Below are 57,671 nucleotides of genomic sequence, written 5' to 3'. Positions count from 1 at the left end.
AATAGGGAGAGTCTGGCATCAGTTCAATCGTCTTTTCTCCATTTTCCAATGTCAGATGTCGTACCTGATCCGCTTTAATCGAAAGAACTGGCTGGACTTGCTGCTTCTCCTGCGTTTGCTCTGTTAGTTCTTCTGTCTCCTGAGAAATCTGTTCCATTGATTGATCTTGTTTTTTCGTTGCAATCACCAATAAGGAACTAATCACCAGGATAATGATGATGAATAGACTGATTGTTTTTATATTAATTCTTCGCAAAGTCTTTCCTCCATTTGCCTACCCTTTAGACATTTTCATCTCTAAATCTTTTAATGGTTGTTGTAAATTTAACATGACGAAATAGCCAATTAAGCTAATCGAAAATAAAAAGCTAATGCTTGGGAAATTCCAGTAAATAATGACAAAAGCGCCGATACTAGTAATGTTTAAAAGTGTTGCTTTAAAGTATTTAAAGTTGGAATAGATGGAAACGATAAAGAGGTTTTTTAACTTCACTTCAAATCTAGAAATAATTGGAAAAGCATAAATCATAATAAACACACAGACGATCATTAGAATAAAAAATACAGGTGAAAAAATATTACTATGATTCGTAGAGTAACCGATATCAATCGCCAAGATTAGTAATATCGTTAACTGAATGAACCAGTATTTCATCGTTGGCCAAAAGTTAAGTGTATATGCTTTAAAAAAGTCCCTTGTAACCTGAATATCTTTTTCCCTTACTAATTTCCCCATTGTCGAAAGAACAGCTGTTATCGCTGGGCCCATCGGGATTAAGGTAATATAAAACAATAAAATATTTTCAAACACAAAATCAGCCAAGTAAAATACGATAAAAAATAGTAGATTACATAAAATAAAATAAAGATTCGTCATAAAAAAGTTATACAGATATTTCATCATTATATATGCTGGTCTTTCTGTCACAGGTTTAGCCATACTTATCCCTCTTCACTAGCTGTTGATTTCTTTTCGTTGTTTCATCTGGTATTCTTTCGGACTCATCCCTTCATACTGTTTAAAGTTTTTGTAAAAATAATCAGCATTGGAATATCCGACTAATTTAGAAATCTCATTGACTTTATATTTATCAAGCACCAATAATTCCTTTGCTTTGTAAATTCTTACTTGATGCAAATAAACATTAAAATACTCTCCAGTTTCTTTTTTAAACAGTTTTCCTAAATAAGCACTATTATAATGAAATAAATCTGCCACATATTTTAAACTAATATCTTCACTATAATAAAAATGAACATACTCTTTTACTTTATCGACAATATTTCCTTTTGTCGGAGCACTGCCATGAATAGAATCACTGATTAATAAAAGTTCCTCAACGATCAATTGAATAATTGCTTGTAGATTGGTTTGGATATTAATTTTATTGGCCCAAATATCTTTATCGATCGTATCTAAATCCGGGTAATTTTTTTGAATGAAGTCAATGAAAGAGACACACCACTCAAAGATTTCCGCCTTGATCCTTTCCTTTGAAAAGCGGGTGTACCGATAATATTGTTCTAATTCAGAGACAATCTTTTTAATATTCTGGTGATCACCAAACTCTATATAATGATACAATTTCCTTCTACTCTGTTCTTCATCTGGTTTCTTAACCCCTTTCGTCTCTGCTGTTATATGCTGATAATGAAAAATTTCTTTCTCACTAAAACAAAAATGGACATCCATTAATTCCTTTATTTGTTTATAGGCATCAGGTAATTCCTCTATATGGTTGATTGGATCTGCCACCATTAGGATAATCTTCTGTCCATTGTTCTCTAAAAAACTTCTATTTATTTTTGCTAAAAATTGCTTTATAAAAGCGGGACCTTTTTGAATAAATAGCAAGTGGTTAAAATCATCTTTTCGAATTAATTTTATCTGCTCAGTATGTTCTGCCACTCTTTCTATTAACCATTGATCATTATGTTGGTGCACATTACCACAAATCCGCACAAGTTGTAGTTCCTTATCTTCCAGTTTAGTAAGCAATGATTCAGATAGATGATCTTGCATCCCTTCCAACAAGGCTCTCAATGTCCGTTCTTCATTCAGTTGGTTATAGAAAGCAAGTTGCTCCTGGAATTTCTGTTCCTCGAGTCGCTCTTGTTCAATTTTATTAAGTACTTGAATTAGCTCTGTTTCCACCACAGGTTTTAATAAATAATGCTCAATTCCTAGCCCCATTAATCTTTTAGCATAGGAAAAGCTAGAATACGCGGTTAAAATGATAAATTTAGTAGTGAAATTCTCCTTCTTTAGCTGACTAACTATATCGATTCCAGACAATCCTGGCATTCGAATATCAAGCATCACTAAATCTGGCCGATGTAACCGGATTTTATTTAAACCATCCCGGCCATTGATCCCGACGTCGCAAATTTCATAACCAAATTCTTCCCAAGGGATGACATGCTTTAACCCTTCCTGGATAATTGGTTCATCGTCAATGATTAGTAATTTCCGCATCTGAATCTGGTCCTTTCTCTAAAGGTAAGAACAATGTTACAACTGTTCCAATCCCATACTCACTCTTTATTTCCACTCCATAGTCGTCGCCATAGTATAATTTAATCCTTTTATTAACATTATTCATGCCGATCCCACTACTTTTTTGGCTTGTATCCTCTGATGTATTTAAGGCTTCGTTTAATAGAGATAAAGACGCAGGAGTGATTCCTACCCCATTATCTTTCACTGCAATCATAAGATATTTAGGCGTTTTAAACACTTCAACCTCAATTATGCTGTTTTCCATTTCTCGATCAATCCCATGAATAATCGCATTTTCAACGATTGGTTGGAGAAGTAGCGGGAAAATATAATAGTCCTGAATATCACATTTGACCTTAACACTAAAATTCACTTTATCACCAAAACGCATTTTTTGAATTTCTAAATAAGTTTTGATTAAGTTAATTTCAGAATCTAATAAGATTGGTTGCTCGGAAACTTCCAAACTTGAACGCATCATTTGACTTAGCAACATTACACTTCTTGCTACCTCTTGATCTTTATTAATCAACGCCTTCATGCGGATCATTTCTAATGTGTTATAGAGAAAGTGAGGATTGATTTGACTTGCTAACATTTTAAATTCGGACTCTTTTTGTCTTCTTTTCCATTGTTCTTCATTGATTTTATGAATATATACTACATTGATTAATTCTTTAATACTATCTGCTGTCACAACTAGATCTTCATACGCTTGTCCAATTTCATCCCCGCCTAATTTTCTTTCCTCAATATCGAAATTTCCTTTGGCGATATTATTCATCGCACTTCGCAACTGGTAAATTCGTTTATCGAATGATTTAATAAAGAGGCCGATCAGCGTAATCGAAACTAGTAAGCAAATCATCACAATCAAAAAGCCATTATATAAAACTTTCTTTGAATCTTTAATCACGTCTTCTACTGGAATTAAAGCCGTAATTTGGATTTGGTTTTCTAATGTTTTGCTCGGTTTAAAAGAACGTAAATAGATTTTATAGTTTTCTTGTTTAAAGTCAGTATCATAAATAATCGATTTTTGATCTTGAATATCCGCCTTTTTTATAAAAAATGGATATTCTCCTAAATAATTTGGATCCTTACTATGAACGATTTTTTCACTATCTAATGAGACAAATACATCAAATAGCTCACTCTTCGATATGGATGTCAGGTTATCAGGAGAAATGGCAATCGCTAAAACCCCTAATAATTCACGATTATTGCCATAAACGGATCTGGTTAGTGTAAGATAAGAGGTCTTCGTCCATTTATCTGGTATATACTCCCAAGAAATACGGCCCTGTCTCTCTACTGCCCCTTGATACCACTCTTGATTTCTAGTCTCCTGATCTGCATAGACAAATTGTGAATTTGTAATCATTTCCTTGGTCATATAGAAGCGAATATTTTCAATTTCATTGTAATAGCGTAAATAATTATCAAAAATCGGATAGGCTGCATAGGCATTATAGATTTCAAGATTGCTTTCGTATTCCTGCTCCAGCACTTTCTTTAAATCATTACTAATGTAAAGCTGATCTGAAATACTAATGGCTCGATCTAAAATAGTGTTTAATCGCATTTCTAGCTTATCGACATTCGCATCCACTTCATTAATCGTATTATTTAGGACAACATCTCTCATACTATAATTAAGATAAAATCCAATCAGTAGGATAGGAATGACTGTTACAGCTAAGTAGATTCCTAATAATTTTATTTTCACCTTACGATTTGTAAAACTCCGAGTTAATTGACTCAGATAGTTCACTGCCTTCACCCTATCCCTACTATTGAATTAGCTAAACATCACTCGTATGAACGTTTCAAACGATCATATCCAAAACACCTAAGCCATATTTCTTTCTTAATGATGTACGCTTCCATTTTTCTCGATCAGGCCCATCAATCTCTTTTAATTGTAGTGTGTTAATCGCAACAGGGCCTTCCATTAAAATGAATAGATCATGCAAGTCTTGATTAGCTGTAAATGGAAGTTGGACATCCACCCACTCCCCTGGATATTGGACTGTAAACTCCTTCTCTATGATGGAAGAGTGATTAAGTTGATCGATTTTTAATTTTACTTTTCCTGGTATTCCATCGGTAGTAACACGCAATTCTACACAAAGTTTCTCAGCAAACATCTCTACATTTTCAAAAGCGATCCAGCCATTCGCTCGATTTGTCACACAATTAAGACCGTTTTCACCTTTATCAAGGTAAACGCCATCATAATCATTATAATTTTCAGCCTTCGTAACTTCTCGTAAGGAACGCTGATGGAGATCTTGTCCCTGAATTTGAAGGCTCTCTGTTAATTTTATATCTTCACTAGATGGGCCGACGGAAAGAAGACAACTTGCCGTTTCTAATGTATATCGATCTTCATTCACATTCCAAATCATTAATTGATCTGCTGTCACGCTTAGCGATACCTTTCTCTTTTCATAGGGCTGCAATTTTATTTTAATAAAATCTACCAACTGCTTACGTGGCCTTGGAACAGCTGACCCTTTCACGGTTGCATACAGTTGCACAACTTCATACGCAAGTTCATTAGTTAGATTCTCTACCTCCACGTTAATTGAAACTGTTTCGTCCTTTGTAAGGGTTGTTTTATCAAGCTGTAAGCGGTCGTATTGGCAAATTGCATAACTTAATCCATAACCAAAGGGATATAAAACCTCTTCATCAAAATACTGATAAGTCCTTTTTGACCTTATTATATCATAATCGAAAATTGTCGGTAATTGTCGAACACTTTTATACCAAGTCATACTTAGTTTCCCAGAGGGAACTATATCTCCAAACAAAATGGAGGCGATACTTTCCCCTAACATCTGGGAACCATGTGAAGAATAAAGGATCGCTGGAATATGTTGTTCCGCCCAATTTATAGCCATAGGATAGCTACTAATCAGGACTAAAACGACATTTTTATTTACCTTGTATACTTCTTCTAATAATTTTTGTTGTCGCTTTGGCAAAATAATATCTGGGCGATCCTCTGTTTCCCTGCCGTTCAACATCGGATTATTTCCTAAACAAACAATCGCCACATCACTTTCCTTTGCAGCTTGTACCGCTTCTTCGATACCTGATGATAATATTTGCTTTTGAAAAGTTCCAGGCTGACTTGCTGTCGTTAATCTTTGCCCGTCATCGATATTTAACGGCTCTCCCTGCCATGTAGATAAATGATAGGTTTCTTGCTTTTCGTTAACTGTATGAAAGCCCATTTTTTCTCGGATAAACCAATTAAAAACCTCTTGGCTACTGGCCTTAAACCTCGCATCCTGTTCGTTTTGGCAAATATAACGTTGATTAGCCTGATTTTTCAACAGATTGCCATTCCATCCCCATTCTTCTAACTCAAAAATTTCCTTTTCTCCAATAGCATCTGCTGCAAAGACTAGTTCATCGTCTTCCCCTAAAGTCATATAGCCATTTGTATCCAATGATTTGAGCACAATTTTATCATTGCCTTTAACAAATTGAATCTGTTGATTGGCAGATTGATGTTTAATTCCCATTAAAGGGGTGATTTGATAGGGAGAATAGCCTGTATACCAATCTCGATAGACAATATCTGCTGTTGGACCGATGACAGCAATCTTTTTCAATTTTTCCTTCTTCAAAGGGAGCTTGTTCTGCTCATTCTTTAAAAGCACAATCGATTCGTTTGTCGACTCCAGTGCAAGCTCAGCATGTTCTCTTGAACATAATTTATTTTTGTCTACTTCACTATAAGGATTTTTACTTGTATCTTCATCAAAATGGCCTAAACGAAATCGAACTTTTAACATATTACCAATTGCTTTAGTTAGCTCTTCTTCGGTGATCAATTGTTGTTTAAGAGCCTCTCGTGCTGCTTCTTCGACTCTTTCTTTCTCATCAACAAAACAATCAATCCCCTTTTTTAAAGCATCTGCCAAAGCTTCTGCATATGAAGAATAATAGCCATATTCCTCCACATTTAAGGTAAGGGCCCCGCCATCACAAACAACAAACCCATCCATTTTCCATTGGTCTTTCACAATTTCCTTTATTTCGCGAATTTGCATGGCTGGAATCCCATTGACTCCGTTATAAGCCGTCATCATTGATAGAGCCTTTCCCTCTTTAAAAGCAGGTTCAAAAGCCTTTAAATAATATTCATAGCGATTACGCGGATCAATGCTATTTGAAATTCGCTCTCTGCCGTACTCATTATTATTTCCATAAAAATGTTTAGGTGCTGCAACTAGTTTAATATAAAAAGGATCCTCACCTTGCATCCCCTTTATTAGCTCAGTTGCTAGTTGACCTGTTAAATAAGGATCTTCTCCATATGCTTCCTCCGTACGTCCCCACCTCGGATCACGTTCCATATCAATCGTTGGTGCCCATAAGGTTAATCCCGTTTTTTGTTGATTTTGCTCATAAAAGATCCGTGCCTCATCGCCAATCACACTTCCGACCTTTTTCATTAACTCGCGATTCCATGTACAAGATAAGCCGATCGGTTGTGGGAAGACGGTCGTTTTTCCACCCTTCCTGTCTACAACTCCATGGGCAGCTTCTCCTCCAACCTGATATTCTTTAATACCTAAACGAGGAATGGCACTTTGGGATGTCGATAACAAGCTAATTTTTTCATCTTGTGTTAATAATCCTAGTAAAGGAGTAACTCTAACTTCCAATAACTCGTGGATATTTTTAAACAAAATATTTTTCTCTTTCATCGTTTTCCCCCTATAAAACTTAACGTTTATGCCTATGACACCAATGCTAGAAACGCTTTCATACATTATTACTATTAATGTTAGCACACGGATTCAGCAATAAATACACAATAAATTAGTTTAAAAATCATTCAAAATTAGTGATTTTAGCTTAAAAATATCTAAAATCTACTACTTTTAGAGTTATAAATGTAAAATTCAGTCCAAACGTTTCGATTTTCTCATTGACTGATTCAAATGAAGGCGCTAAGATGGTGGATAAAGTGAAACTACTATCTGCTAGGAATCCAGGTAATGGAGGCGTTACCACGGAAGATACTCCCCTACTGATAGTAAAAAAAGTTGTGGTAACACTAAGTGACCAATATCCTGTTGGTCCTAAATTAATGGGATTTTTCGGGGGTTATTGCTCACCTATTACTCTGAATTTCCTAGAGTTTTAAGGTGGAAGAATCTGATTATCCGTTAATTCAGGATAAAAGTGAAAGGGTGGAAAAAAATGATTAGTCAAAAATTACCAAAGATTTGGTATGGGGGAGATTATAACCCTGAACAATGGCATGAAGAGGTCTGGAATGAAGACGTTCGCATGTTTAAAATAGCTGGGATTGATGTCGCGACTCTTAATGTTTTTGCCTGGGCCCGAAATCAACCAGATGAAAATACATACGACTTTTCCGGGTTGGATGCAACGATTGATCGCCTATATAAAAATGGAATTTACACCTGTTTAGGTACAAGCACTGCTGCTCATCCAGCCTGGATGGCTAAAAAATACCCTGATGTTTTACGGGTAGATTACAATGGGAGAAAGCGCAAGTTTGGAGGAAGGCACAATTCATGCCCGAATAGCCCAACATTTCGCAAGTATTCAGAAAGAATGGCGGAAAAACTAGCAGAACGATATAAAGATCACCCAGCAGTTTTAGTTTGGCATGTTAATAATGAATATGGTGGTTACTGTTATTGTGAAAATTGTGCAGACTCTTTCCGAAATTGGCTCAAAGAAACCTACCAGTCTATTGAAGCTGTGAATAAATCGTGGAATACGGCGTTTTGGGGACATACCTTTTATGATTGGGATGAAATTGTACCACCGAACGTATTGAGTGAAGAATGGGACGGAAACCGTACTAATTTTCAAGGAATCTCTCTTGACTATCGCCGTTTTCAATCTGATCGTTTATTAGAGTGTTTTAAACTTGAAAGGGATGCCATTCGCAAACATACTCCAGATATCCCGATTACAACAAATTTAATGGGACTTTATCCAGAATTAGATTATTTCAAATGGGGTAAAGAAATGGACGTTGTTTCATGGGACAATTACCCTTCGATTGATACACCAATCAGCATGACTGCGATGACCCATGATCTAATGAGGGCACTAAAAAGCGGAAAACCTTTCATGCTAATGGAACAAACACCAAGCCAGCAAAATTGGCAAGCCTATAATTCTCTTAAACGCCCAGGTGTGATGAGATTATGGAGCTACCAAGCCGTTTCGCGCGGTGCTGATACTGTGTTGTTTTTCCAATTACGTCGTTCCATTGGGGCAACGGAAAAATTTCATGGAGCTGTTATTGAACATGTTGGTCATGAGCATACCCGTGTTTTCCGCGAAACAGCCACTTTAGGCAGAGAATTAGCAGAGCTCTCAGATCATATCATTGATGCACAAGTAAATGCGAAAGTAGCAATTGTCTTTGATTGGGAAAACCGTTGGGGGATTGATTTAACTAGCGGACCATCCGTTGCGTTGGACTATGTCAAGGAAGTCCATAAATATTATGATGCTCTGTATCAACAAAACATTCAAGTCGATATGATCGGTATTGATGAGGATTTATCCAATTATGACCTTGTTATTGCCCCAGTTCTCTACATGGTCAAAGGGGATTATCACAAAAAGCTCGAAAAGTTTGTCGCAGATGGCGGAACTTTTGTAACAACCTTCTTTAGTGGGATTGTCGATGAACATGACCTTGTAACAACGGGTGGTTACCCAGGAAAATTGCGAAATCTATTGGGCATCTGGTCCGAGGAAATCGATGCACTCCATCCAGATGTGTATAATCAAATCGTGATCAAAGATAAAACCACACATTTAGAAGGAGAATATCAATGTAATATTCTTTTCGATCTCATCCATTCTGAAGGGGCAGAAGTAGTCGCAGAATATGGGGATGATTTCTACAAAGGTATGCCAGCTGTCACGAGAAATACATTTGGCTCTGGAGAAGCCTGGTATATAGCCTCAAGTCCAGATAGTGCTTTCTTACAAGACTTAATGGCAGATCTTTGCGCCGCGAAAGAAATTAAACCACTTCTAACATCCGAACCTGGTGTGGAAGTATCGCAAAGGGTTAAAGAGGGACAAGAGTATCTATTCGTGATGAATCATAATAATAAAACGAGCCAATTTGAGTTAGGAAACGAGCAAAAACGCGACCTCCTTACTGGCGAAACCGTCAATGGCACTATATCAATTGCCGCTCATGACGTCATGATTTTAACAGATCAATAAAAAAGCTATCAGCAGCCTGCTTGCGAAAACGGCTGCTTTTTTGCTTGAGTGACGCCCCCAAGCTAGTTAACGTCGCCGCTTTTACCTTTACGTTTGTCTCTTGATCACCTCATTAAGGTTACGGCGGACGCCATTACCCTTGCGTTTTTCTTTAAAAAACTCTATTAACGCTACAGCTCCGGCCTTTATCTTTATGCCAATTCTAAAATACTCTTTAACGATCTGGCCGAGCCCTTCCTCTTTTCCTAAAAAGCTCCATTAACAATAGCCAGTGCAATCGAACTAAAAAAACAAAGAAATGGCCACATAGTGCTTGATCTAGCTACTATGTGGCCATACTTTATTTATTGTTCTGTCAGAATCAAAGGACCATCTTTTGTAATCGCTAATGTATGTTCATATTGGGCAGATCGTTTGCCGTCCATTGTTCTCGCAGTCCAACCATTATTATCCATTTTGGATTGCCATACACCTTCATTCACCATTGGTTCAATCGTGATTACCATGCCTTCTTTGAGGCGCAATCCTTTTCCTGCTGGACCGTAATGGAGAATTTGTGGTGCTTCATGTAAAGTCGGCCCGATTCCGTGGCCTGTAAATTCTCGGACTACCGATAATCCTTGTGGTTCTACGTAAGACTGGATTGCATGACCAATGTCCCCGATGCGATTGCCAATAACTGCCTGTTCAATTCCCTTATATAAGGCATTTTTAGTCACTTCTAATAGTGTCTTCGTTTTTTCGGAAATTTCTCCAACTGCATAGCTCCATGCAGAGTCGGCGAGAGCACCATTAAGATTTACGACCATATCGATGGTGACAAGATCGCCTTCTTTTAGAGGCGTTTTCCGTGGGAAACCGTGACAAATTTCGTCATTAACTGACGCGCAAGTGGCGTATTTATAACCCTTATATCCTTTTTGTTCAGGAGTGGCTCCATGTTCCGCTAAGAATTCCTCTACAAACTGATCTATTTCTGTTGTGGTAATTCCTGGTTTAATCAAGTTCGCGATTTCTTTATGACAAGCAGCCAATAGTTTACCTGCTTCATGCATTAATTGTATTTCTCTTTCTGTTTTTAATGTAATCATTGTCTATTCCACCTCTTTTTCCTAAAACCTCTCTATCCATTTTAATATTGATTGTCATTGATTACAAATGTATATGTCTTTGTAACATTAAAAGCAAGATCGATGAATGAACAAAAGTTGGTCTGTCTTTTCATTGAATGATTTTTAAACTCACTCGCTAAAATATTCTGCCTGTTTTCCCTCGCAATAACCTGGCCTTTTAAAATCCGATAAGGATCAGGGATTCGTAAATGAAGGTTGGGTCCCTTCCGCTTGTAGTTTCATTTTATTTACTAGAGACTGTCCGATTAAAAAATTTCCTTCTTTTCGTTGTTGACCAAATTACACCGCCTACAATGAAAATCGAACCAATTATTTCCGCACCTGTAATCGGTTTGGATAATAGTATCAGTCCCATAACCATCGCAATAAATGGTTCCAAATTGGAAAGAATGGATGCTTTCGAAGCATCGACATAACGAATTTGGCTATTCCAAATTAAAGTGGCGATCCCATGCACAGCAATCGCCGTTACAATTAAGAAAAGCCAACTTGAAAAGCTTGTCCCAACATGGATTGGTTGGTCCAACGAAAAAGCAAATGGAATCGAAATAACAAAGCCTACAATATTCGAATAGAGCGTCACTGTAAGGGAATCAAGTGTTTTTGACAATATTCTTGTAATAATAATCATGATGGCAAATGTCACCATCGTTACTACAATCCATAACAATCCTTTATCAATTGATAAAGCCGCTTTCCCACCTTTAGTTACCACAAAATAAATGCCAGTAATAGCTAAGAGCGAACCGACGACCATCCGCAATGTGAATCGCTCTTTTAAAAAAATCGCCGCTAAAAATCCCGTTAAAACAGGCGCCGTCGCTAAAATCAAAGCTGATGTAGTTGGATCAGCTGTTTCCAATCCTTTAAAGAAAGACCATTGGTTGATAAACACACCCATAATCCCAAGAAAGAGAATCATCCATAATTGTTTCTTCTGGATTTTTTTAAACGACTTCTTTACAGTTGCATATAAAACTAAAAATAGCACAATAAAAAATAAGCGTAACATCGTTAACATAGTTGGGGAGAAGTCTTGAACTAATAGCTTCCCAAATACAAAATTACTCCCCCAGACGGCTACACACAAAATTAACCATCCATATATTTTAATCAAAGCTCACACCTTCTTCTGCAAAATCGTACTACCGTACTATATACGACCGGACGTATTTTGGCAAAAGTATAGGCTCTATTACAGATAAACAACTGAGATCATCAATCGAATCCCTCTTTCCCATATTAAAAAGCCCAGCTTTGCAGACTACAATTGCAAAGCTGGGACCAGCATATGTGTTAAAGTTTTATAAGGAATGATTCCTTTTAAAAAATGGGCTGACAAAAACGAAACAACCACAGCCGAAAGGAATACAACATCGATTTTTGTATAAATAGTAGGATAATAATATGTTCTTCTCACACCCATTTGGAATCTTTTCGCTTCCATCGCAACGGCGACTCTTTGTGCTCGCCGAATACTTTGGGCAAATAATGGCACCATATACAGACGCAAATGCTCAAACAACCCTTTTATCCCCTTGGAAAAATGAACACCTCGCACCTTTAACGCATTTGAACGGGTTCTTAATTCTTCTACAATCATTGGTAATAGCCGAATAGAAGCAATGAAACTATAAGCATATTTTGGCGCAAGTTTGCATTGCTGCATTAAGGCATAAAATAACATAATTGGCCTTGTTGTTAATAAAAAAGTTAAACTGATAATCCCAAAACAAAGCGTTTTACAACCAAGTAATAAGCCATAATAAAAGCTTTCTTCTGAAATTTTAATAAGTCCCCAAGACCACCAGACGTGAACACCTTTTCCAAATAAAATCATTGTCAGGGCAGATGAAATAAAAGAAAGAACCATTGGAATGGAAAATAGGCATAATTTTTTCCATCTATAGCCACTATATCCGTATAACAGAATGCCATATAAGAACGTTAAGTGAAAAACAAAGGCAAGGTTTCGCTGAAAGAGCACGATAAGCAATAAGCAAAAGAATAGAACAAATTTTAAAGCGGGATTCACACGATACAACCATGTTTCCTTAGCTGGAGTAAACAGTTCCTGCATAAACTTGCTCCTTTCTCCTAAACTCCGGGGGATTTCGCTTGGAAACATCCACTAATATGCCCTGGTCAATCTTCCACACTTCTGTCATAAAATGTTCGACAATCTGTTCATCATGTGTCACCATCATAATTGTCGTTCCGCCCCTACGTAACTCTTCCAATTGCTCCAGGATCATAAAAGTATTTCTCGCATCTTGTCCAAATGTTGGTTCATCTAGCAATAAAATCTTTCCCCCTGACATAAAAGCTGTCGCGACACTTAATCGTCGTTTTTGTCCTAGTGATAATTGGAAGGGATGACGATTTTCATTCAAGGGGAGTTGAAAACGCTCGATCCATTTTTTAACTTTGATTTGTAACATCTCTTCGTCAAGTCCTTTTAATCGCCCAGAAAAGGAGAGTTCATCTACGACTGAATTCGTAATAAATTGTAGCTCTGGGTTTTGAAAAACAAGGGAAAGACCTTTTGGCAGTGGGTTCTTTCGTTTTTTCCATTGGATCGTATTTTCTTCGAGCACATATTGCCCTGTTGTTCGTAATAATTGCATTAATGCTAAGAGAAATGTGCTCTTTCCGGCACCATTTTCTCCAATAATCCCAATCCAACTGCCAGGAACCACCTCTGCGTGAGATATCTGAATTTTTGCCTTTTCCCCTCTGTAGCCATTGAATTTCTCCAACAGTAATACTGGGTGAGTTGACAGGCATTCGTCTCCTCTTGCTTTCTTTAAATTTAAATAGGCTGGAGACACCAAATAATCCTCCCAAACTTTTGGATACCAAATCCCATACTGAATCAATTGCTGTTTATAAAAACGAAACACATCTGCTGGGCGACCATCTGCCAGAATTTCTCCGTTGTCCTTAAATAGCACGACACGGTCGACCCAATCGGCAATCTGGTCAATTTTATGCTCCACAATTAGCACTGTTTTTTCTGCTGCGACTTCTTTTACAGATGTCCAAATTTGCTCTACTCCATCAGGATCTAATAAAGCAGAGGGCTCATCAAGAAAAAGCACTTCTGGTTGTAGTAATAACACTGATGCCAGTGCCAAACGCTGTTTCATACCTTGTGATAAATCGTGAATCTGCGTATGAATGGGAATTCCTTGCAAGCCAACCATCTCCAGTGCCTTTTCAATTCGACGATCCATTTCACTCCTAGGGACCTGTATGTTTTCTAAAACAAAAGCAAGTTCTTCATCCACATATGGCATACAGAATTGAGTGTCGGGATCTTGGAACACAAATCCCCATGATTCAGGTAATTGGATTGCATCGTATTTTAAGGGGACTTCAATAGACTTAGGGATAATTCCACTTAAAACTTGCAGTAAGGTTGATTTCCCACAGCCACTAGGCCCAAGTAATAAAACTTTCTCCCCTGGCACAACTGAAAAAGACAGATCCTTAAAAATTAAGGTAGGCTCGTTTGGAAATTTTAAACGGAGATTCGTAACACTAAGAGACTTTCTTGCTTGCTGATGTTCCATATGTCACCCCTTTTTCTATTCTCTCAATCATCATATTCTTTACTCAAGGACAAGATTCACTACTGTTCGCTGACTCAAAGTCCGCTGAACGGCGCGAACTCGGAGACAAATAGCGCTGACCTCGTTAAAGATTTAAACTGAATGTTCAATGGCACATCGTCCCCAAGTTTCATAATCATGTTCCTTTTTTAATAACTTCTTCAAAATTTATTCATCTAAGGCTGTATATTCTTCCTTTGCAACAGGACGAATCAGATTCGTTACCCCTGTGGCTTCTAACGCTCGAACAATAAAATAAGCAAATACTCCTGTAAAAAGGAACGCACTAATAACACGTAAGCCATACTTTACAATCAGAGCCCATGCTTCCAAATTGGCATACCCATAAAACATATCTAAAAGAAAGCTGGCCACACAAGACGCCACACCGGCTAAGCCAGCAACAATGATGCCAAATCGCTTGTAGCGGAAGGCAGCAAATAGTAATTCAGCTCCTAATCCTTGCATAAATCCATAAATCAGAACCTCAATTCCATGCCCAATAAAAGCCGATAGCCCTGCCGCGGCAATACTCGAAAGCAAAGCGGCACCTGGTTTACGAATAAGTAACATCGCAAAGACTCCAACCATAAACCACATTCCGTAAATTAATTGACGTGCCACAGGCAACATCGGTTTGATCACTGTATATAAATCATCCCAAAACTTCATCGTGATTCCAAAAACTACCCCAAGCATGATGGTAATCAATAAATCTGTAAATTTTAGTTTTTTCATCTTTTCCAACCCCTTCTTTGTTTACAGGCTTTTTCTTTAGAGGAAACGCGATTATATATTTTTCTAAAATTGGCTACTCAGCCTTCCCATGTGCACTGTGAGATCTAGAAATATATATGTCGCCCTAATTTTCTCTAAATTTTCATGGAGATAATAACCTTTAAAATACAAAAAAGCCGTCTCAAAATGCACAGACGACGAGAAGGGCCCTATGATGAATACATCACTCTCTACGCTGGCATTACCCAGATCAGATTAACGGTCAGTAGCGGATAATAGCTACTATCTCAGCCTGATTCCTCAAGCACCCGGACGGACTTTTATGTAATTAGCCTTACTATACAATAGACTGTAAGATTAATCAAATGTTTCTTAAAATTTAGTAATATAAACAAATAATACATAGTATATAAGAGATGGAAACTCCCGCGAGTTTTATACTTTACGAGTTCCTGAGTGGGATTTTTTCCAAAACTAGGCTAGGCGGCCACAATCTCATTCTGTTTGAACAGCGTGCAAGTCCAGAGGCATCTCATTGCATCGCCCTGTTCCGTTCTACATCTTAAAACAGATGATGTCACTGTAGCAGCGAACATTGATGGTTTACAGTCTTCATTTCTGACATTATTGACCGAGGAAGTTAACCATTTACTAGCAGCTTTCTCTACGTTTACTATAAATTTCATAAGCAAAATATCCAAATAATAACCCTATTCCCGCTCCCCAACTAATTGTAGACAGTAAGGAAATGGGAAAAAACATGCTAAGAGGTAGAGCAACAGCACAACCAATTATCATTCCAAATGGGATTAAACTATCGAGTAAATTTTGGGCGCTTTTTGTTTTTTTCTTACCAAGGGTGCCTTTCTTATATTTATATTTCATTCTCATAACTACAAATACGGCCATTCCACCCACTATTACAACAGGTAATAAAATACGCGCAATATCTAAAGTTAAGCTCATATAAGAACCCTCCCTTTTTCACTATTTATTTAATTTTAGCATAATTCATTCCATTACATGGTCTTTATATGCAAAAATAGAGGCAATGGCCTATTAGATAGCCGTGCCTTTTGTTGAATAAAACAGAGGAGTTCTCCCCTTTTTATTAATAATTTTATAGTCTGTACCTTTGTGTCTCTGGCCACATATGTAGCTATTTATGTCTCAAAATGTTATGTCTTTCATCTCTCAGTGGTTCAACCAAAAATCAAACTAAATATACGTTCGTACGCATCATAAATTTTATTTGCCTCTTCATGTTGTTTGAACTCATCTCGATATTGTCCGACAAACAAATCTAATTCACAAAGATTTATAAAAATATTTACCAATACTTTTGGAATGTCTCTCCACGAATAAATCTCGTCGATAATTTCAGATAACTCATGATAAATTCTTTCAAATTGTTGTTCGTCCATTCCTTTGCCATTTTGAAGTTTTTGAAAAAAGTTTCCGTTTTCGTTGATTTTCTCAATCAACCTAGCAATCACTCTTGCTTTTTCGGGTTCTATTTCCCCCACTTCTTTCGTACATCTTTGAATTAGCTTTTTGGTATTTTCGGCTGCCTTCTTAATACGGATTGATTCTTCAACACCATATATTAACGAAAAGTTGTACAGTTCGTCATATAGTTCAATTAAAGTTTGGAGGACTTCTCCTGGTATACTTGTCCGATCTTCCCATTCATCCGCACAAATGGTGAGTGTCTTAACTAACTTTTCATACTCCTTTTCATGGAAACCATTTCCCATTCGCAGCTCCACGAGTAAATTTATTTCTGACCGTTCAAAGGCATCTATTAGCTCCTTGTCTTTCAAAATCTCATTCCCCTCTGAAAAAGTCTTGTACTAACATACAGAAATTTATGGACAAACCAACTTTGCGTATTTTGCAAATCCCGTCCCTCCCGAGATATAAATGATGAAGGAGGGATTTTGTCGTACTCAATTGAATGATCGCTCTACTGTCTTTAAAAGTTTGATCAATACTACCTATGATTCAGTTACACAATCGCGCCCAATTATTACATAATCAATCTTGCTTACTTTGGATGAGACCAAAGCCAATTCCTGTTGGGTCAACTAAAGAGGCAAGATAAAATTCATCGAACTCCATCTTCTCACGGACCACCATTGCACCATTCACTATTGCTTTGGAGATGGTTTCCTCTATGGAATCTACTGCAATTTGAATACGTGTCCCATGAGGATAATCATTAGCTCCTTTACTTATCCCGCCATTCATTCCTGTTCTCACAGGATCCTTTTCCGTAGAAACGGCCCAATAATCAAATTCTGGTTCAGAAATCTCCCATCCAAATACTTCGGAATAAAACTTTGCTGCTTTTTCTGGTTCCTGACTACTTAATTCAAATCCAACTACTCTACCTATTTTAAATCTCCCCTAGTCAAATATAAGATCATTCATTAAGAGAATTCTCTATTTCTTCATCCAACACCTTTCTTTTTTTGTTATTAAATAAACAAGCCCGCTGATTGAACAATCATCATTGTCAAACATGTCCTATTATTGAATAACTAATATCACGCTCATCTTAACTATATACTCATGTTGAAAAAGGTAAATGAAAGTGGATTTTCTAGTTCTACTAAATTATTTCAAGAAGCGTTATTCAGCATATTTATTTGCTTCGTTTCATAACTGAATCAATTTCATAATAGAGATTTTAGCATTCAAATCCGAACAACGTTGATTTCCGCTTCTGGTGGACGCTTTCCGGGGGACAGCTCATATGCTCCTGCGGGATCTCACCTGTCACACTAATACACTAATCTCCAAGGAGTCGCCACCTTCCGCTCCAATCATCAACAAAGTTAAGGAAATGCATGGACTAACAATTCAATCTCCTTTAACAATAATGTTCGTGTATTGATATTAATAAGCAATGATGAAATGGACTCACCTATCTAATTTTTAATATTACCTTCCCTTTCGCTCTTCCTGATTCCACTTATTCCATCGCTTCTTGAGCAGCTATAAAAGGAAAAACTCTATCCATTATCGGTTTGATTTTACCAGTCTCAATAAAGTTTGCGATTATACGTAATTGTTTCCCGCTTAAACAAAAATGTATATTGAGCATTACACTTTTTTCAACCTTAGTGATTTTATGACTTGCTGCTAAAAAGAGCAGTGTTTAAAAAAAGCCCGAACCATACTCTTGACCGAAACGGAAACAATTTTCCTCCGCTTTTGATGATACCCCGTGAATCGTAATAAATTGATTATCGATTCACGGGGTATTGCTTTTACTTGTCCATTTTATATGAGGACTTTGATGTTTAAGAAATCATTGATTTAAATTTTAGCTTTATGTCTTTCTAGGCCCAATAGTTTTTCCTTCATTGAAAGGCCTCCACGAAAACCGCCCATTTCTCCATTTTTTCGTACGACACGGTGACATGGTACAACGAAGAGAAGGGGATTCGCACCAATTGCGCTTCCAACTGCTCGAACCGCTCTTGGATTACCAACACTTTCCGCAATCTCTGAATAAGTGTGAATTTCCCCGAATGGAATATTACGTAACTCTGTCCAGACCGCTTTTTGAAAATCTGTACCCACTAATTCAACTGGAAGAGTAAATTCTTCTCGTTCCCCATTTAAATATTCTTGCAATTGAGTGGTATAAATAGATAGTTTTTCCTCATCCTCAACCAATTGAACTCCTGGATAATGGCGTTCCAACCAACTCTTTAATTCTCGTATTCCTTCATTTTGTGGGCTTACATAACAAAGTGCTTGTTCGGTTGCCGCTAGGAAAACAGCCCCATCCTCTGTTCTGATTTGACTGTAATAGATCGTTTCTGTCATCTTTCTCTCTCCTTTCTATTCAACGATATTTTTCCCTATTAAAATATCCAAATCAATTATGATCTCATGAGATGACTGGTTCACAAATGCTAGCTTACGCTCTGGGTCTGCCGACCATGAGAGCGGAGTCATTCTCACTAAATTCTCTAATTCGTTCCTAGTTAGATTTTTGCTATCATGAAAGTGAACTCTTTCCAAAACATGAAAATGCTTCTGAAACAACGAGATTGTATCCTCATTGCTATACTCCCGCTTTTCGTCCTTCACAAAAAAAGCTGCACGTAATTCTTGCAAATAATTAGCACGTGGGACAACCTTGATTACTAGTCCGTTCTCGGTGAGAATTCTTTTAAATTCTTGGTAATTAGAAGGAGATAAAATATTAAGGATGACATCTATCGATTGATCTGCTATTGGTGAATGGGCCAAATCGCCAACTAACCAAGTCGGTTGTTCATAATTTTTAGCTGCCAACATAATCCCCTCTTTGGCAATATCGAGGCCAATTCCCGTAAACTTCTGATCAATTGATTCATCCAAAATCCTTTGTAAATGGGAACCTTCTCCACAACCTAAATCAATCATAAGCACTTCCGAAACATTCACATGCTTTTGAATCAGCTTAGAAATCACCTGATGAATGGAAGTATATAAATTACTTTCCATAATAATCTTTTGTCTCGCAGTAAATAGGTCTGCTTCATATTGGCTTTTAATAGGATGTGATAGTAGATGAAGATAACCCTGTTTAGCAAAATCAAAGGTATGGTTTTGCTCACACACAAGGCTTTTAAGCTCCTTCACCTTCATCTCAGATTCACAAATCGGGCATCTGAAGGCCGAGATAATGGCGGAAACTTGCTCTGCACTTTGAATTTTTTTACTCTTTTTCATTTAGGCCACCTCCCAGCTCTTCTCTCTCCTAAGTTTAGTATATATGTTCAGGAAAATGAACACTTTATTCGCCATCTCCCCATTTTTCCTGAAGTAGCTGTATTTCTCGTTCATGTGGACACTCTTCCTTCGGTGTCTCCAAAATAAAGGGAATATTTTGTAGTTGTGGGGTGTTGACGATCTTAGCAAATTGTTCTTCCTTAATAAAACCAGCATCAAAAATTGAGGCATGCCGATCCTTTCCTAGACCAGTGGGATATTTGGAGTTATTAAAATGAATCACTTGCAGCTCTTCGAAATAGCCAATCGCCTCTCCTTTTTCCCATATATCCTCCCAATTCTCTCCTGTCCACAAGCCTGAAGCAAATGCATGACAAGTATCGAAGCAGAAACCGATTTTTTCTGGGTATTGACTAAGAGAACGTACTTGCACGAGTTCTTCCAAAGTTGTCCCCATACTCCCTGGTACACCCGCATTATTTTCGATTAATAGTTTCGCTTCCCCTTCCCATTGTTGAAGAATGGCATTAAGCATCTTAATCACTAGTTGATAACTAATAAGAAGATCAGACCGATCAATCGGTTTACCAAAATGGACAACAACACCAATCGAGCCACAGGCTTCCGCTATCTCCAAATCATTCAATAAGGAAGCCACTACTTTCTCCCTCATTTTATTATCATGTGGAATCAAAGTGCCGGGGTATGGGGAATGAATAACAGAAATGATTCCTTTGTGCCTGCAATACTGGTTACACATTGCGGCATCTTCTCGGTTAAAAGCTTTAATCCCAAGACTGCGCGGATTTTTAGGGAAATATTGAAAAGCTGCTGCATTTATAGCAACCGCCTGTTTAGCAGCCCCTAAGTATCCCTGTTTTATCGAAAGATGACAACCAAATTTCATAGCCTCTCCCACCTCCCTTATTTTTGGCAAATGTGACAGTAAAAAGTGTTTCGCGAAGAGATTTCCACTTTTACAATCGGATTACCGCAACGTGGGCAAGCTTCTCCCTCACGATCATGTACATTCATGTTGTTCTTTGCCCCACCTGTTTGAACATCTCCTTGATAAAAAGCTTCATCCATATAGCCACCCCATTGAATTGCCTGCCGTAAAACTGTTTGGATCGACTGGAATAAGCGAACTTTCTGCTCTTGCTCTAGTTCTGTTGCCTTTTTCTCCGGTAACAACCTTGCATGCCAGAGGATTTCATCTGAATAGCGATTGCCAATTCCGGCGATAAACTCTTGATCTAAGAGCATTGTTTTCAAAGCACCCCTTTTTGTTTGGAGCAAATGAAGAAAACGATCCAAGGAAAAATTCGATTCAAGCGGTTCTGGACCAAGATGTTGTAACTGAACCTCTAGCTGCGGAGTTGATAATTCATGCAAATACCCTAATCGTAATCCAATAAAATAAAGATGCTGATTACCAAAACTTAATTGCACTTGGACGGTCCGTTTCGGCTTCTCATCTGTATTCCCATAAAATAACCAGCCACCAAGCATAAGATGTAACAGCAGATGATCACCTTTATCCAAGTGGAAAATTAAATATTTAGCTCGACGGTCAATTCCGAGCACTTTTTGCCTGTTTACCCGTTGGACAAACTCTTCTGTTGGCAAATTTAGCGATTTTTCTCGTTGAATCACCACCCCGGTTATTTGCTTTCCTTGAATTTTTTCTTGTAATAAGCATTTATAATTTTCCATCTCCGGCAACTCTGGCATTGAAAAATCCTCCCTGTTTCATCTAGTCTTTTCATTATTCCTCAACTCGAGAAAAAAATGAGGGAATTTATTCTTGACATTGACGTTACGTCAATGTTTATGATGAAATCATCAGGAGGTGATCAGAATGGAATATACCATTAGCAAATTAGCAAAACTAGCTGGTGTCAGCACACGAACACTACGTTATTATGATGAAATCAATTTACTAAGACCAGCGAGAATCAATCATTCTGGCTATCGAATATACGGACAAGAGGAAATTGATCGTTTACAGCAAATTCGTTTTTTCCGCGAACTGGATGTGGATTTAGTTACAATCGTCTCGATTATGAATGATCCACAGTTTGATAAAACTAACGCGCTGCAACAGCATTACGCACAGCTTGTCAACAAAAGGAGTCATATAGACAAATTGATCCACACGCTTGAAAAAACAATCGCCCATGAGAGAGGAGAATACCTAATGACGAATGAAGAGAAATTTAACGCTTTTAAAGAAAAAATGATCCAAGAAAATGAAGATCAATACGGAGTAGAGATTCGGCAAAAATATGGGGAGCAAACCATTGAGGCATCCAATGCTAAATTACGCGGGATGACGGAAAAGGAATATGCCGACATGCAAACATTGGAGAAAGAAATATTCCAGTTAATCAAACAGGCTTTAGTATTAAATGATCCACACAGTGACGTAGCCCAAGAAGCGGCGGCGAAACATAAAGAATGGTTAATGTATTCCTGGTCCAGCTATTCAAAAGAAGCCCATGCAGGACTTGCAGAAATCTATGTAGCCGACGAACGCTTTCAGGCTTATTATGAGAAGATCGGAAAAGGAGCGACAGAACTACTTCACAACGCAATTCTTATTTTCTTAGAAAAAAATAAGTGATCCCCTTAGACAGACATCCCTTTCTACTGTATACTGGCTCTATTTGCAGTTCATAGTAGAAAGGTGATAACGATGCTTCATAACCCAACAGGAAAAGAACGAGTTGGATTAGTTTTACTTCTTAGTAGTCTAGGTATCTTAGGTCCACTTAATATTGATATGTATTTACCAAGTTTCCCTGATATTGCCAATGACCTTGGCGCAAGTGCATCGCTTGTCCAACTTAGCTTAACAACCTGTTTAATCGGCTTTGCGGTTGGACAAATTTTTATTGGACCAATTAGTGATGCTAAAGGGAGAAGGGCTCCTTTATTAATCTCAATTTCAATGTTTATTCTTTCTTCCCTTCTATGCGCGCTAGCACCTAATATTACAATCTTAATCATTGCGCGTTTATTGCAAGGTTTAACAGCTTCTGCTGGACTTGTTCTTTCACGTGCCGTTGTCCGCGATGTATTTACTGGGAGAGAATTAACGAAATTTTTTGCCCTTTTAATGGTTATTAATGCTGCGGCACCAATGATTGCACCAATGACAGGTGGAGCAATTTTACTTTTACCATTTGCAAACTGGCAGACAATATTTTATTTTCTCAGCTTCCTAGGAATTTGTATCGTTCTCCTTATTGCCAGTCGTTTAAAGGAAACTTTGCCCCCTGAAAAACGATTGCCGAGTTCGCTGAAAGAATCAGTGCAAACGATCACCAGTTTATTTAAGGATCGATCCTTCATCGGCTATGCCCTAACCGTTGGATTTATCCATGGCGGAAGTTTTGCCTATGTATCTGGCACACCCTTTGTTTATCAAGGAATATACGGGGTTTCCCCACAAGTTTTTAGTATTCTCTTTGGGATCAATGGATTAGCGATTATTACGGGGAGTTTTATCATCGGGCGATTCGGAGGGATCATCCATGAACGGAAACTGCTCCGTACAGCTGTTATCATCGCCGTATCGGCAACAGGTCTATTACTGATTATGACAATGATCAAAGGGCCACTCGCTAGTCTTGTCATCTGTATTTTTATCTACATGATCACAATGGGCATGATCACGACAAGCACCTTTACATTAGCCATGGAAAAACAAGGGCATCGTGCCGGTAGTGCCAGTGCGGTATTAGGAATGTTACCTTTACTCCTTGGCTCCATTGTTTCCCCTCTTGTCGGCATCAATGAAAAGACGGCTATTCCAATGGGGACAATCTTATTTATTACTGCTGTAATCGGCATGTTCGCTTTCTTCCGACTGACGAAAGAGCAACAGACGATCGACCAAAAGAAAATGGAGTATGTGGAGGGATGATCCCCTCCTTTTTTGTTAGTTTCTTTACTCCACTTACCATTTTGATCTAGACAATTTGAAAAAAGCATTTCATAATAAAAGCAGGAGAAAACGCCGTCAATTCACAGGGGGAAAAGCTATGCAGATTAGAAATATGAATGAAAACTATGCACGGGAAATCATGCACTGGAAGTATGAAGCCCCATATGAGCTATATAATTTAGATGGAGATGACGAGGAACTACAGGAACTACTTCACTATTTCTGTGTTTTAGAAAACGATGAATTGATTGGCTTTTTTTGCACAGGGAGCTTCGCGCAAGTTCACTCAGGGCATGAGGCAGGCGCTTATCCACATATGAATGAGGTAGTCGATATCGGTCTTGGCTTAAAGCCCGAATGGACGGGACAAGGCTTTGGGCGTGAATTTCTATCTTTCATCCTTCAACATCTACAAAGGCAACAAAATCCCAAAGCCTTCCGCTTGACTGTCGCTGGGTTTAACGAACGAGCGATGAAGGTATATCGGCATTTAGGCTTTAAAGCTGTCACTTTATTTACAGCAAATGATATTCCCTTTCTCATTATGATCAAAATGATCGAATCAGAGTCTGAATAGGTTGCCTATAAATAAGACCGCTTAATATTAGCTCTTTTGTGATATTTTACTGCCTTTTTCTCTTTTTTCCAATCCCTTTTTGTGTACCCAACGATTAATGATCTTACACCCACAATAGATACCCAAGAAATATTACTGGATAAACGATCAGAAAAGAAATAGGAATATTAAAAAGGGAAAAATATCTAAGGTATCATGACTATATACGATTATTTATTCAACATAGACTATATACAAACAATTAACTTATATATTGACTTTACGAATGTTAATGAATAAACTATTATTAATTATCAAATAAAAGCTATGAAGAGAAAAAGTAAAATGATAATGTTTTTTCACAGAGAGCTTCGGTAGCTGAAAAGAAGCAAAAAACACTCATTTGAACAATGGTCTCAGAGCTTTGTACTGAACATACTTTTTGTATTAGTAGGATACAACGAGTCTTGGCTCTCGTTATCAAAGTCACAGTATAAGAGTGATATTTTTATTTACTCCGTACTTGTTGAGGCAAATGGTGTGAGTCATTTGCAAAATAAGGTGGTAACACGTGGAAAATCTAACCTCGTCCTTAACTAATTTAGTTAAGACGAGGTTTTTTTGTTTTTTAAATAAGTTGGGAGGCTTTATAATATGAGTATTTTTATCGGTGGGGCTTGGGCTTACGCAAATGGTTCACTACATTTAGGCCATATTGCAAGTTTGTTACCTGGAGATATTCTCGCTAGATATTATCGTATGAAAGGAGAAAAGGTGTTATATGTTTCAGGAAGCGATTGTAATGGAACTCCAATTACAATCAGAGCGAAACAAGAAGAGGTTGCTCCAAAAGAGATTGCTGACCGCTATCACCAGGAATTTGTAGACTGTTTTTCGAGGTTGGGTTTCACATACGATACCTATACAAGAACAGACACTATCCATCATCATAAAATTGTTCAGGGGATTTTTTTAGAATTACTGGAAAAGGGATATATTTATAAAAAGGAAATAGAACAAACATATTGCGAACATGATCAGCAATTTTTGCCTGACCGTTATGTAGAAGGTATTTGTCCAAATTGTGGTACAAATGCACGTGGAGATCAATGCGATCACTGTTCAACAGTTTTAGAACCACTTGAACTGCTTGATCGAAGATGTAAAATATGTGGCCATCCACCAACCACAAGAGTCACAGAGCACTTTTACTTTTCTTTAAGTTCTTTACAATCTATTTTAGAAAAATATACACAAGAAGCTGAAAATAACAATCTTTGGCGTGAAAATGCAATATCTCTTACCAAACGTTATTTAAAAGAGGGTTTACAAGATAGAGGAGTTTCAAGGGATTTGCCTATTGGTGTAAGTGTTCCAGTATTTGGATATGAGGATAAGAAAATCTACGTTTGGATTGAGGCGGTATCAGGTTATTACACTGCAAGCAAGCTATGGGCAAAGGAATCCAATCGTGATGATTCACCATTTTGGAGATCTTCCACTCGATCTTATTACATTCATGGGAAAGATAACATACCTTTTCATTCAATTATATGGCCTAGCATTCTTACTGGCCTTGGAAAAGAACCATTACCAACCCACATTGTTTCAAACGAGTATTTGACTTTAGAAAAGAAAAAGTTATCAACAAGTAAAAATTGGGCTGTGTGGGTTCCAGATATTTTAGAAAGATATGATCCAGATTCCATACGCTATTTCCTAATTATTAATGCACCAGAGAACCGAGATGCTGATTTCTCTTGGAAAGAATTCATCTATAGTCATAACAGTGAATTATTAGGAGCATACGGAAACCTTGTAAATCGCACATTTAAATTTATAGTAAAAGCATTTGATGGTATTATCCCTGAAAAGGAGATTACTTCAAAAATTCAGGATACAATTAACTGCTTATACAGTGAAGTAGGTAGTTGTATTGAATCCACTTCTTTCAAACTAGGATTAGAAAAGATATTTGATGTAGTAAGATTCTCTAATAAATACTTTGATGAGCAGCAACCTTGGAAACAAATAAATGATGATACAGAGTCATGCAAACAAACTCTGGCAGACTGTGTTTATCTTATTGCTAATTTAGCTCATATACTAAATCCTTTCCTTCCTTTTTCAAGTGCAAAGGTTAGAAAAATGGTAAATACAACGGAAACAAAGTGGGAAGCATTTTTGGTTAAATCAAAGCGTTTGTCAGAGGTACAACCGTTATTTGAACGAATAGATACAGTAAGAATTGAAGAAGAACTTAAAAGATTAAACAACCAAACCATTTAAATTAATGCGATTAAATCTATTTAGTCTGTATAAGCAAGTATTGGGAAACCTTTTAAAGTGGGTTTCCCTAATTTCATTTATAGCGGAAACACTTATTATTTTAGCACTTTCCGTTAAGCTGTTCCGATTATCACTTTTTCTTAATGTACTCTTTTTTTGAGTTAAGAAAGTGTGATTTATATCGGTATTACCATAAGCCACATTATTTAAAATAAATTCATCTGTCTAGGAGCAAGACCTTCATAATCAATATCTAGCATTTGTTGAAATTCTTTAGCATTCCCTGCTGCATCGCCACCTGAATTATTATTAAATAAGACAATGATCTCCTTTGAAGCTGTTTGTAACTGTAAAACACGTTTTTTCCATTCTAATAACTCTTCTTGGTTATATTTATATAAATAGCGAACTTCCCGCCAATTGGCATCATTTGGTTTATTCCAACCATGCAGATTGCGACCATGCATGCGCACGAGCGTCATCTGGGGATCAGTTACAATGGGCACAATCGGGATCGAGCCGTTGCCTGCTTGTGGTTCATCGGCAATTGCATGAATCCAACCTTCTTGCTGCATAAAATTTAATGTGTTTTCGCGATAAGCACGAATAAACCATGATTGATTCCGGAATTCCAATGCGACTGGGATGTCACCCATCACTTTTTTACAATATCGTAAATAATCGACATTTTCTTTGCGACAATCAAACCAAGGGGGAAATTGAAATAACACCATCGCTAATTTATTCGCCTCTTGATAAGGTTGTAAGGATTCCTTAAAAGCTTGAAACATCTCCGCCTTTGTCTCAAAGGGATTCTCTTCTCCGCGCTGATGCCCAGTCATTCCTTGATAAGCCTTCACAACAAAGCGAAAGTTCTCCGGTGTTTCCCTTACCCATTTTTCCGCATTGCGAATTGGCTGAACGGCATAAAAAGAAGCATCGACCTCCACAACTGGAAAATGACTACTATATTCCGCTAATTTATCCTTTGCTTTCATTTGGGCTGGGTACAAGCTATCATGATCTCCCCAGCCTGTGACACCGATGTAAATCAAGTCCATCCCTCCTGCCAATATTTTACCATATGAGCCTTATAATTTTTAAATATATCTCCTCTTAAGAGGCGAATTCTCTACTCGTTTGGCAAAATCTAGAAGCGTTTGCTAAAATATATATCATCCATTTCGTTTAGGCAATGGAGTTCACCAAAACTGCTGAACGCTAATGACTCCTGCCGAAAATCTTGGTGGAGTCTGCTTTATTTTAGCAACCTAGTTAAGGGTGAATTACAATGAAATATATAGCGGTTGGAATAGCTGGCATGGTTGGAGCCTCTTTACGTTATTTAATTGGACTTTCCTTCCAACATTTATGGTTTTATGATTTTCCATTAGCAACCTTTTTAATAAATATGGTGGGAAGTTTTCTATTGGGCTGGTTTACCTTACTTTTACCACGTCTGAAATTTCTTCCTCCAGTTATGATCCCTGCGCTTGGGACAGGGTTAATTGGTTCTTTCACTACCTTTTCTACCTTTAGTGTGGAAACGGTCGAATTAATGATCGCCGCTAAATGGGGGATCACGCTATTTTATATCCTACTTAGCTTATGGGGCGGCCTGCTCTTTTCCTGGCTTGGTTATCGTTTCGGTTCGAATAAAGGAAGGAGGCGTAAATGATGTTATCCATTTTTCTCGTGGCAGTCGGAGGATTCTTTGGTGCGATAGCTCGGTATGGAATCAGCAATTGGCTTAAAGGGAAATATCCATCCTTTTTCCCAATAGCCACACTTATTGTCAATCTTATCGGTTCCTTCTTACTAGGATGGATGATAGGCGCCAATCTTGGACATTCGCTACAGCTCCTTTTCGGAACAGGATTCATGGGGGCCTTCACCACCTTTTCTACATTCAAATTGGAAAGTATTCAGCTCCAAGCTGAGAAAAAGTGGAAATTGTTAGCTTTCTATCTTGGGATAACTTATACAGTTGGGATTTTGCTAGCGTTTATTGGGATGAAAATAGGTTCTAGCTTTTAGCAAAAGACTTTTCCGAATTCCTAAATATCTTCTCTCTGCCATGGAAAAATGAACAAAAAATCAGCAGGAGTTTTCCCACTGATTTTCCACCTATTTTTGGAAATCATTCCTAATCTTATGGTTTTCAACCGTGTCCTTTCATGCGTTCGGATTCGGCACTCGCCCATACCTCGTTTGATTACTGGGTAGCGCCCCAAAAAGAGTGGTATAAATGGGGCGCCCATCACATCAACAATGTTAACAGGATCATTGGGCCGATTTAACGTAGACAATGCTACCCGTACGGTATCTCCATGAAATGGACTTCCACAATTACCTTTATCTTTTCTATTTAATAGAAGGAATGAAGGGAATCCCCATTCCTTCTAATCATTTCCTAATTCGTAAACGTAACTTTTTGATTCGTCTGTGCCTGTTCGCTCCTTTGAAAATACTGATTAATTGCAATCAAATAGGCTTTTGCACTTGCTTTGATAATATCAGTATCCATTCCTCTGCCCGTATAGGTAAATCCTTCCTTTATCACTTTGACATGGACTTCTCCTACCGCATCTTTTCCGACTGATTTTGAACGAATGATATAATCTTTCAACTGAAATTTTGTCCCGATTAATTGTTCAATCCCTTGGTATAAAGCATCGATCACACCATTACCTTGAATCGTCGTTTGCCTTGATTCATGCTTTTCATCTGTCAATTCAAGTTGTACTTCTGTAAAGGTACCGGGATAGGAAATGACCAAATCAGTTAATTCATAATGGGTTTTATCATTCATAAAGTCTTGATTGACAAGCTTATGAAGATCATCATCAATCACATATTTTTTCTGGTCAATCAACTTTTTAAAGTGCTCAAAAGCGTGAGCCAATTCTTCCTTTGACAACTGGTAACCAAGATAAGCTAGTTTTTGCTGGAGCGCATGCCGGCCAGAATGCTTGCCAAGCACAATGGTGCTAGATGGGACACCCACTGTTTCTGGTTTAATAATTTCATAGGTGGAAGCATTTTTCAACACTCCATCTTGATGAATCCCTGATTCATGTGAAAAGGCATGGTCCCCAACAATGGCTTTATTCGGTTGCACAACCATTCCCGTATAATGACGAACAAGCTCACTAGTTGGATAAATCTCATTCAAGACAATATTGGATGTGGCCTGATAAATATCTTGTCTTGTTTCAAGTGCCAAGGCTACCTCTTCCAAAGATGTATTTCCCGCTCTTTCTCCAATGCCATTGATCGTTCCCTCAATTTGATCGACACCTGCTTTAATCGCTGCTAATGTATTCGCTGTCGCCATTCCTAAATCATTATGGCAATGCGTACTAAGTAAAACTTTATCTATAAGTGGGACATGCTCCCTCACCTTCCGGAACATATCTCCAAAAGTTTCTGGTGAAGCATAACCAACAGTATCTGGTAAATTAATGACAGTTGCACCAGCTCGTATAGCTTGATCTACCACTTGATAAATGAACTCAAGTTCTGTCCGACTGGCATCTTCTAAAGAAAATTCAATTTCTGAGAAGTACTTTTTCCCAAAGTGGATTGCTTGGATCGCCTTTTCCACGACTTGCTCTTTTGTCATATTTAGTTTATATTTGCGGTGTATAGGTGAAGTCGCGAGAACAATATGCAAACAAGGTGTTGCAGCACCTTTTAATGCTTCTCTTGCGGCTTCTATATCTTTTATATTGGCTCTCGCTAGTGCCGCAATACTTGTATTTCTGACAACTTTTGCGATTGCTTGGACGTTTTTGACTTCATTAGGCGATGAAATTGGAAATCCCGCCTCAATGCGATCGACCCCAAGCTTTTCAAGCTGTAAAGCAATCTCCACCTTTTCTTCTGTCGTGAGATGAACCCCGGGTGATTGTTCACCATCTCTAAGAGTGGTATCAAACATTTGAATTTTCCTCATCTTTCTTCCTCCTTTTTTTGAAATAGCAAAAGTCTAAGCGCCTTGGATATGGATGAACGGCTAAAGACGCGCCGTCCTGGCGCAACGCCGTTCTAACCAACTTTCTGTTGGCCTCACGACATGCAAATGTTCCTAAACCTAGGTAGGGCGATTTCTCCCTTCCCAGATTCAAGGTTATTTGACCTCGAGGGGCTGGAGCTAGACGAAAAAAAACCTGCCATCACACTTGTATATCCATACAAGGGACGACAGGAGTTTTATTCCTAACGTGGTACCACCCTAATTTACCTTTTTATCAATAGACAAAAAAGTCTTCGTTCATGCCTGTAACGTAGGTCAAACGGATTTTCTTACTATTCGTGTTCAGAAAATCAGCTAAAAGGTGAGTCGGTTTCAGATTATCCCATCGTCTCAGCTATCCGATTGGTCTCTGTATGATAAGAGCTGCTACCTTGATCCTTCTCATTGCTGTTATCTTTAATTTAAAGTACACCTTACCTGCTTTTTTATCAAAAGTCAATACTGAATATTCCCCTTTTAACAAATTCATAAAAAATATTGAAAAGTTATTTAAGTGTCTAACATTATTCAATTTTTCATGTTAATCATTTGCTTCGGCAAATCCTGTACAGACTGAATGACCGCCTCTAGTTTCGCTTCAATCCGGTATAGTAAATAAAAGGTTACAAGTGCCGGAAATCCGATTTCACTGATAAACGGTAGGAACTGTTCCACAAAAATCCTCTCCTTTCATTTGATTTATTTCCGATAAAGCAGGAAGACTCATTCCATAAACGGGAATGAGTCTCTACGCTTACTCTATATCAATCGTTGTGATGGTTTTGTCGACAATGCGCGCTGATTTTGCCTCTTTTAATGGCTTTCCTTCCGTGTCAAGGAAAATATCAGCCGCCAAAATCGCGGCCATCGCCTCTTTCACTTGTTCAGCCTCAAGCCCTTCAACTGGTTCGTCGACTGTAATCCGTACATTCTTCCCTTCTTCTGAGGAAAAATTTAATTCTAATACTTTCATATGCTCACCTCCCTTCTGATAAAAACTTTAAGATTATTCGCCGATTTGATACGTATCATTGCGTTCAATATTCCAAAGTGGCTGGGTTGACAAGGACCCGATCGCGGTAGCTGCTTGGTAAAGCTGGTCAGCTGATGCATTCAAACGAATACGATTAAATGTTTTCGTTTTGTGAATCGGCTGATTATCTTCATCTACCCCATAATCAAACACAAGTTTCATTTTTGATGCCTGTAACATTTCCTGTGCCATGTTCTCGCCCCCTTTCACCCTTCATATAGAGAAGAATCGGGGAAAAGGACACCTAATCTTTTCAGGAGGGGAAAATTTTAATAAATAGGCTCATGAGCAATTCGCTATTATCTAGAAATTCGTAAATTAAGAGACTCCCTCAAACAGCTCATCATGAATGCTACGGGATCACTTTCTGTGAATTCTCGATCGCTTCACTTTAAATCTTTCAGAATTGGGATCAAGACTCACTTGCAAAACCAAGATTGGAGACGATTCGAGGAAATATCGACAATAAAAAGAGACTATTTTTTCCTATGTTTAAAGAAAAAATAGTCTCCCCTCACTATTGTGACCATACTTTTTTCACTTTTTTACGAAAATCTTCATCTGTTAGGAATTTTAACTGAAAGGCGTTCATATTTTTCGATAATTTAATTTGCTCCATAGTGCTCAAGTCATTGGCAAAAAAAGCTAATTCAGTTTGATTGCCCTCCTGATCTGTGGCATACATAGCCATTGTTAAAACAAATGCAGTTGATCCACCTTTTTGCCCGGCATGTGCCAGCCATTCTTGGTTATTGGGGTTTTCCATTAAACCTTCCATGACAGGGTCAAGATAGGTATAGACATTTTCACTAAAATGACTCTTCGTGTTGAGTTTCTCCATAATGGAGACATACTCCGCTGTTGTCGCTCGCGGTAAACGATCTGACCAAACTTTTTGAAAGTCCATATTTAAGTCCTTAATCAATTGCTTTTTTTCCTGAGCATTTAATGGTTGTTGCAGCCACTCTTTATGTGTGGCTATGGTCAGCTCCCGGTATTCTTTCATATCCATGTTTTTTAATTTATCTAGAGCGGCCTTTTTCGATCCTTCTTCTTGAATAATTTGCTGAGGAATTGCCAAGGCACTAACAATCGGATAAATAGGTTCATGGGAAGAAAGCTGTAAATCTTCTAATGTTTGATTGATATTTTCCAAACCTAATAAATGGATCAGATATTCTGTATTCGCATTCGAACTATACACAATCATTCCTTTAGTGACTTCTTTTAAAGGAACAGTTTCCATTTGCTGATCTATTTTCACATCTTTCAACCAGGCTTGATGCGCCCCACCGTCCGTTTTGGGAATATAAAATATCTCCAAATCATTCAAAGGTATTTCTTGGTTTGGATCTATTTTTCCTGCAGCTGCCTGTTCAGCATATTCAATGGCGATAATTGTCTTAACAGCGCTTGCAAGTGGCAAAAGTTGATCTTCATTTACCTGCACCCATTTTTCTTGATTGTAATGAATCGTAGCCGCCACGTTTCCTTTATCCACATTTTCTTTTAAAAATTGGATAATATATTCGGGATCTTCTTTCCCGATTTGTTTTTGAAAAATCCAAATGCCTACACCTGCGACTAGAGCGACGACCACAACAAACCCAACCGTAATCCAAAGTGCTATTTTCATTGATTCCTCCCATTTTACGCTTTCCTATCTATACGTTCTTTCTTGTACTAAGTTTCAATTTTGTTTTTTAAATTTTCTATTATGCTATGAAAATAGGATTGAAGGAACGGTGGGAAAGCATCTACCTAGCTGCCTCAAATATTTTCCCACAGGGAGAACTTCATATTGACTTAGCCACTAGTATAGGACATCTTTAAGCTGACGCGTTCAAGCATTTAAGTCAGTTCCCTCCTCACCGGAAATAATTACTAAGTTGTCTTAGTAGCGACATTTGACGTTTTTTATACTGTCATTTTAGATGTCTGGGTAGTTGTCTTTTGGAAGCTAATTCTCATCCATGCAACGAACAGGGTCACTGCCGATACTAGTAATAAAGCGATCAGATCAGTAGATAATTGCTCCCCACCAAAAATAACGGTATAGTACCCGTTCACGGCATAAGTGGCAGGAAGATAGGAACCAACCGCTTGATAAAAGTCGGATAACATTACTTTCGGTACAATCACACCTGAGGTTACCAATTGTAGAGAAAGACCAATGATATTGAACAACATGCCACCAGTACCAAATATGACAACAAACATTTGTGTTAGATTTAAAAAGGCAAAGTAAACAAAGAATTGAAACATTGCTACGGTCCATATATTCGTTGTCCACTCTATTTGAAACACGATTAAAAATACTAGTGTCAATGCTGCCAGAATGAGTGCTACCCCCATATTGATGATTTGTCTTGCTATAAATAATGCCCATTTCTTGTCGTCATTTTTCAATTTCAGTGCAACAATATTCAAATTCATACTCATAATCATCGAACCGACAAAGGAAGCAAGAACAATCATTAACGGCACCATTGTGGCTGCAAAGCCATCCACATTATTCGTTTTTTCAATGGAAGCTTGAACAGATTGAGCATTGAATGATTGAAAGACTTCGGTCATATTTTTAGACAATTGCTGGGCAAGTTCTTTAGATGGTATGACTGCTTCAAATTGTTGAGGTAATGCTGCTACGATTTGTTGCTGTTTATAACCATTTACATAATCATTCATCGATTGTGTCATTGCCTGTGCGGCCCCATCCATAATTTGCTTAGACATTGTCGCATTGGCTTGATTAATAAAATATATCACGTTAGCTTCGCCTTGACCCTCTAACTGTTCTGAAAAACTCCTAGGTATCTGCACTACCATATCCAATTCATGTCTGTTTAAATCTTTTTTTGCTTTTTCTATGGATGTGTAATTTTTTACCTCAAACGGAATTTGCGTTGTGATTTCTTCTTGGATCGTGGTACCTAATTGCTTATCTTCATTCACAAGACCCATTCGTAAATTATCTGTTCGTTCCATTACACCATCGTATGCTGTCATCCAGATACAAAAGAAAATGACTAAAAAAGCCAAGGCTGTTCCCATACCAATATATGTTTCCTTATGCTTAAAAAACGATTGAATAGACTTCATTTTCATTCCTCCTAATATAGCAAGTACTTACTTGCATTTATTTTATAAAAAAGCCTAGGGGGTCAATCCCCTAGCAAAAAGACGAACACTGTGTTGAATAAAATCTACATTCGTTCCCGGGATAACTTGATCTCCAAAACGAGATTTAGAAAGAAAGTATCCAAAGTTTAACCAAATAAAGTTCATTGCTTGAAACTCAATATCTGTATGAACCAGTTTTCCCTTTTTATGCATTTCCGTGAAATACTCCACCATACTTTTCTTTAGATTTGTTGGGATTTCCACAATATATTCATTTAGTTCAGGAAACATTTCTGCTTCCCTTAGACCGATTAAAATGAGATCCTGCATCTTTTCCATTTCTTGTAAATATCCTTGCGCAATGTTTGTTAAATCTTGTTCCAGATCCCATACCATTTTTTCTGATATCATTTTCTTTAACATCGAATGATAAGATAATGATTGTATCGCTGCTTCCATCAGCCTTTTTTTATTGCCGAAATGGCGAAAAATCGTAACTTCATTTACTCCCGCCTTTTCCGCAATGGCCCTTGTGGTCGCACCTTTATAGCCATGGTCGCGAAATAATTCAATCACAGCTTTAATAATTTTTTCTTGTGTACTAAGTTCCGTCATTTTATCCAACCTTTACCGAATGCAAGTGATCACTTACACCAATTAGATTAATGGATGTTTCTTTAAATGTCAACCCAGTGTTTCTTATCTTTCTTGATAACCTTTTTCTCTCCGTTGTTCCATTCTCTTAAACAACCATTTTACGAAAGGTGGAACAGCGAAAAAAATAAAAAAGGTACGAAAAAGTTGATACCCTGATACGATATATAAATCAGCATGAATGGCGTGGGCGATGATGCCCATTTGATCCATTCCTCCAGGAGCCAAGCTTAACAAACCAGTGGCTTTCGATATAGGCTGAAGAAGCGTGAGCAATGCTCCCAAGCCGACCCCGCCAACTACTAGCAACAAACCACTCGCAATCGCAATCGAGAAGGTTTTGAATTTATGCGGCATATCATTTGGTTTCAAGAGCAGGCCAACATATGTCCCAATCAATAGTTGCGCTAAATTGATCAGAGCTGGGGGTAATATTGGACCTACTATGCCGGTTGCTTGAAGGAGGGCCGTGCCAATCGCGGGACCAATTAAATAAGCTGTTGGCAGTTTAATCTTAATACTTAAATAAGCAAAAACAATGCAGATGACCGCGAATAAAAAGATATTGGGGAATAATCCTCCCCAACTCCCAACTACTTCTGGAGGTAGAACTGCTTCATTGGCAATCAGTCCATCAGCTGGCTCACGAAAAAGTGGCAGCATTACAAGTAAAGGCGTTGTAATGATAATCATCATCAAGCGAATTACCTGTGTAATGGTCACCACGCCTAGGTTAATCCCTTTCGTTTCCTCAGCTAAAATTAATACTTGTGAAAGTCCACCTGGGATACTCGCTAATAACGCAGTTTGATAATCACTGTCAGAAACCTTTGAAACGAGATAAGCAATCCCTGAACAAAATAATAATAATAAAATCGTCATGATCAACATATACGGAATTTGTCGTCCCATTTCATGTAAAGCCGTGGCTGTCATTGATACACCAATCGTATATCCTACTATGATCATACCTGTATTCCGAACTGAATTAGGCCACATCAAAGGCCACTGAAAAAGATTAGTCGCAAGGAATCCAGATATCATTGGCCCCAACAGCCATGGTACAGGTATATGTAAAAAGTCGAACACAATCCCACCGATGAACGCGATCAAAAGTGTAAGAATAATATTGCTTATTTGCTGAAGCTTACTTTCCTTCAAATGGTAACCCTTCTTTCAACTATTTCACAAAAAAAAGATCATAGAATCATTGTGTCATCTTCTACTATACATGATTCTATTTTTAACAGATTTCCGTAAATCTCCATCTTCAATCGTGTGTAGGGCGTAGCCCAACGAAAAGGGAGAGATGAACTTTCGGTTGGCATAAGCCAACATTACTTACTATTCATAAAAATACGATATAACAAGTACAAGCGTTCTTTGATAACTGGATATATAAGGATAGTCAGAGAATCAAATATACGAAAACCAAGTTGTCCTTCTGTGCATAAAATATCCAAGGTAACGAAAGAACCTCTGAAACTGTCGAACATCTACCGCTGGAACGGCGAAAAGCAACGCTCAGGGAGATGGGAGGTTACTTTCCTCGTGGAACTGAGAAGCTCCCACTTCAAATTTTCGTTAGAAAATTAAGCGGTGAGAGATCTTTTTATAAAATAGTTTGAGACTCATAGAGTTATATAAAAGTCAGGCACTCGGATTATCGTCCGGAAAACATAATGCGATAACCTTCATAGCAAATGATACATGCCATGACGAAGTCACAAGTTTTCTCGGCTATTTAATAAAGTAATCGGTTTGTTTTTCTCCATAGTTGCTTGGTATAAACGAATTTCCCCAGACGGTGGGCCCTCGGAATGAATTCTGAAATTCTGGTTTAAAGAGATTGTCCAAGCTGCCTCATCATTTTCCATTAGGACAATAGCCAATGTGCCATACTGGATCACATGATCCCAATCAAACAACTCTGTTTTGCCGTCCTTTATTACCGTGATCCCATTCGTGTCACCGATGACTGTCGCGCCATTCCCATGCCACTGTCCATAAATTTCTGCCCCCACATAATAATACGATCCACTGCCTCGATCTCCATAGGTAGCAATAAATTGTTGTAGCTTTTGGTCTCTTGTCCTGTAAGTAATGGCAGCAATATCATTTTCTAGCCATTTTATTTTCGAAGTTCCGGCTATTTTACCAGGTAGTTTTTCTTTTGGACGAGCCAACATTCCGTAGATGGACCGATAATAAATGACTTCCCCTGTTTCCTTATTTTGCTTTAGCGATAAAATATGGTTCATGTCAGCAGATAAACGTGTGAAATTTTGAATTTCCTGATTATGTTTCACAAGTAGAAAGACATTCACCATTACGAAAATAATCACAATTGTAGCTCCTAGCCATTTCCACTTTTTCGAAATTGTTATAAAACATAAAAGAGCACTGGCTAGAAAAAGTACACACACAATATTAATAAAATAAAATAGTCGATCATCTACATATTCAACCTGAAATCGATTCTGAACAAGTAAAAAACCCATTTGCAAGCAGAAAAAACCGATCGCTAGGAATAAGGAAATCCAGCCGATATTCTTTCCGTTTCTACGTTTCTTTATCTGGATCGACCTCCATAGCAAACTCCCAATTTTCTCCACCATCATTTGAAATGAATTTTCCTTTTACTTTGCCACCAAGATAATCCCCATTCGGCCCTTGATTCAATAACATAGCCAAATGGTCGTTTTCCTTATAAGGCATTTCTGCCGTGACGAAGATCTCAAGGTACTTCTCGGGAATATCGATTGTAGCGGATTCCCATGTATTCCCGGCATCTTCTGTTACGTACAGTATAGGCTCTAGAGGATTTATATAGGAAAAGGATAAGAAACCAACCCTTTCATCAATAAATCCACCATCCGACAGTAAAGTCGTCACACCAGATCGGTTTGTTTCTTTCCAAATTCTCCCTCCATCATACGTCAAAAATACATTTGACATTTCCTGGGACATCGTTCGATCACCGGAAACAATAATATAGCCAAATTTATCACTTAGAAAAGCAACTTTCCGGAAACGCATCGATGGATAGGGTTCTGTTACGATCGTTTTTTCCCAATTCTGACCTTGATCAGTTGAATAAATATAAACAACTCTTTTACCAACTTCAGCTAAGCCCTCTGAATATAAAAATGCCGTCCTTTTTTCATTTAAAATATAACTATGTTCGATTAATTCTTCCCTATTCCCATTAAATTCACCTGAAAAAAGTTGATCGAGCTCGACCGGAACATTCACCCAATTTACTCCCTGATCAAACGTAATTTGTAACTGATTATTCTGCAGAGAATATCCTATTTGTTCATCAGTATAAATCGGCTGTAATGTTTCCGTTTGGTCATCCTCTGTTGCCAATTGAGGCGATTGCTCACTCCAAAGCTGAGGTCCTTCCTTACGAGTACCTTCATAATAAAAGGTAGAGATCGATAAGCCAATTATTATGACAGAAGCAACACCTATAACGAATTTATTCACTTATAAACATCCTTTTTCGTCCATTCTTATGGAAATCATAACATATTGGAATTGAGGTCTGTTTAATCCATCCCCGGAATATACATCGTCATGTCCCTGCCATCAATTATACTTTGAAAAGCATAAACAGGTTGATAAAAACCTTTGGAGTCTAAATAATAGGTGACTTCCACCTGATTAATATGTAAGGTTTCGAGCCGATTATTCTCCGGGTAATATTTAAACTTACCTGCTAAAATTTCATCGTATGCTTCTTGTTCACTTTTTATTTGGACATCCTTTACCTTGTCATAGGTGATCATTTGATTGTCCATGTACTTCACTGTATCATCGTTATAATACTGTACATTTAAATAACCATCTATAAGCTGATTTCCGTTGACTATTTTATCTGCCGTCCATTCATATATGCCTGTCTCGACTTTTTGAAAATCGGTTTCTACTGGGATATCGATACCGAATGCTGTTACGCTTGCATTTAATGTTTTTTCATCCGTATCTTTTGGTTTAGCATCCAAGCTTGAGAAGTCCGTAAAACGATAACCTCCATCTAAAAATTGAAACCATATACTATATCCTTGAATCTGATAAATCCCCTCGTCTGGATACACTGTAACCTCCATATCCCCTGTATCATGATGCTGTCTCTTGAAAAAGTCGACAGCAAATTCCTCTCCAGAAGCCTTTGTATAGCTTGGCGCCTGATAGATCGGAACGTTTTTTCTTTCATCATCAAGCTGCACATCATTCGTGATCGTCGCATTAGCCATATTTGTCTTATAATTCGGCACAATGACAAGGTTTCCAAATTCCTTCGTATAATAATAGGCAAACATACCGCCAGAAAGGAGCACCACTATTAATATAGGAGAAAAATAGAACAAAGTGTGCTTGATCCCTTTGTCTTTAATCGTCAGGATACCCATAATAATTCCATAACCAATAATCGCACCCAAAAGATTATTAAATAGATCATCCAACTCAAAAACACCAAATCCTGTTAGAAGTTGGAAAGTTTCAATGGAAAGCGTAAATACTGCCGCCAGCCCAATGGTCCACCTTGCTTTTCGAAAACGAGCATGCCATAACGGGAGAAGGATTCCAAATGGCACAAACATCAAAATGTTTAAATACAGAAACTGCCATTCTCTAACACTAAAACTATTCCAAGCCTCTTGGTAAGAACTAAAAAAAGCTAAATTCACCCCACCTGGATAATGTGAATTCCTATTCAGGAAAGTCACACCTATCACCATCATAAAATAGCCAATAAATAAACTGGTAAGAAGCAGCTGTTTTTTGGAAAGGCGCTTCTTCCCGCCCATAAGTTTTCTATACACAATGACATACCCAAGAAAAAAGCAAATCCCTACTACTATGACTGCGCCTAAGGCTAAAGTAAAATTCTCTTTCAAAATTCCAATGATTTCTTGTAACCTCATTTTCTATCTCCTTTTGTTTTCTCATCTGCTTCTCTTTACTTCTAGATCATTTTTTATGTATTATCTGCTCGTAAAAATCAGGCATGAATAAGACCCCGATCATATAGAGCAGATCTTCTTCTTGATCATCAGCTATGTTCTTTTTCAGCCGCAATCATTAAAAACATCGGTCTGCGGGTTTCATCTTTCATTTCCGGGTCTTTTAACATGTCATCAGAAGGAACGGATTCTTTCACAGCTTTTATCGTAAAACCCGATAAAATTAAATCATTCATATAGGTTGAAATCGTACGATGGTATTTTGTCACATTTTCATTCAAGAAGTTTGTTTCACGCACTCCTTCTAGTTGATAGTTGTCAACAGGCCAATGTAGACGATTCCCTTGATCATCATAATACCAATCCTGTTCATTCCGAGAAGTAAAAATCGGATGTTCAACTGAGAAAACGAAACTGCCACCAGATCTGAGATAATTATAAACTTTGGCGCAGACTGTTTGAAACGGCTGAATATAGTGAAAAGCTAATGAGCTAATGACAATATCAAATTGAGCGTTAGAAAATTCAATATCCTCAATGGGCACTCTCTTATAAGATATAGAAGGATCATTTGTCATTTCGCTCGCTTTTTCAATCATTCTTTCGGATATATCTACGCCTATAACAGAACGTGCTTGCTGCTCACGAGCATAACGACAATGCCAACCAAAGCCACAGCCTAAATCGAGGACATCTTTATCTTTTAGATCCCCCATTAGCTCTTTTACGATATGCCATTCCCCAGCACCTTCAAGTCCTTTCACTGACCGTGGCATTTGTTCATAGGCAGAAAAGAATTTTGGATCATTATATTTATTTTGTTTCATCGATTATACAACTCCTATTATTAAGATAGCCTTTCCAAAAAGGAACATTTCTTCAAAATCTAGGAAGGCAAGACATCTTTTTCTTACCATTTCTTTCCCGTCGTACATAAAGTAAATTAATAGTCCTTTTAAGCAAAAATCTGTTTATTCCCTCATTAACCAATAAATTTTCCACAGGATTTCCTGCCACTTTTGTGTCGGGGGACAACCTTTTGTCACGACAAAATCTGCCACAACGATGGAATTCTCACTGATCGTAATCCTAGGTAAAATTACACCACTCCCTGGGTAGGGAAAAGGGGGGCTAGAATAGGAGACAGTATGGAGTTAAAATCATTTGGAAACAGGCTTGCTTTGAAATGGATAAGCGAAGATCGCGAAAAACTAATGGTGGTTCTGAATGTGAAGATGGCGTTGGTAATCTAGATTCTGTTCGCCTCGGTAGCCCGCATGGCCTTTGCCTAAATCTTCTTCTGATTGTGTCTTAGCTTGATGTGTTCCGAAAATCTTCTTACTAAAGCTTCCAAAACTAAAATTTTAATAGGAATGGTTCTTTCTTTATTTTATCAAATGATCACCTTTTAGAATAGTTTAACAATTGAAAAAGACAGGCTGTGCCTGTATATTTTTTAAATGTTCTAAAACTATATGTGCTATAATCAGAACAACATTAGGTATCAAGAAAGGATGAAAAGTTTTGCAGGATATTCGTGCCAATAATGTAGATCGCTTTTTGGGCTACAGCCAATTTTATGATCAAAACCGTCCTGTCCCTCCAGCTGATGTTGTCCGCATTTTAACGAGATATTTAACAGATGCACCTAATCGTGTCGTAGATGTCGGTTGTGGAACTGGATTATCTTCCTTCATTTGGTTAGACCAAGCGAAAGATATTATCGGAGTAGAACCAAATGATGATATGCGCGAAACTGCTATCTCTCATTGGCAATCCCAGCAGAGGCCAAAAAATCTACGGTTTGTAAAGGGAATATCTGATCAGCTAGAGTTAGATTCTAATTCAGTCGATATTCTCACCTGTTCTCAATCGTTCCATTGGATGGATCCACAGCCAACATTGCGGGAATTTGCTCGTGTGTTGCGTGATGGTGGAGTCTTTGCCGCCTATGATTGCGACTGGCCCCCCACCTTTACAAAAGAAGTGGAGGAGCATTATCATACCCTGATTGCCCTTGCTGAAGCGCGTGTAATCGAACTTGCACCAGCCGAGCAACTAGCTTTTAAATGGGATAAAAACAAACATCTACAACAAATTCGCGAGTCTCAGCTTTTTTCATTTTCTAAGGAAATTGTTTTCCATCAGTGGGAACGCTGTGAGGCTAACCGTTATGCTAATATTGCTTTAAGCCAAGGTGGATTACAGACAGCATTAAAACTAGGGGCAGATGATTTACATAAGGAAATTCAAGCTTTTCAAGATCATGTCCAAGAAGCTTTCGCTAGTCAAACGCAAGACATCCTTTTTAGCTATCGCATGCGCTTAGGAATAAAATAGCCTCATACAAAAAACACCTTTTTGTTTTATCAAAGGTGTTTTTACACATATAAACATGTCTATAAATAAAATCGCTGTTGAATCATCTTTGCTACTTCTGTCGCACTTAGTTTCGTATTATCAACCCGTAAATAATTTTCCTCTTTTATTTCTCCTGCTTCTGAATTTAACCGATGTGTCTCCATACTACTCAATAAATTTTCTTCTGATTGTTTAATATTTCGTTTTGTCGGTTTTTGTTCAAGGCGGTTCGGAGTTTGATTCCGTTTAAGCCTTTCTTCTACATTTGCTTCAAGTTCAACGAAGTATATATCAGCTCCTTCTGAACGAAAAATACGAGTAATTTTTTCAACAAATTCCCAATCCGTTTCTTGATTGAAAGCCCATACAAATGTAAAGATCATCCCGTACTGTTCACCTTGAGCAAATGCTTTAAAAACTTCTTCGCGGAATAAGGTCGTTAATCGCCACATCTCCGGGCTAAATCCAAAAAGAGGTTCAAGCAAATCAATCGTCATATGATTGTGAAATAATTTCAACTCCGTAATTTTTGCAAGCTCCTGCCCGACTGTCATCTTTCCAACAGCCTGTGGGCCAAATAATAGTAGACATTTCAATGTATTCTCCCCTATTCTGAATAACTGGATTTTAATCATCAACAGTTACGGGTTTCGTTCCACAAGCCAATAATAAAAACATTAAGGCATATGAATCTGGATTTCCCTGCAAATTTTCAAAGACTTTCCCAATACTTCGGAACTCATCTTTAGATAAATAGCCGTAATGGTAAAATGCTTCAAATCTTTTGGGATTAAATTGCTCTTTAAAACCTTCTATGCCAACTAAATCACTGTGCATAGAAATGGTATCCATTTCTATATGAGAAAATCCTGTAGCTTTGAGTAATCGGGGTAAACTACGTCCAATTTCACGATTCCCCCCTGCTATTCCCTGCATGGTGATGAACTTATCGATAACAGACTGGAAATTTTCGTCTTTTGGTTCGACTACACCAAAAATCCCATCATCGATATCAATGATCACAAGCTTGCCGCCTGGCTTTAATACTTTAAAAATTTCTATAGCCGCTTTCTTCGGCTCGTAAAGATGAAGAAAGACTAATCGGGCAATAACAAAATCATATTCATGTTCAGGAAGACCTGTATCATACACAGAAGCATGGATAAATTCAACGTTTGTATTCGTTACTTTATTTAATCGTTGCTCTGCTGTAGCTAATAGGTTTTTATCAATGTCTAATGCTGAAATATTACTTTGCGGTAAGCCTTCAGCAAGTTTCTCCGTAACAAATCCTGGTCCACATCCAACCTCTAAAATCTTCATCCCATTTGACAGTCCCAACCATTTCAGATTTCTAAATTCCTTCTCCCAACTCATTTCAACTTGTGCCTTAAGTCGATCAATCTCTGCCTCTACTCCAATATTGGAATAAGAGATATTATAAGTTGAATTAAATGGATTCATCATTAGGAAGCCCCTTTTTCCTTTTATTTATATTTCGATTTCCCATTACCGCCATTATCGAATAGAGAAGATGATGTAAAGCTGGAGCAGTGAACTGATCGAATATAAAGATTGAAGGTTTCAATATCTTTGTTCCTTATAGTGAGACGACACTCGAATGATTTGTTTTCATTTATCTGTAAAACAATTGTATTCTAATGATTTTCCGTTTATTAGTCGAAAATTATTATGTTTATTGAATTCTAACCATTATGTTATTTAGTGCAGCATAGGTTATTCAATTCATTCCTCCGCACAACATACGTTATCGCCCTTGTTTTTAATAATATTGGTTTTTCATCTCTAGTAATCTTGTATTTTAATGGTTTGACAATCGACTGTAATACCTCCCAGTTCGCATAGATACCACTTAACTTATTCATCATCACTTCTGTAGGGAGATTTAATTCCATTAAGGCTTCTAACTGTTGATTGTTTTCTAAATCAATTTCTTGGACTTCGGAATTGATAATAAGACAGTTGATTCCGTTGCTTTTCGTCCCTTCTGCCATTTGTTGAACGACTTTGTGAAAGGTTTCTTCTGAATGGATATGTTCCAGTGATGATACCGCAATGATGAAATCAAAATTATTTGCTGTTATTTTATAATTGCTGATATCTGCCTTTTCCGTTTGAATAACTTCTTCAACTTGATATTCTCGGCAATATTCTCTTAGTTTATTTAATGCCGAGTCTAGTAAATCAACACAAATTACTCGGCCATTTTGAGTTTTTATCGCTTCAGCAATCGGAATGCTATTCCTCCCCACTCCGCAACCCAAGTCGAGAACAGTTAAGCGATCATTCTGATTCAATAATGGCAATAAATCAATGACGGTTTGGGCTGGTTTATTCAACCAAGAGCCTTCCGCAAATAATAAATAGTTCTCATAACAAAAATCGTGATACTTCTTCTCTTCATTACGAATATATTGAATTCTATCCAATGTTTGCCTCCCTATTAGACGATATGTTTATGATTATTGCCATTCTCCCTTTCATACACTTGAAAATAATAATGATAAGGGTTTTTATCATTCATAATTCCCTTTTTCACAGAAATCTCTTTCCAAGCCTCGAAATCAATCTCAGGGAAAAATGTATCACCTTCAAATTCATGGTGTATGAACGTGATATACATTTTTTGAACAAATGGCAGAAATAGCTTATAAATCTCTTCTCCACCAAAAATAAAAATTTCCCCTTCATTTTCACATAGTCTAAATACATCCTTGACTGAATTTGCGATTTCACAACCAGCTTTATAAAATTCCTTATTTCTTGTTAGAATGATATTCCTTCTATCAGGTAAGGCCCTTCCTATTGATTCGAAGTTCTTTCTCCCTAGTATGATTGGGTGTCCATGTGTAGTGTTTTTTACATATTCCCAATCATTTGGAATCCTCCATGGTATATCATTGTGTCTGCCTATCACCCTGTTCTTATCCATTGCAACAATGAGAGAGAGCATTTCATTAAATCTTCCACCTTTATATGTATTGTAAAAATAGGAAATAAAAGCCTTTAGCAGATTTTAAATATATTGAATCAATTTCAGAATAGAGATTTTAGCATTCAAATCCGAACAACGTTGTTTTACGCTTCAGATGGACGCTTTCCGGGGAGCGTGCGGTGAGCTTCCTCGTCGCTATGTCCTGCGAGATCTCCACCTGTCACGCTAATCCCCCAGGAATCGCCACCTTCCGCTCCAATCAACTAAGGTAAGGAAATACATGGACTAACAATTCAATCTCTTTTAACAATAACGTTCGTGTATTGATCATCAATAAGCAATTATGAAATTGACTCTATTAACTTGCAATTATCTTAGTTTAATCTCTTGCGCGGATAGTTTTTATGCAAGTCTATCTTCCAACCTACATTTATTCTCATTTTTCATTAATTGGTGTTTGAGATTAGTTTGAGTGTATTAACGAGAGGGTTTCTATTAGGCGAAGGCTACTTTCACCGCACCTTCTTTGCGGGCGATATCCAAGCAGTCCTCGATAAATTTCAAAATAGCTTTTTGCTGAAAGTCAAAGATCTCCCCTCTGCTGTTCTTATATAAAAAGGCATGGTCCGCTATTTGCATAAATCTTTCTAAAGCTTCTTCTACCTGTGAAGGTGTTAGCATAAGAGTCGCTCCTATGCCACTTACTCCTCCATTATATTGATGTGCATCAAATAGATCGTAAAACCAAGGGGCATAAAAATCTCCTGCAGTAAAACTTACTTGCTGTAATATTTCTCCTTTTTCGTTATATGAATATATATCATGACCCACTGATAAAATCCCTCCTTTTTAAAATAGTTTTTAGCTTAGGAAAGGTTCGATTGTCATAATTTGTAGGATTTTCACAAATGAATAGGCTTTCATTTCGGAGAATAAATGAAGGGGAAACCAGGAAGATAGACCTAATTAAATATTTACATATTTCGCTAGTTATAGTCAAATAAATATTTCGACATTTCTCGACTGTATCGTTTACTACGGGAATCATCCTATTATTCTAGGTCAGATGATTCCCGCTTCTTTCGTCCAATGATCAAATTACACTGTTATCGATATCATTAATTTAAAGATTGATATATGATCTCTAATAGACGATATGTTACATCACATTTGTATTCCCAAAACATTATGCCGCCAAGTCCTTCATTTACTACATATTTCCCCTTATGGTGAAGCGATTCTTCATCATCATATGTAATAAATGTGCTGCCATCAAAGAGATAGGGAGCTTTGGCTTCATCATCCCAAAAACGAGTAAATCCATTTTTATTAATATATTTTTCCACAAGCTGGGAAAAATCGGGTCCATATCCCCCAAAACTAGCGGTCATTTGATGTAACCCCTGATTATGATTGGGAACATCTTTCCACATCCGCGAATAAAAAGCGGCCCCGATGACAAGCTTCTCTCGTGGAACACCAGCCTCGATGAATAATTCAACTGACTTTTGCACACTGATTCTAAATAAATCACCCGTGGGTGTGTATAAATTCGTGTGATGTCCCGTCAAAGTTTGAAAGCCCCCACGCATGTCATAAGTCATTAGCTGAACATAATCCACACACTGCTCAACCGCTTTCATTTCCGTCCCATCTATATAATATTGGTCTGCCCCAGCTGCAATCGTTAAAAGATAGTATTGCCCTGTTTCTTTCTCAAGTGAGTCTAAGGCCATCCTTAATTCTTGTAAAAGAGCTGTAAAGTTTTCTTTATCAGCAGGAGATGAGGCGATTCCAGCTTCGCTATAACAAGGATATTCCCAATCAAGATCAATGCCATCAAAGGAATGCTCTTGTAAGATCATAACAGCACTTTCGGCCATTTGCTTCCTCCCTTTGAATGTGGAAGCGGCCTCAGAAAATCCACCAGCACTCCATCCGCCAACAGATAGTAGAATGGTAAGTTCAGAGTTTACGCGTTTTAGTTTTTCTAATTGATCAAGATTCTGTAAATGATCGATGTGAATTTGATCTTCTTTCACATGTCCAAAAGCGACATTCAAGTGGGTTAATTTCAAGGCATCCCCTTCCCTTATATCTGGCAAAGAAGCATCACCAGCATAACCTACGACTCGATAATTTATCATTTTATTCCTCCTTTTTTAACAGACACTTTTTTAAAATTTTTCACTTTCTCTCCATAATGTTATAACATAAAGAAGATGGAATCCATAGATGATTAATTTCATATAATCTAATCATCCATTTAATAAGAAATAATTCTATTTTTTTAAAAGGGTGTGTTGTATTGAAAAGTGCTGTACCAGAACCAACAATTCAGACTTATGCACCAAATCGCTACCTTTGTCAAAAAACGTCCGAAAAACCTGAACTAGATGGAAGGCTTGATAAATCTTTTTGGGAACAAGCTCCTTGGAGTGAAGCCTTTGTCGATATTGAAGGAGAAATGAGACCCCTTCCTCATAAACAAACACGTGTAAAAATGCTATGGGATGATGAATATTTTTATTTCGGAGCAGAATTAATAGAAGATGAAATTTGGGCAACATTGACAGAAAGAGATTCTGTTATTTTTCATGATAACGATTTCGAGATTTTTATCGACCCCGATGGCGATACCCATCATTATTATGAATTTGAAACAGCTAAACCATATCCTGAGGACAACTGGGTCTGGTCACCTCAAGGTGTGATCAACATGCATTACCCAGAATTATGGGGATATGTTTTCTTTACGGATACAGAAAATCAACCACTTCCGATGATCCCAGAGGATGAAGAGAAAAAGTGGCAACTTCGGAAGATTTATTATTGGGAGAGAAACTATTTCGCAGAACATGATTCTTTTACCACCGATATTAGTGATGAATTACATGAGCAGTTGCCTGTTGACTGGGAGATTGAAACCACTTCACGCACATTCCTTGCCTCTGTCAAAACTACAGATGGACAAAAAAGAATGTATATTCGTGAAGATGGTAGAGTATGGGAGGAGTCGGCAAAATGAATCAGCAAACACGCTGGATGATACTAGATGATGAAACGAAATGGCAAATGGAAGAAAAACTTCAATACAAACGAGAAATAGCAAAGGAAAAGGAAAGAGAATTATTCGGCAGCTTGAACGAAGCGCAGACAATGGATGAGGAACTGGCTTTAAAATATTTGCTTGCATACATGCCGTTAAATGATTTAGCTGATTATGATGGTGCACTATTATTGAATCATATAAGAGAAGCTTTCCATATTCAAAATGTTGTACCTTGGGGGGAACATGTACCACCCTCACTCTTTCTGCATTTTATTCTTCCTTATAGGATCAACAATGAGAATATTGAAGATATACGTGGAGTCTTTTTTGATGAAATTTATCCTCGTGTCCAAGATTTGTCCATGGCGAAGGCGATTTTAGAGACCAATCATTGGTGTCATGAGAAAGCGAATTATATTGGCAATGACCCACGAACTGTATCACCCCTTACATTGATTCGGACAGCTTTAGGAAGATGTGGAGAACAGTCCACCTTGGCGGTTGCAGCCCTCAGAAGTATTGGCATTCCAGCTAGACAAGTGTATACGCCACTTTGGGCCCATTCTGATTCCAATCATGCTTGGGTAGAAGCTTGGGCAGATGGAAAATGGTATTTCTTTGGTGCTTGTGAACCTGAGCCACAATTAAATCAAGGTTGGTTCGAAACCCCAGCCAAACGAGCAATGTTGATTCATACCAAAGTGGGTGCTTATTATAATGGCCCTGAGGAAATCACTTTAGCCCATCCTTGGTATTCTGAGCTTAATCTCACGAATCTCTACGCCGAAACGAAAACGATACAAGTTCGTGTCATAGATGAAGAAGGACAGCCAGCCCAAGCCAAAGTACAATTTCAATTATTTAACTTTGGTGGGTTACGAAATATCCTTATGAAGGAAACAGATGGACAAGGAACCGCTTCCTTAACGCTTGGTCTTGGTGATGTGTATATTTCCGCCTACGGTGCGAAAGGATGGGGCTTTGGCAAATTTGATGTCAACACAACTGACGGTATCACTATTTCCCTTACTAAGGAGATTCCCGTTGATACTGAAGTAGATTTCGAAATGGTCCCCCCCTCTGCCCCGGCAAATGATGTGAGTCTGGATGTGACAGCGGAAGAAAGGCAAAAACATAATGATCGAGTCAAAGCTGAAGTCAATTTACGCGCGAGCTATGAAGCAACCTTTTTAACAGAGGAAGATGCCGATAAACTTGCCGATGAGTGCTCTTTACCGAAAACAAGAGTATGGGACATCCTCAAGAAAGCGCGTGGAAACAGTCATGAAATAGCAGCCTTTCTAAAAGAGTATTCCAAGCTATACAAGGAATGGAGCTTGCGGCTTCTAGAAGTTTTAAACGAAAAAGACTTAACAGATACATGTCGTCCAACATTAGCGGATCATCTCATTCAAGCAATGATTGTCAAAGACAGCATACTTCCTGAACTTGACGATGAATTTTTTGCTCAGTATATTCTACGGCCGCGTGTAGATTTTGAAATGTTGACCTCTTATCGTTCCTATTTCCTAAAAGAATTCGGAATAGATAATGTGGAAGCTGTACTAGGTCATCCACATTTCTTGGTAGATTTTTTAGAGCGGGAATTCGAAGTTATCGAGGGAGTCAATTATTTCCGCGGATCGGCGACGCCAGTTGGAAGCTTCAAATTGAAAAAAGGGGATACACTCTCTCGAAATATATTATTTGTCGCGCTCGCTAGAACGATTGGCATTCCAGCACGGCTGGAGCCAAGTGATAAACGCCCACAATATATGATGGATGGATCATGGAAAAATGTCCAATTCCGTAATAGTACAATCGATACTAAATCTGCTATCTCGGATCAGATAGGATTCGTGTTATGGGAAAAGGATGAACATGCAACAGAACCAACCAAGTATGGAGAAAATATTACGATTGCTCGTTTTGAAAAAGGGAACTATCAACCTTTATTTTTCAAATTTGATGAAACTGAGCAACAGAAATTGCCTTTACCCGCAGGATATTATCGTCTGACAACCAGTGTTCGGTTAAATGACGGCACAGCGCTTATTCGCTTCCGCTATTTTCAAGTGAAGGCGAATGTAGAAACGACTGTACCACTACAATTTCCTAAGCATGTGCATAATGTCCCTGTAATTGCTGAGGCAAATTTGGATTACCAGGCAGAAGCAATGGATGGTACCAAGCTAAATGGAAGGCGAAATGTTGGTGCAAAAGGAACTACCTTTATTTGGATTGAACCAGACCGCGAACCATCGAAACACTTACTTCGAGAGCTCACAGAAATGAAAGCGGAGTGGGAAGCACTTGACGTCCAAATAAACGGCTTCATTCGAAATGAAAAATGGGGAACAGCACAACAACTTCTGGCCGCAGGTGATTTGCCAAACAACCTGATGTTATTAAAAGAAACCGCCAGTGAAGAGGCATTACATGTCATTGGGCAGGCAATAGCAAAGGATAAAATAATTGGAAATGAATGGCCGATTGTATATGTACTGGATGAGAATCAGCAAATTCGTCATATCTCAGAAGGTTATAAACTAGGCATCTCAAAAGAAATAATCGATGTCTATAAACAAATTTCAGAATAAATCTAAGCCAATCTCAAGCTTTGTAAAAGCTTACATTTATTTGACCAAACTCTGATACAGTCAATATAATAGACTGGCTTCGCATGAGGGGATCGGTAACACTATCCCCTACCGTTAGTCTTCTTGAAGACTTCCTGGGAGGGAGGATGTTCCTATGGACATTTGTTAGTGCATTGACGGTGATGATTTCATTCGGGATGTTAATAGCGTTAAAAACCATAAAAAATAATCCCTCATGCGCTTTAGCAGGTACGTGGGGGATCACTTCTCTAGTTACCCACCCCTCTTGTCGGGGTTCGGTCTATTGTGACCGTTCCATATAACTAGCATGGTCGGTCTTTATTTTTTATTACTGTCTGTAAATATTATGCCACGAAAAGAATAAAAGTACGATTTAAAAAGCGGGATCTTCAACTTAGAATACATTATCATCCTTATCAAGGATTAGATAAATTTTAGGAGGAGCCTAAAAATATGCATCTATCACTCTACCAATAAGCTGTTTATCGCCAACTGATCATGAAATGTAAAATTGAACCTTTAACTGCCGTATTTAAAAGGGCTATTACGTTTTTTGCCATCATGAGCCTTAAACAGTTTTAATAGAAGATTTTATATAGTTCTCTTCCCTCTTCTCATTGATTAAGTAGCTAATTCAGGCAAAACGGATATTAGCTCAATCAAATCACCAACCACAATATCAGCTTGAGCCAGCTCTTCTTTTTGGGCAAAATCGAAATGACATCCAATCGAGACCAGACCGTTATCCCTAGCTGCATGTATATCAGATAGGCGATCCCCTACTACTGCTCCGTTGGTAATACCATATTTCTTGATTATCCTCTGAACCAAATCTGACTTATTTAATGATTCAATTTGTTCGATACTGCATGTTTCAGTCAGCCAATGACCCAACTGATAATAATCGACGATGGCGTTGAGATATTTGGTTAAACCATTGCTTGCGATGAAGATGGAACAGTGATTCTCTTGCAAAAAATGAAAAACTTCTTCTACATTCGGATATAAGGCACCTTTTCCACTTCTAATATTTTCAACTAATCTTTCTAGAAAATAAGCATCCGTTTTTTCTCGATCTGCATTGCAATGATCGGGCATCAAAGTTTCCCATACTTGTGGTAACGGCACTCCCATGATTTCACGATATTGATCAATAGGAGTAGCTTTACTCCACTTATTCATTGACCTTAAATACTGAAATGTATCATCCAGTGATATTTCTAAAATTTTATCTGTTTGAAATAATGTTCCATCCATATCAAAAATGACGGCTTCTAGCAAAGCTTTCTCTCCCTATCAATCATTCTATGTCATGAATATTAATCTTTATAGGCTTGAAACCAGTGAAATGGTTGTATTTCTTTTAATGTCTTAAATTCCAATTTACCATTCGGGTTAGTTACGGCGGCTTTTACACTTTCTCCCCAATAAAAAAGTCTCTCTTGACATACCCCACAAGGAGTTAAAACAATAAATTTCTCGTTCTTATCTTCCCTTACAACACAAATGCTATGAGTAATCTTTGTATTAAGTTTATGCGCTTCAAGAATCGCACCCGTTTCAATACACAATTCAGTTGAAGCATTAATCACATCTGGTGCTACACTGGTTAAAATTTGACCATCCTCCGTATACATTGCTGCGGCTCCACCCCAACCAGAAGAATATCTCCTTTCTATCAAATCGATTGCTGCTTGATAAAGCTTTTGTTCAATGTCCATTTTTTATCTCCCTAACTTTTCCTCTTAAGTCATACTTTAATATAATTTCATTTCTTATACTGAGCTAGATAGGGCTATGAGTCGTATTTAAACACCGAGCATAAAATTCATTTATAAGTATTTTTCTAAAATAATTTTCGGTTCATCCTGTTTATCTGTATCTATTCCAATTACATCAAAGCCACACTTTATATTTAAAATAAGCATGTTTCGCCATTTATTTTTTGTCTTAGTTCGGACAAGCTTATACCCTTTATTTTTTAAGTATGAATGTTGTTCAGTCATTAGTTTAGTCGCTATACCTTGACATCTATGTTTTTCATCAACAGCTCCAAGCCAACTATAAAATATGTCGGGGGTTATTTCATACCCGATTTTATACCCGACAACTTCTCCATGCTTTATCCCAACTGTAAAAAGAAGATTCGGTTTACCTTTTGCCTTTCTTAATAATGTGACATGATCTTTAAAAAGCTTTTCATGGAGACTTTGAATCTTATTTAGTAACTGTTCGTCAGGTATTCCGGCAACACTTATACACTTCATAGCAATCCCCCTTAAAGGTTTGAGAAATTAAGGTAGGTAACTTCAAATTTGATTTTAGTTGTCAACAAAACCCTCATTAAGAAGAATAAATTATTGTGTACCACCTTGTATAATATTGATAAGCAATACTCTGTGTCGTATCATCCTTTTCAAAGACCAGAGCATTGGAATTCTCATTTCTTTCTACAAAACGCCATCCTTCTTCTTCCATCATTTCAATGTATGGCTCCATCTCCCCTCGTTTTACTATATATCCATATATTCCATCCACAGCTTCCTCTCCCTTTACCTCTGCTATTTCTTTATTTTGAAAAATAATTTTAGAGATAGCCATAGCTAATGGTATAGGGTTACCTTCTTGAAAAATCACATCTTTTTTTTGAACGATAAAGATGGATAATAGACTTAATATTAGTATTGTTATAAGAAAAACCTTTGATTTTAACATGTAATCACTTCTCTTTATATATAATTCAGTATTTGTGATTGAGCAATCTACACCGTAATCCCCAGTAAATTTTTCAAACTGCTGTTCTTTAAACAAGTGTTACCATCTCTGGCCCCTTTAGTTAAAATGGATAGTTCTAAAGTTTTAATGATAGGCTAATAAGTCCCTCGTTATCTATTCCTACTTCCATAAAACCAACACTTTTAAAGCAAGGGAAACTTGCTAAATTATCAGGTTCAATCCCTACCTTTATTATCCTCACTACTAAAAGTTCTTCTTGTATAAGCAAAAATTAGTTGCATGAAAAACGATTAATTTAGATTGCTCACTAGTAAATTTATTAAACCATAGCCGTTTCTTTTTTACTTGAATAACATAATGATCTTTGATCTTTTGTTACGATATAATGAGTCTCTTCTTCACCGTATAGCGATTCAGATTTATTGGCAACCATAAATTCCGCATCGGAAGTCTTCATCCGAAGATTTGTCCTTTCGATTAAATAATTAGCATCATTTGTATCTTCTAACTTAAACCCCACAAGTAACAAGTTAGGATTCCAATTTTTTATTTGTGATAATATTTTGGGAGCCTTTTTAAAATGAATGATTGGGGGTTCATCACTGGGCATTTTTCAGTTTCTAAAATTTGATTTCCTCTACGATCTAATACTTTATCAATCACCCAATCTGAACCAGCAGCAGACATTATGACAACATCTATATGTTCAGATTGGACAATCATTTTTACTTTTTCGCCTAAATCATAAATTCCTTCAAATTGAAGCAAGTGCATTTTTTTGTGATTTTCTGGTAGTTTTGCAAAATAACCATGCAAAAATATGACCTCTGCTTCTTGACTCAATGCTTGTTCCGCTATATAGCATCCTATTGTACCTTTTGCTAAATTAGTTTGTCCTCTAACATTATCCCACTTTTCAAGGGTTCCTCCACTCGTAATCAGAATCTTTTTTCCCTTTAATAGACTCATAAAATCACCTTTGAAATTATTTATACTTGGTGTAATCGTACTCATTTACCTTGATTGTGATACAAAACAATTCACATTTTTTGTTAGAATCATTTTTCGCATTGGAAATAAACCTGTTGCTAGTTATTAATTTCTAGCCTATTGGCTTTTCGTACGGATTCTTTATATCCCTTGGGTATATGAATGTCTTCCATTTCCTCCAAATGTACCCATTTATATTCTTCATGTTCTTCACTTATAAAAATATTAGAAAGATCATCACATTTACAAAGATAACTTACAATAAATACAAACTTTCCTTCCAATACTTCAAATACCCAAGAATCAATTATATCTTCTACAGTACAATGTATTCCAAGTTCTTCGTGTATTTCCCTAATTAAACATTCCTCCGGCTTTTCGTATTCCTCAATTCTTCCACCAGGTAATTCCCATTCATTCCTCTCATTTTTTAATAATAAAACATTCTCATTATTAAATATTATTCCTTTTATTGAGATAGAGAGCTTTAAACTCAAAACGAAAACCTCCTCTAGTTAAATAACTTATTCAAGAAATACTTCACGCAGAAAGTTGTTGTTGTTCTCTTAACTAACCTGGTTTTAGGTGATAAACATCACGCTTTTATGCATTTGCTCTTGATTTTCATTATCAAACACAATTGCACCCGAAATCACCATTAAAACCCTCTTATCCCGGCCATTAAACCTTATATATTTTACGTAATTAAATTCTTCTAGCTCATCCCCTTTACTAAGAAATACACCCATTAGATAAGAAACTCATATTCTTCGTCAACCAATGCCCCTTGTTTAACATATTTTATAATCTTCTCTACCTCAGTTTGAACTCGTATTCTTCCCTTTTCACTCTGAAACCAGTTATCTTTACTTGTAACACCATCCTGAGTTGGACAAAGGGTGAATTTTATCCAACCTGGCATATATGTTTTTAATGTTAAGTACAATCTTCTCATATGATAGGAATTAGTCACTACTAAAAGCCTCTTTATGTTAAATAAGTGAAATGCCCTATCCAGTATCAATAAGGAGGCGAGTACGTTTTCTAAAGTATTTAATGATATGTCTTCAATTAATATATCTTTTTCAGGAACTCCTAAAGCAACTGCTTCGTTTTTTAATTGAATTGCCTCTGCTAATTCGCTACCTTCAAACTTAGCCCCTCCAGAAAACAATATCTTACTAGATCTACCTTGGCGATATAATTCGATTGCTTTAGGTAATCTATAACGAACCGCTGACCTGCTACCTACAACCATGATGCAATCACCAAATTCATTATTATCCTTGATATCCGTAAATAAAAGGTTAGTCATTTGAGTATATGAGAGTTTATTAAACTCTAATTGAGAAATATTCATTTGGCACCTCTATTTTATTATTTATTTCTTTTATCCTACTATTTCAACAAACGATAGATGAACCTTCGATATAATATAAGTATATGATCTGGTAACTGAAGCTTAAAAGGAACAAAAAGTTGTGCCATGGATTGCATCCGACAGCCAGCATTTAAACAAGCGCCTCTTTAGTTAAGAATTAAAAATCATTAAATATATCACACTAAATAGGAGATTATAATCGCTAAATTACCGAAATGTCTTATATCACGTAGATATCATATCCCTTGGGATTTCTTAACTGCTTATACATTCTTACTACTACTGCATCATACTTCGGTACAATTATCCTAATTAATTTACAGAAATGTCGTTTTGTGACCACCAGATAAAACCATTCCGCGGAAGTCTTTGGAAGTTTTTTTCACCCTTCCTAAGCCCATTCCTAATTATAATTCTATAAAGAAGCTTGTAATCCCTCTTAAACTAAACTAGTAACAAGCGTTACCATATTAACAGCTGGTAATTTCAAGTGAATAACTTACAAACTTACATCCCAGTGAATTTCATCACTTATAAAAGCATAACCCCATCCTACTATAGGACGGGGTTACACAAAGTTGGTTTATCATTACAGTTCATCGAGTTACTGCTGTATGATCTGAAGAAGGTTGCCACAGGTATCATCGAAGACGGCTATTGTGACTCCTCCCATTTCTTTCGGTTTCAGCGTAAATTTCACACCTTTTTCTACTAATCGTTCGTGTTCTTTGTGAATATCTGCAACGCCAAACATTGTGACTGGGATGCCATCTGCAAATAGTTTCTCTTGATACTCTTTGGCAGCGGGATGCTCATTCGGTTCAAGCACAAGTTCGGTACCGTTCTGATCATCTGGAGAAACAAGGGTTATCCATCTATAAGCTCCGGCAGGAACATCCTGTTTTTTTACAAACCCTAATTTTTCCGTGTAAAACGCTAGTGCTTTGTCTTGATCTTCAACAAATATACTGGTAACAATGATTCTCATAAGATTTTATCT

At 37.5% G+C, this 57,671-nt stretch carries 54 protein-coding genes, 2 pseudogenes, 2 riboswitches and 2 other annotated features (1 of these 60 only partly in view); of the genes and pseudogenes, 10 read left to right on the top strand and 46 right to left on the bottom strand.

Annotated elements, in window-relative coordinates; genetic code table 11:
- The 5 genes in view from J2Z23_RS15175 to J2Z23_RS15155 are tightly spaced (at most 55 nt apart) and all read right to left on the bottom strand, a layout consistent with a single transcriptional unit that may run on beyond the window.
- Positions 1-256, bottom strand: partial view of a DUF4340 domain-containing protein gene (locus tag J2Z23_RS15175; protein WP_209974425.1) — the start only. The gene continues 752 nt to the left of window position 1, outside the view; 256 of the gene's 1,008 nt are visible here — the first part of the coding sequence; the start codon lies at positions 254-256; its stop codon lies off the left edge, out of view.
- An 18-nt stretch (positions 257-274) separates the two neighbouring features.
- Entirely contained in the window at positions 275-940 is a 666-nt protein-coding gene (locus J2Z23_RS15170) for a YesL family protein (RefSeq protein WP_209974423.1), read from the bottom strand.
- Between the two features lie 15 nt (positions 941-955).
- Complete coding sequence (locus J2Z23_RS15165) at positions 956-2,476, bottom strand: response regulator transcription factor (RefSeq protein ID WP_057989463.1); 1,521 nt, start codon at positions 2,474-2,476, stop codon at positions 956-958.
- On the bottom strand, positions 2,454-4,274 hold the full coding sequence (locus J2Z23_RS15160; RefSeq protein WP_338018435.1) for a histidine kinase: 1,821 nt from the start codon (positions 4,272-4,274) through the stop codon (positions 2,454-2,456). Before J2Z23_RS15160 ends, J2Z23_RS15165 begins: the two co-directional genes overlap by 23 nt.
- Positions 4,275-4,329: 55 nt before the next feature.
- On the bottom strand, positions 4,330-7,230 hold the full coding sequence (locus J2Z23_RS15155; RefSeq protein WP_209974421.1) for a glycoside hydrolase family 3 C-terminal domain-containing protein: 2,901 nt from the start codon (positions 7,228-7,230) through the stop codon (positions 4,330-4,332).
- A gap of 499 nt (positions 7,231-7,729) precedes the next feature.
- On the opposite strand from J2Z23_RS15155, the gene J2Z23_RS15150 reads away from it, so the two are divergent.
- Positions 7,730-9,757: a beta-galactosidase gene (locus tag J2Z23_RS15150; RefSeq protein ID WP_209974419.1), complete on the top strand. Its 2,028-nt coding sequence runs from the start codon at positions 7,730-7,732 to the stop codon at positions 9,755-9,757.
- 344 nt (positions 9,758-10,101) lie between these two features.
- On the opposite strand, the gene map is transcribed toward J2Z23_RS15150, so the two are convergent.
- The 13 genes and pseudogenes from map to mutM all read right to left on the bottom strand — a co-directional run bounded on the left by map (position 10,102) and on the right by mutM (position 21,710).
- Positions 10,102-10,848: a type I methionyl aminopeptidase gene (map, locus tag J2Z23_RS15145; RefSeq protein WP_209974417.1), complete on the bottom strand. Its 747-nt coding sequence runs from the start codon at positions 10,846-10,848 to the stop codon at positions 10,102-10,104.
- Positions 10,849-11,113: 265 nt separating this feature from the next.
- Positions 11,114-12,007, bottom strand: a complete 894-nt coding sequence (locus tag J2Z23_RS15140; protein ID WP_064468444.1) for a DMT family transporter — start codon at positions 12,005-12,007, stop codon at positions 11,114-11,116.
- A gap of 147 nt (positions 12,008-12,154) precedes the next feature.
- Entirely contained in the window at positions 12,155-12,970 is an 816-nt protein-coding gene (locus J2Z23_RS15135; protein WP_064468445.1) for an energy-coupling factor transporter transmembrane component T family protein, read from the bottom strand.
- Positions 12,945-14,465 carry an ABC transporter ATP-binding protein gene (locus J2Z23_RS15130; RefSeq protein WP_057989447.1) on the bottom strand — a complete coding sequence of 507 codons (1,521 nt, stop codon included), beginning with the start codon at positions 14,463-14,465 and terminating at the stop codon, positions 12,945-12,947. Before J2Z23_RS15130 ends, J2Z23_RS15135 begins: the two co-directional genes overlap by 26 nt.
- 207 nt (positions 14,466-14,672) lie before the next feature.
- The gene (locus tag J2Z23_RS15125; protein ID WP_057989445.1) at positions 14,673-15,242 is read right to left on the bottom strand and encodes an ECF transporter S component; all 570 of its coding nucleotides are present in this window, start codon (positions 15,240-15,242) and stop codon (positions 14,673-14,675) included.
- A gap of 210 nt (positions 15,243-15,452) precedes the next feature.
- Positions 15,453-15,564: riboswitch (TPP riboswitch) on the bottom strand.
- A gap of 329 nt (positions 15,565-15,893) precedes the next feature.
- Entirely contained in the window at positions 15,894-16,208 is a 315-nt protein-coding gene (locus J2Z23_RS15120) for a hypothetical protein (protein WP_064468446.1), read from the bottom strand.
- Between the two features lie 236 nt (positions 16,209-16,444).
- A complete protein-coding gene (locus J2Z23_RS15115) occupies positions 16,445-17,065 on the bottom strand; it encodes a hypothetical protein (RefSeq protein WP_209974415.1) in 621 nt (206 codons plus the stop codon).
- Between the two features lie 214 nt (positions 17,066-17,279).
- Positions 17,280-17,639 carry a VOC family protein gene (locus J2Z23_RS15110; protein ID WP_064468447.1) on the bottom strand — a complete coding sequence of 120 codons (360 nt, stop codon included), beginning with the start codon at positions 17,637-17,639 and terminating at the stop codon, positions 17,280-17,282.
- A 580-nt stretch (positions 17,640-18,219) separates the two neighbouring features.
- A pseudogene (locus tag J2Z23_RS15105) lies at positions 18,220-18,441 on the bottom strand (zinc-binding dehydrogenase); the annotation flags it as partial.
- A gap of 125 nt (positions 18,442-18,566) precedes the next feature.
- Positions 18,567-19,082: a methylated-DNA--[protein]-cysteine S-methyltransferase gene (locus J2Z23_RS15100; protein ID WP_209974412.1), complete on the bottom strand. Its 516-nt coding sequence runs from the start codon at positions 19,080-19,082 to the stop codon at positions 18,567-18,569.
- A 15-nt stretch (positions 19,083-19,097) separates the two neighbouring features.
- Positions 19,098-19,976, bottom strand: a complete 879-nt coding sequence (locus J2Z23_RS15095) for a putative RNA methyltransferase (protein ID WP_209974410.1) — start codon at positions 19,974-19,976, stop codon at positions 19,098-19,100.
- A gap of 64 nt (positions 19,977-20,040) precedes the next feature.
- Positions 20,041-20,883 (bottom strand): deoxyribonuclease IV, encoded by an 843-nt coding sequence (locus J2Z23_RS15090; RefSeq protein ID WP_057988082.1) that lies wholly within the window; start codon positions 20,881-20,883, stop codon positions 20,041-20,043.
- A gap of 17 nt (positions 20,884-20,900) precedes the next feature.
- On the bottom strand, positions 20,901-21,710 hold the full coding sequence (gene mutM / locus J2Z23_RS15085) for a bifunctional DNA-formamidopyrimidine glycosylase/DNA-(apurinic or apyrimidinic site) lyase (RefSeq protein ID WP_209974408.1): 810 nt from the start codon (positions 21,708-21,710) through the stop codon (positions 20,901-20,903).
- Between the two features lie 127 nt (positions 21,711-21,837).
- Here mutM and J2Z23_RS15080 point away from each other — a divergent pair, with 127 nt between their 5' ends.
- The 4 genes from J2Z23_RS15080 (at position 21,838) to metG (ending at position 26,773) form a co-directional block, all read left to right on the top strand.
- Entirely contained in the window at positions 21,838-22,602 is a 765-nt protein-coding gene (locus tag J2Z23_RS15080; protein ID WP_209974406.1) for a MerR family transcriptional regulator, read from the top strand.
- A 72-nt stretch (positions 22,603-22,674) separates the two neighbouring features.
- A complete protein-coding gene (locus J2Z23_RS15075) occupies positions 22,675-23,907 on the top strand; it encodes a Bcr/CflA family efflux MFS transporter (RefSeq protein ID WP_057988077.1) in 1,233 nt (410 codons plus the stop codon).
- A gap of 118 nt (positions 23,908-24,025) precedes the next feature.
- The gene (locus J2Z23_RS15070) at positions 24,026-24,505 is read left to right on the top strand and encodes a GNAT family N-acetyltransferase (protein WP_064468448.1); all 480 of its coding nucleotides are present in this window, start codon (positions 24,026-24,028) and stop codon (positions 24,503-24,505) included.
- Between the two features lie 297 nt (positions 24,506-24,802).
- Positions 24,803-25,081: a binding site (T-box leader), on the top strand.
- 57 nt (positions 25,082-25,138) lie between these two features.
- On the top strand, positions 25,139-26,773 hold the full coding sequence (metG, locus tag J2Z23_RS15065) for a methionine--tRNA ligase (RefSeq protein WP_209974404.1): 1,635 nt from the start codon (positions 25,139-25,141) through the stop codon (positions 26,771-26,773).
- Positions 26,774-26,979: 206 nt separating this feature from the next.
- Here metG and J2Z23_RS15060 read toward each other — a convergent pair whose 3' ends face one another.
- Positions 26,980-27,834 (bottom strand): DUF72 domain-containing protein, encoded by an 855-nt coding sequence (locus tag J2Z23_RS15060; RefSeq protein ID WP_205634426.1) that lies wholly within the window; start codon positions 27,832-27,834, stop codon positions 26,980-26,982.
- 121 nt (positions 27,835-27,955) lie between these two features.
- Positions 27,956-28,014: riboswitch (Fluoride riboswitch) on the top strand.
- Between the two features lie 50 nt (positions 28,015-28,064).
- Between J2Z23_RS15060 and crcB (J2Z23_RS15055) the strand changes: the two genes are divergently transcribed.
- Both crcB (J2Z23_RS15055) and crcB (J2Z23_RS15050) read left to right on the top strand, forming a co-directional pair.
- A complete protein-coding gene (gene crcB, locus J2Z23_RS15055) occupies positions 28,065-28,451 on the top strand; it encodes a fluoride efflux transporter CrcB (protein WP_057988071.1) in 387 nt (128 codons plus the stop codon).
- Positions 28,451-28,810, top strand: coding sequence for a fluoride efflux transporter CrcB (crcB, locus tag J2Z23_RS15050; protein WP_057988069.1), 360 nt, complete (start codon positions 28,451-28,453; stop codon positions 28,808-28,810). Before crcB (J2Z23_RS15055) ends, crcB (J2Z23_RS15050) begins: the two co-directional genes overlap by 1 nt.
- Positions 28,811-29,186: 376 nt before the next feature.
- Here the strand turns inward: crcB (J2Z23_RS15050) and J2Z23_RS15045 are convergent, their stop codons facing one another.
- The 12 genes from J2Z23_RS15045 to J2Z23_RS14990 form a co-directional block, all read right to left on the bottom strand.
- Positions 29,187-30,731, bottom strand: coding sequence for a 2-isopropylmalate synthase (locus tag J2Z23_RS15045; RefSeq protein ID WP_057988068.1), 1,545 nt, complete (start codon positions 30,729-30,731; stop codon positions 29,187-29,189).
- A gap of 238 nt (positions 30,732-30,969) precedes the next feature.
- Positions 30,970-31,206 (bottom strand) — a binding site (T-box leader).
- A 113-nt stretch (positions 31,207-31,319) separates the two neighbouring features.
- A complete protein-coding gene (locus J2Z23_RS15040) occupies positions 31,320-31,466 on the bottom strand; it encodes a YvrJ family protein (protein WP_057988065.1) in 147 nt (48 codons plus the stop codon).
- Between the two features lie 79 nt (positions 31,467-31,545).
- Positions 31,546-31,764 carry a DUF2922 domain-containing protein gene (locus tag J2Z23_RS15035; RefSeq protein ID WP_057988064.1) on the bottom strand — a complete coding sequence of 73 codons (219 nt, stop codon included), beginning with the start codon at positions 31,762-31,764 and terminating at the stop codon, positions 31,546-31,548.
- A gap of 33 nt (positions 31,765-31,797) precedes the next feature.
- Positions 31,798-32,016 carry a DUF1659 domain-containing protein gene (locus J2Z23_RS15030; protein ID WP_209974403.1) on the bottom strand — a complete coding sequence of 73 codons (219 nt, stop codon included), beginning with the start codon at positions 32,014-32,016 and terminating at the stop codon, positions 31,798-31,800.
- Between the two features lie 325 nt (positions 32,017-32,341).
- Positions 32,342-33,460, bottom strand: coding sequence for a serine hydrolase (locus tag J2Z23_RS15025; protein WP_209974401.1), 1,119 nt, complete (start codon positions 33,458-33,460; stop codon positions 32,342-32,344).
- 281 nt (positions 33,461-33,741) lie between these two features.
- Entirely contained in the window at positions 33,742-34,926 is a 1,185-nt protein-coding gene (locus tag J2Z23_RS15020) for a YhgE/Pip domain-containing protein (protein WP_209974399.1), read from the bottom strand.
- Positions 34,927-34,980: 54 nt separating this feature from the next.
- Entirely contained in the window at positions 34,981-35,562 is a 582-nt protein-coding gene (locus J2Z23_RS15015; protein WP_064468452.1) for a TetR/AcrR family transcriptional regulator, read from the bottom strand.
- 84 nt (positions 35,563-35,646) lie between these two features.
- Positions 35,647-36,762: an AbrB family transcriptional regulator gene (locus J2Z23_RS15010; RefSeq protein WP_209974397.1), complete on the bottom strand. Its 1,116-nt coding sequence runs from the start codon at positions 36,760-36,762 to the stop codon at positions 35,647-35,649.
- Positions 36,763-37,325: 563 nt separating this feature from the next.
- A complete protein-coding gene (locus J2Z23_RS15005; RefSeq protein WP_238482790.1) occupies positions 37,326-38,219 on the bottom strand; it encodes a hypothetical protein in 894 nt (297 codons plus the stop codon).
- The gene (locus J2Z23_RS15000; RefSeq protein ID WP_064468455.1) at positions 38,164-39,093 is read right to left on the bottom strand and encodes a WD40/YVTN/BNR-like repeat-containing protein; all 930 of its coding nucleotides are present in this window, start codon (positions 39,091-39,093) and stop codon (positions 38,164-38,166) included. Before J2Z23_RS15000 ends, J2Z23_RS15005 begins: the two co-directional genes overlap by 56 nt.
- A 62-nt stretch (positions 39,094-39,155) precedes the next feature.
- Positions 39,156-40,535, bottom strand: a complete 1,380-nt coding sequence (locus tag J2Z23_RS14995) for a VanZ family protein (protein ID WP_209974395.1) — start codon at positions 40,533-40,535, stop codon at positions 39,156-39,158.
- Positions 40,536-40,663: 128 nt separating this feature from the next.
- The gene (locus J2Z23_RS14990; RefSeq protein WP_057988046.1) at positions 40,664-41,401 is read right to left on the bottom strand and encodes a class I SAM-dependent methyltransferase; all 738 of its coding nucleotides are present in this window, start codon (positions 41,399-41,401) and stop codon (positions 40,664-40,666) included.
- A gap of 697 nt (positions 41,402-42,098) precedes the next feature.
- Between J2Z23_RS14990 and J2Z23_RS14985 the strand changes: the two genes are divergently transcribed.
- Positions 42,099-42,914: a class I SAM-dependent methyltransferase gene (locus J2Z23_RS14985; RefSeq protein WP_057988044.1), complete on the top strand. Its 816-nt coding sequence runs from the start codon at positions 42,099-42,101 to the stop codon at positions 42,912-42,914.
- A gap of 59 nt (positions 42,915-42,973) precedes the next feature.
- On the opposite strand, the gene J2Z23_RS14980 is transcribed toward J2Z23_RS14985, so the two are convergent.
- From J2Z23_RS14980 to J2Z23_RS14955, 6 genes are all read right to left on the bottom strand, one after another.
- On the bottom strand, positions 42,974-43,531 hold the full coding sequence (locus J2Z23_RS14980) for a DEAD/DEAH box helicase family protein (protein ID WP_057988042.1): 558 nt from the start codon (positions 43,529-43,531) through the stop codon (positions 42,974-42,976).
- Between the two features lie 31 nt (positions 43,532-43,562).
- Complete coding sequence (locus J2Z23_RS14975) at positions 43,563-44,402, bottom strand: class I SAM-dependent methyltransferase (RefSeq protein WP_238456174.1); 840 nt, start codon at positions 44,400-44,402, stop codon at positions 43,563-43,565.
- A gap of 251 nt (positions 44,403-44,653) precedes the next feature.
- Positions 44,654-45,385 (bottom strand): class I SAM-dependent methyltransferase, encoded by a 732-nt coding sequence (locus J2Z23_RS14970; protein ID WP_064468457.1) that lies wholly within the window; start codon positions 45,383-45,385, stop codon positions 44,654-44,656.
- A gap of 14 nt (positions 45,386-45,399) precedes the next feature.
- A complete protein-coding gene (locus J2Z23_RS14965) occupies positions 45,400-45,909 on the bottom strand; it encodes a dihydrofolate reductase (RefSeq protein WP_064468458.1) in 510 nt (169 codons plus the stop codon).
- Between the two features lie 477 nt (positions 45,910-46,386).
- Complete coding sequence (locus tag J2Z23_RS14960; protein ID WP_057988036.1) at positions 46,387-46,722, bottom strand: hypothetical protein; 336 nt, start codon at positions 46,720-46,722, stop codon at positions 46,387-46,389.
- A 287-nt stretch (positions 46,723-47,009) separates the two neighbouring features.
- Positions 47,010-48,038 (bottom strand): glycoside hydrolase family 18 protein, encoded by a 1,029-nt coding sequence (locus J2Z23_RS14955; RefSeq protein ID WP_209974393.1) that lies wholly within the window; start codon positions 48,036-48,038, stop codon positions 47,010-47,012.
- Positions 48,039-48,199: 161 nt separating this feature from the next.
- On the opposite strand from J2Z23_RS14955, the gene J2Z23_RS14950 reads away from it, so the two are divergent.
- Together J2Z23_RS14950 and J2Z23_RS14945 are read left to right on the top strand one after the other, a co-directional pair.
- On the top strand, positions 48,200-48,919 hold the full coding sequence (locus J2Z23_RS14950) for a carbohydrate-binding family 9-like protein (RefSeq protein WP_238482789.1): 720 nt from the start codon (positions 48,200-48,202) through the stop codon (positions 48,917-48,919).
- Positions 48,916-51,543: a transglutaminase domain-containing protein gene (locus J2Z23_RS14945; RefSeq protein WP_209974391.1), complete on the top strand. Its 2,628-nt coding sequence runs from the start codon at positions 48,916-48,918 to the stop codon at positions 51,541-51,543. Before J2Z23_RS14950 ends, J2Z23_RS14945 begins: the two co-directional genes overlap by 4 nt.
- Positions 51,544-52,185: 642 nt before the next feature.
- Here J2Z23_RS14945 and J2Z23_RS14940 read toward each other — a convergent pair.
- The 9 genes and pseudogenes from J2Z23_RS14940 to J2Z23_RS14900 all read right to left on the bottom strand — a co-directional run bounded on the left by J2Z23_RS14940 (position 52,186) and on the right by J2Z23_RS14900 (position 57,659).
- Positions 52,186-52,845 carry an HAD hydrolase-like protein gene (locus J2Z23_RS14940; protein WP_209974389.1) on the bottom strand — a complete coding sequence of 220 codons (660 nt, stop codon included), beginning with the start codon at positions 52,843-52,845 and terminating at the stop codon, positions 52,186-52,188.
- A 38-nt stretch (positions 52,846-52,883) separates the two neighbouring features.
- Entirely contained in the window at positions 52,884-53,285 is a 402-nt protein-coding gene (locus tag J2Z23_RS14935) for a cytidine deaminase (RefSeq protein WP_057988027.1), read from the bottom strand.
- Positions 53,286-53,396: 111 nt separating this feature from the next.
- Positions 53,397-53,831, bottom strand: a complete 435-nt coding sequence (locus J2Z23_RS14930) for a GNAT family N-acetyltransferase (protein WP_057994954.1) — start codon at positions 53,829-53,831, stop codon at positions 53,397-53,399.
- 76 nt (positions 53,832-53,907) lie between these two features.
- A complete protein-coding gene (locus J2Z23_RS14925) occupies positions 53,908-54,279 on the bottom strand; it encodes a hypothetical protein (protein ID WP_057988093.1) in 372 nt (123 codons plus the stop codon).
- Positions 54,280-54,619: 340 nt separating this feature from the next.
- A pseudogene (locus tag J2Z23_RS22810) lies at positions 54,620-55,269 on the bottom strand (phosphopantothenoylcysteine decarboxylase domain-containing protein).
- A 119-nt stretch (positions 55,270-55,388) separates the two neighbouring features.
- Positions 55,389-55,787 (bottom strand): NUDIX hydrolase, encoded by a 399-nt coding sequence (locus J2Z23_RS14915; RefSeq protein WP_057988023.1) that lies wholly within the window; start codon positions 55,785-55,787, stop codon positions 55,389-55,391.
- Between the two features lie 84 nt (positions 55,788-55,871).
- Positions 55,872-56,039 (bottom strand): hypothetical protein, encoded by a 168-nt coding sequence (locus tag J2Z23_RS14910; RefSeq protein WP_209974387.1) that lies wholly within the window; start codon positions 56,037-56,039, stop codon positions 55,872-55,874.
- Positions 56,039-56,650, bottom strand: a complete 612-nt coding sequence (locus J2Z23_RS14905) for a YdcF family protein (RefSeq protein ID WP_057988022.1) — start codon at positions 56,648-56,650, stop codon at positions 56,039-56,041. Before J2Z23_RS14905 ends, J2Z23_RS14910 begins: the two co-directional genes overlap by 1 nt.
- Before the next feature lie 625 nt (positions 56,651-57,275).
- Positions 57,276-57,659, bottom strand: coding sequence for a VOC family protein (locus J2Z23_RS14900; protein WP_057988020.1), 384 nt, complete (start codon positions 57,657-57,659; stop codon positions 57,276-57,278).
- Positions 57,660-57,671 lie beyond the last annotated feature (12 nt).

The sequence above is a fragment of the Lederbergia galactosidilytica genome (assembly GCF_017873565.1).
Classification (GTDB): domain Bacteria; phylum Bacillota; class Bacilli; order Bacillales; family Bacillaceae_C; genus Lederbergia; species Lederbergia galactosidilytica.
This window is presented reverse-complemented; position numbering and strand designations above follow the sequence as displayed.

Coding starts and splice junctions, on each gene's coding strand:
- J2Z23_RS15155 (WP_209974421.1), bottom strand. CDS start 7,230: ATGAAAGAGAAAAATATTTTGTTTAAAAATATCCACGAGTTATTGGAA.
- J2Z23_RS14965 (WP_064468458.1), bottom strand. CDS start 45,909: ATGCTCTCTCTCATTGTTGCAATGGATAAGAACAGGGTGATAGGCAGA.
- J2Z23_RS15005 (WP_238482790.1), bottom strand. CDS start 38,219: ATGGTGGAGAAAATTGGGAGTTTGCTATGGAGGTCGATCCAGATAAAG.
- J2Z23_RS15075 (WP_057988077.1), top strand. CDS start 22,675: ATGCTTCATAACCCAACAGGAAAAGAACGAGTTGGATTAGTTTTACTT.
- J2Z23_RS14910 (WP_209974387.1), bottom strand. CDS start 56,039: ATGGGTGTATTTCTTAGTAAAGGGGATGAGCTAGAAGAATTTAATTAC.
- mutM (WP_209974408.1), bottom strand. CDS start 21,710: ATGCCAGAGTTGCCGGAGATGGAAAATTATAAATGCTTATTACAAGAA.
- J2Z23_RS15170 (WP_209974423.1), bottom strand. CDS start 940: ATGGCTAAACCTGTGACAGAAAGACCAGCATATATAATGATGAAATAT.
- J2Z23_RS15015 (WP_064468452.1), bottom strand. CDS start 35,562: ATGACGGAACTTAGTACACAAGAAAAAATTATTAAAGCTGTGATTGAA.
- J2Z23_RS14935 (WP_057988027.1), bottom strand. CDS start 53,285: ATGGACATTGAACAAAAGCTTTATCAAGCAGCAATCGATTTGATAGAA.
- J2Z23_RS15165 (WP_057989463.1), bottom strand. CDS start 2,476: ATGCGGAAATTACTAATCATTGACGATGAACCAATTATCCAGGAAGGG.
- J2Z23_RS15150 (WP_209974419.1), top strand. CDS start 7,730: ATGATTAGTCAAAAATTACCAAAGATTTGGTATGGGGGAGATTATAAC.
- J2Z23_RS14975 (WP_238456174.1), bottom strand. CDS start 44,402: ATGATGAATCCATTTAATTCAACTTATAATATCTCTTATTCCAATATT.
- J2Z23_RS15130 (WP_057989447.1), bottom strand. CDS start 14,465: ATGGAACATCAGCAAGCAAGAAAGTCTCTTAGTGTTACGAATCTCCGT.
- J2Z23_RS15095 (WP_209974410.1), bottom strand. CDS start 19,976: ATGAAAAAGAGTAAAAAAATTCAAAGTGCAGAGCAAGTTTCCGCCATT.
- J2Z23_RS15090 (WP_057988082.1), bottom strand. CDS start 20,883: ATGAAATTTGGTTGTCATCTTTCGATAAAACAGGGATACTTAGGGGCT.
- J2Z23_RS15025 (WP_209974401.1), bottom strand. CDS start 33,460: ATGAAAATAGCACTTTGGATTACGGTTGGGTTTGTTGTGGTCGTCGCT.
- J2Z23_RS14905 (WP_057988022.1), bottom strand. CDS start 56,650: ATGAATATTTCTCAATTAGAGTTTAATAAACTCTCATATACTCAAATG.
- J2Z23_RS15125 (WP_057989445.1), bottom strand. CDS start 15,242: ATGAAAAAACTAAAATTTACAGATTTATTGATTACCATCATGCTTGGG.
- J2Z23_RS14930 (WP_057994954.1), bottom strand. CDS start 53,831: ATGAAGTGTATAAGTGTTGCCGGAATACCTGACGAACAGTTACTAAAT.
- J2Z23_RS14995 (WP_209974395.1), bottom strand. CDS start 40,535: ATGAGGTTACAAGAAATCATTGGAATTTTGAAAGAGAATTTTACTTTA.
- crcB (WP_057988071.1), top strand. CDS start 28,065: ATGAAATATATAGCGGTTGGAATAGCTGGCATGGTTGGAGCCTCTTTA.
- J2Z23_RS14925 (WP_057988093.1), bottom strand. CDS start 54,279: ATGTTAAAATCAAAGGTTTTTCTTATAACAATACTAATATTAAGTCTA.
- J2Z23_RS15080 (WP_209974406.1), top strand. CDS start 21,838: ATGGAATATACCATTAGCAAATTAGCAAAACTAGCTGGTGTCAGCACA.
- J2Z23_RS15120 (WP_064468446.1), bottom strand. CDS start 16,208: ATGAGCTTAACTTTAGATATTGCGCGTATTTTATTACCTGTTGTAATA.
- J2Z23_RS15020 (WP_209974399.1), bottom strand. CDS start 34,926: ATGAAGTCTATTCAATCGTTTTTTAAGCATAAGGAAACATATATTGGT.
- crcB (WP_057988069.1), top strand. CDS start 28,451: ATGTTATCCATTTTTCTCGTGGCAGTCGGAGGATTCTTTGGTGCGATA.
- J2Z23_RS15045 (WP_057988068.1), bottom strand. CDS start 30,731: ATGAGGAAAATTCAAATGTTTGATACCACTCTTAGAGATGGTGAACAA.
- J2Z23_RS15035 (WP_057988064.1), bottom strand. CDS start 31,764: ATGAAAGTATTAGAATTAAATTTTTCCTCAGAAGAAGGGAAGAATGTA.
- metG (WP_209974404.1), top strand. CDS start 25,139: ATGAGTATTTTTATCGGTGGGGCTTGGGCTTACGCAAATGGTTCACTA.
- J2Z23_RS14955 (WP_209974393.1), bottom strand. CDS start 48,038: ATGATAAATTATCGAGTCGTAGGTTATGCTGGTGATGCTTCTTTGCCA.
- J2Z23_RS14990 (WP_057988046.1), bottom strand. CDS start 41,401: ATGAAACAAAATAAATATAATGATCCAAAATTCTTTTCTGCCTATGAA.
- J2Z23_RS15070 (WP_064468448.1), top strand. CDS start 24,026: ATGCAGATTAGAAATATGAATGAAAACTATGCACGGGAAATCATGCAC.
- J2Z23_RS15060 (WP_205634426.1), bottom strand. CDS start 27,834: ATGGACTTGATTTACATCGGTGTCACAGGCTGGGGAGATCATGATAGC.
- J2Z23_RS14900 (WP_057988020.1), bottom strand. CDS start 57,659: ATGAGAATCATTGTTACCAGTATATTTGTTGAAGATCAAGACAAAGCA.
- J2Z23_RS15135 (WP_064468445.1), bottom strand. CDS start 12,970: ATGCAGGAACTGTTTACTCCAGCTAAGGAAACATGGTTGTATCGTGTG.
- J2Z23_RS15100 (WP_209974412.1), bottom strand. CDS start 19,082: ATGACAGAAACGATCTATTACAGTCAAATCAGAACAGAGGATGGGGCT.
- map (WP_209974417.1), bottom strand. CDS start 10,848: ATGATTACATTAAAAACAGAAAGAGAAATACAATTAATGCATGAAGCA.
- J2Z23_RS14945 (WP_209974391.1), top strand. CDS start 48,916: ATGAATCAGCAAACACGCTGGATGATACTAGATGATGAAACGAAATGG.
- J2Z23_RS15030 (WP_209974403.1), bottom strand. CDS start 32,016: ATGGCACAGGAAATGTTACAGGCATCAAAAATGAAACTTGTGTTTGAT.